Below are 57,671 nucleotides of genomic sequence, written 5' to 3' on the forward strand. Positions count from 1 at the left end.
CTAACATCTGCCATCTTACCGTACAACTTACCACTAACACTAACCTTAATGTCAGTACCGTCCCAGGTCTTCAGCTTAACGTCCCCGTTAGCAACCTTAACATCTAAGATTGAGGCGGTTGTGTCGGCGTAATTAAATTCATGTTCAAATTTTGTTGTCGCAATACCAGGCACCTTAATGTTAACGTCTTTCCAGTCAACGTTATCCATAATCGTTTGCGCCGTGCCCTTAATGAACTGACCAAACTGACTGCCGGCCTCACCAACTTTTTCGCCCACTTGGTTTAAAGTGTCCGTTGCGTTGTCCCGCCATTCGTCACCTAAATTAAGCTTATCGGCCAGGTGATTTTTAATTTTATCACGTTGTTCGTGACGTTTTGCAGCAAGTTCGTGTTGTAAGTGGCGCTTTTCATCGCTTAAATTAGCCTGCTTGCTTTCTAATTGGCCAATCTTTTCTTTTGTTTCATCCCGATCCTGAACTTTTTCGGTGGATAGTGTTTCTAAATCTTCCATTGTGTTCAGAACCTGCAAGTGTTCTTGCTGGGTCTTTAAATCACGAGCATTCTGGGTTAGTTGTTCATTAATTTGTTGTGTCTTAGTTTGAAGTTCTTCAACCTCATTGGCTAATTCATCTTGTTCCTGCTCATCTTTTTTATCTGTTGTTTGTTCCTCAGTTGATTTCTCTGGTGTTACCTTCGTTGTCGCCTGTTGCTCTGCGGTACTTTTATCTTTGGCGCTATTTTCTAATAAGCTCAAAGCTTCGTCAGTTGAGATGATTCCTTTTTTTACTAGGTCTAAAATTCGTTCACGTTCATTCATGGCTAATAGCCTCCTTAAGCATGACTTCTTTTTGCTATGAGTCTATTATCGCTTGAACCGTTCCAAAAAACATAGGGCCTAAGTTGGATTTTATGCTAAGCAGTTGGTCTAAAACACCGGCAAACACTTGTGCTAATAAAAACGGTGAAACAATTTGGTTGACACCAATTTGTTTCACCGTTTACACTACATTCTTTCATTATCGTTGTTATTTAATTCAACAATCTTATTGGTCTTTAAATAAATGATCCATTCACTCAAGTTAGTCACGTAATCACCAATTCGTTCTAAATAACTGGCCACCATCATGTAGTCAGAACTGCCAACAACAGTTTCTGGTGATTGCTGCATTTGTTTAATGCAATCCGTGTAGATATCCTGAAAGGCCTGGTTTACTTTCTTATCCTGACCGGCAATCTTTTTTGCCTTTTTAGCATCCGTTTTAACGTAGGCGTCCAAAATAGCGGCCACCATTTTCTCAACAAAACGCGCCATCTTTGCAATATCTGCTTCAATTTCTGGAACACGGGGATTACCTTTTACACGAATTGTCGACCGTGCAATACTAACGGCATGGTCACCCATTCGTTCCAAATCACTACTTGCCTTCATAATCGTCACAATCATTCGTAGATCAGAGGTTACCGGCTGCTGTAAAGCAATCATTTCAAAGCTTCGTTGTTCAAGATCAACTTCCCGTGCATTAATTTGATTATCATTGTTTATTACATTTTGTGCCAATTCACGATCATGGTCGACAAAGGCCTTAACAGCATTGTAGATTGCTTCATTAACCATCATTCCCATTTCGGAAAAACGCGTGTGTAGCTTTTGTAACTCGCTGCCAAAAATTTCGCGCATTATTGACTCCTCCTCAATTTTTAAGGTCCATTTTTATTTAAACGTGAAACTGTTCCTCTAGACGATATTAACGACCGACCATTTTGCTGCAATCCTATTTTTAACCAAAACGACCAGAAATATAATCTTCACTTTCTTGTTTACTTGGATTTGTGAAAAATTTTGTTGTGTTGGTATATTCAACTAAGCGGCCATCTAAAAAGAACGCCGTTCGGTCCGATATTCGGCCGGCCTGTTGCATATTATGCGTTACTAAAATAATTGAATAGTCCTTTTTCAAAGTCAGTAACATGGTTTCAATTTTTGAACTCGAAATTGGATCTAAGGCACTGGTCGGCTCATCAAGTAAAATAACGTCCGGCTTAACGGCCAAAACTCTGGCAATACAAACACGTTGCTGTTGGCCACCAGATAAAGCCAGAGCACTTTGATGTAAAACATCCTTTGTCTCTTCCCAGACCGAAGCCGCCTTTAAACTTGTTTCAACGGCCTCATCCAACTGTCTTTTATCACGAATACCGGCCAAACGTAACCCGTAAACAACATTATCGTAAACCGAGAAAGGAAATGGATTTGGCTGCTGAAAAACCATTCCAACTTCTTTTCTTAATTCTACTATATCCATTTCCGGCGCGTAAATATCCTGCCCGTTTAAGGTGATTTTTCCAGTTATCGTAACGTTAGGAATCAAATCATTCATTCGATTCAATGTTCTGAGCAGTGTTGATTTACCACAACCAGAGGGGCCAATTAATGCCGTAATCTCATTGGCAGTAAAAGCCATACTAATTCCCTTTAGTGCCTCTTTTTTTCCGTAGTATAAATGTGTGTCGTTGGTTTCAATAATAGTGGCCATTAACTACACCCCTCCATTTTAGACACCTTATGTGGTACTTAAATTAACCAAAATGTCCCGAAATATAATCATTAGTTGCCTTAAGCTTTGGCTGCGTAAAGATTTGATTTGTCGCACCATATTCCAAAGCGTAACCGTCATAAAAGAACGCGGTATAGTCGCTAATTCGGGCGGCCTGTTGCATATTATGGGTCACAACGATTAGCGTGTAATCCTTTTTTAATTGCGTTAGGGTATCTTCCACAACACTGGTGGAAATTGGATCAAGGGCACTAGCAGGCTCATCAAGTAATAAGATATCCGGTTTCAAAGCTAACGCTCGCGCAATACATAGGCGTTGCTGCTGCCCACCAGAAAGGGCCAAGGCACTTTTAGATAGACTATCCTTAACCTCTTTCCAAAGGCCTGCCTGCTGTAATGTTTTTTCTACTATTTCGTCTAATGCCGCTTTCTTCTTTGTTCCATGACGCCGCAAAGCAAAAGCAATGTTATCATAAATCGATTTTGCAAATGGATTCGGTCGTTGAAATACCATTCCAATGTGTTTGCGCATTTCATAAACGTCAACCTGCGGAGAATTCACATCCAAATCACGGTACATAATTGAACCAGTAACTTTCGCAGATTGAATCTCATCATTCATTCGGTTTAGCGCCCGTAAGTATGTTGATTTTCCTGAACCAGAAGGACCAATGATTGCCGAAATCTTATACCGTTCAAACTGTAAGGCAACACCCTTAATCTGCTCATGATCACCATAATAAACGTGTAAATCATTGGTCTGTAAGGCAATCTCGTGTTCTGGTTGCGAAAAAGTTTTAATCGCGGTTTTGGTTACATCGTATTTTTGCATGCTTAATCGCCTCCGGTCATTTTCTTAAATAACCATTTTCCAAACCAACGTGCACTGAGATTAAAAAGTAAGACTACAATCACCAATACCGCAGAGGCTCCAGCCGAAACCGCCGCAACATCAGGCATAATCCCTTCTGAATTAATTTTCCAAATGTGAACGGCCAGTGTTTCGGCAGGTCGCAATGGATTTAAGGGACTAGCAATGTAAAACGGATTCCAATTGCTAAAATCAAGTGCCGGTGCGCTTTGTCCTGCGGTGTAGATCAAGGCCGCCGCCTCACCAAAAACACGCCCAGCTCCAAGAATCATTCCCGTGGTAATACCTGGTAATGCTTCAGGGACGATAACCCGCGTCACCGTTTCAAAGCGGGATAGCCCTAGTGCTAAACCCGCTTCACGCTGACTACCCTGAACGCTAGCTAATGATTCTTCTACATTTCGCGTCAGTAGTGGTAAGTTAAAGAACGTCAGTGCCAGTGCCCCCGACAGGATTGAAAAACCAAACTTAAACTGAACAACAAAAATCAAGAAACCAAACAGACCAACAACGACTGATGGTAACGAACTAAGAATTTCAATTGCCGTTTGAACAAAAGTTGTGCGCCAATTTTTCTTAGCGTATTCTGACAAATAAATACCTGCACCCAAGGAAACCGGCATTGAAATTAACATTGCTAAAACAAGTAAGTATAACGAATTAAACAACTGAATACCAATACCACCGCCGGCCTCAAACGCGCGGGCTGGGGAAGTTAAAAAATGCCAAGAAACGTGGGGTAAGCCAGCGGCCAAAATATAAAGTAGTAGGGCGGCCAAAATTAAAATAATTGTTCCGGAAATTAGGTAAAGGACAACTGTTGCGATTTTATCTTGTCGTCTGACGTTCATTTCTTTAACGCCCCCTTCCGACCAATGAAGCGAATAAGCAGATTAAAGACCAGGGACATTAATAGTAATAATAAGGCCAGTGACCAGAGAACGTTATTTTGGAGTGAGCCCATAATTGTATTACCAATACCCATCGTTAGTACACTTGTCAAAGTTGAGGCCGGTGAAACCAAATTATGCGGCATCAAGGCCGCGTTACCAATAACCATTTGGACGGCCAAAGCCTCCCCAAATGCCCGGGCCATGCCGAAAACAATTGCCGTTAAGATACCCGGGGTTGCACTTCGTAAAACAACCTTATAAATGGTTTGCCAACGGGTTGCACCTAAGGCTAACGATGCTTCACGGTAATAACGTGGTACTGCTTGCAGTGCGTCAACGCTCATGGAAGTTACGGTAGGTAAGATCATGACAAACAAGACAAAGGTTCCCGCTAAAATACCAAAGCCAGTACCACCAAAGATTCCACGCACGAAAGGAACAACTACCGATAAACCAATAAAGCCGTAAACAACTGATGGAATCCCAACTAATAATTCAGTCACTGGTTTCAGAATTTGCATCCCACGCCGCGGTGAAATCTCGGTCATAAAGATGGCCCCACCAACTGCAAAGGGTGTTGCCACTAAGGCAGACAAAATCGTCACTAAAAAGGAACCCACAATCATTGGTAACGCACCAACCTCAGGTAATCCACGAGCATCTTTTACGCTTGGATTCCAGACATCCTTAGTTAAAAAATCAATTAGATTAACTTTATCGTGAAAAAAGGTTGCCAGTCCCCGGGAAGCCACAAAGTAAAAAATAGCTAAAACAATAAGCACAATTAAAGTAATACAGCAGAAGCTCACTAACTTGCCCAAACGTTCAACTTTACTTTGGCGCGATTTTTTTAATAAACTTTCGCGAATTGGATCCATCTTATGACCTCCTTGTAACGTGACCCGATACATCCCGTTCAACCTTCATTTGTGAAATTGAAATATAACCTAAACGTGGTAACACTTTTTCTTGAATTTTAGGACTCAAAACGTAAGCAATAAAATCTTTAGTTAGGCCCGTTGGTTTCCCTTTTGTATACATATGTTCGTAAGACCAAATTTTCCATTTATTCGTTAAAACATTTTCATCCGTTGGGGCAACGTGATTAATTTTAACCGCAGCAATTGACTTATCCACGTAAGAAAATGCAAGGTAACTGATTGCACCAGGGGTTGCGGCCACTATTTGCCGTACCATTCCCGTTGAATCTTGTTCTTGCGCCTGCTTGGCCTGACTTCCTTGCAAAACCCATTTTTCAAAGGTAACTCGTGTGCCACTACCAGCAGCACGATTAACTAAAACAATTGGTAGGTCAGCACCGCCAAGTTGCTGCCAATTAGTAACCTGCCCCGTAAAAATTGCTTTTAACTGGGCAAAGCTTAAATTGGTGACACCAACTTTTTTGTTAACAACAGGGGTGATTCCTACAACTGCAACACGATGATCAACTAATTTTTTTGCATCAACACCATTTTGTTCCTCAGCATGGACATCAGAATTACCAATATCAACTGCTCCAGCCTGAATTTGGCTGAGCCCAGTCCCAGAGCCACCACCTTGAACATTAATAAACTTACCTAAATGATCGTTACTGTACTGTTCACCAGCCGCCTCAACCAACGGCTGCAAGGCGGAAGAACCAACGGCAGTGATTGATTCACCACTTGATTGCTTCTGACAGGCCGTCAAACCAACGAGACTGATTAAAAGCGCCGCGGCAGTCAAGATCTTTTTCTTCACAATTACCCCCCCTATCCATTTTATAGTTTAGCCAATGGACGTAAAAATAAAACACTTCTAATGTAAAGGTTGTGTAAATTGGTATTTATCTTCCAGCTTAATTGGACCTTATCTGGACAGGTAAAAGCAAGAAAAATGCCTGTGACTAAATAAACTTTGGTTTCGATTTTATTCAAAAAAATAAACGCCTTCCAAAAAAACAAAACTGCGGGTTATCCGTAATGTTGAAGTTATAACATTACGGATAACCCGCAGTTTCCACTTTTAGAAGACGTTTACACTAAACTAATAAGCCTAAAATAAAATACCTTTGTGAAAAATCCAAAACTTAATCATTCTGAACCGGCTTCTTCATTTGGTAGTACAACTGTAAAGCAACTACCGACACCAAGCTGGCTTTGTAGCTTAATTGTGCCACTTAGGCCGGTGACCAACGCCGCAACAATTGCTAAGCCTAGGCCAGTGCCACCGGTATCCCGACTACGTGTTTTATCAACCCGGTAGAAACGTTCAAAAACACGTGCCTGATCAGCGCTAGCAATGCCGACCCCGGTATCGCAAACTTTAAGCTGCCAACCAGCAGAAATTAAACGACTTGTCAACGTAATTTGTCCTCCAATACGATTGTAATTAATCGCGTTAACCAGCAAATTTTTAACGATCTGTTCAAATTGATTGGCGTCCGTTTTTAAAGTCGGTGCGGCCATTAAATCTAATTTAAGTTGAATCTTTTTCGCAGCTATTTGTGGTTGTAGCGCCGGTAACAACTGCTCGATTAAATTTGGAACGTCAAATGTAGTCAACTTAGGTTGTCGTTGCTCACCACGTGCCAACGCAATAATATCTTGAATTAAACTAGTTAGACGTTGGCTTTCCGTCGCAATAATTTGTAGGAACGCCTGCCGATCTTTCGGGTCATTTTGTGCGCCCGCTAATAAAGTTTCAGTGAAGCCAGTAATCGCAGTTACTGGCGTTTTTAATTCATGGGACACATTACTAACAAAATCTAGTTGCATCTGCTGAATTTGTTTAATTTCTGTAACGTCATATAACAAAACTGCCAGTCGATCTGCGGTCAGCCAAACAACGTGAACGTCTACGATTTGTTCCTTAGTTAAGGTTAAAGTAACTTCCTGGTGCTGGGTTTCTCGGTCCCGCAAAGCACGCTTTATTAAACGACTCAAGTGGTAATCCTGAATGTCATTAACGTACGGGTGCGGCCGGGAAATGATCTTGGTCTCCAGCAATTGTGCACTGGCCGGATTACTGTTCACGACTAGCCCAGTACGGTCAAGAAGCAAAACACCAACTGCCAATTGAATTAATAATTGATTGAAATCGGTTTGCCTTTTCAATTCCTGTCGTTTTGCCTGGCCAACAACATCATTAACCTGAACAATTTGTTGTTCCAGGTCAAAATAACGATCCGTTGGCTTGAGCAATGCCGGTGCCATTTTTTCTGAATGTCTGATTTGTTGTAATTGTTGTTTTAAGCGTTTAAGTGACCGTTCTACGGCCAAATGATGACCCAATAACACTAAAATAATTAGGCCAATCATACCCAACGTGACCCCAATTATATAAGCAGCATGTGGCCAAAACGGTTCCCACAAATTCTGTTTTGGTTGTAATAATAAAATTGTTTGATCGCGCTTAGTCATCAAATAGGCCAGCCGATCTTGTTGACGTGTCTGAACAACGGCCTGCTTTTTACCAGTCGTTTGGTAACGTAAAACGGCCGGAAGTGCCTCTCTGGCAGTGACGCCGGCCGCAGAAGTTACCAACTGATTTTTTCGGTTGAAAACCAGCACCTGACAATTAGTTTGTTTAGCCTGAGCCATCATTTGGGTCAACGTTTGCCCCTGAAATAATTGGGCCTTATCACTAAGGTCCCTTTTTTGACTAGCTAAATAACTTTGGTTTAAAAAAAGAATGATCATTGTTACACCAACAATAATCACCCCTAATATCAATTCGCCTAAGTGCCTAATTTGTTTCATCCTGCGGCTCCTCCAATTTATAACCAAACCCACGAACCGTGACTAAATACTTAGGTGTTTTAGGATCAATTTCAATTTTATCTCGTAAATGGCTGATTTGAATATCAACCATTCGCGTTTGACCAGCATAGTCATACCCCCAAACACCATTAAGTAAGTGTTCGCGGCTAAGTACCCGGTGTTGCCGCTTCGCAAAATAGATGAGCAGTTGGTATTCACGCGGCGTCAAATTTAATGATACCCCGCCTCGACTAACTGTATAATTATCTGGGTCAATAACTAATTCACCAATTTTAATCACTTGTTGTGCTTCCGCCTGTTGATTTAAACGCCGATTGATTGCCTTCATACGTGCTAAAACTTCTCGGGGACTAAACGGTTTGGTTAAATAATCATCGGCCCCTAACTCCAAACCAATAATCTTATCTAATTCGTCATCTTTAGCCGTCAAAATAATAATTGGCGTTTGAATTTTTTCTTGGCGTAACCGCTTAGTAACTTCCATGCCGTCCAATTCTGGCAACATCAAATCTAACAAAATAAAGTCATATTGTTGTTCTGACGCTAACTTTAGAGCAGTAACACCATCTGTAGCGGTTGTAACCGCGTAATCAGCCTTTTTTAGATTATAGGCTAGTAACGTAACAATCGCAGGTTCATCATCAACAACTAATACTCGTTGCATCCTAAACACCTTTTTTCGGAAATGTAATGACCCCAACTTCATGTGGTGAATCAGCAAAGATTGCCGTTTCAGTAATTTTAATATCACCAGTAATCGTCTTAATCCGCAAGTGACAATACGTTGGATTAGTCATTAGAGCACGGTAGAAAGAATCCTCATCATTAATTGCAATATGGTTACAGTCCAAGATTGTATCGCCTTTAATCAAGTCCATTTTGGCCGCTGGTGTGCCTGGCTGGATACCTAAAACACTAATCCCCACAAATGGTTCGGTATAATGAATTGAACCAGAACGTGCCGAAAAGTATCGCCAAATATGACCGCCAATTTCTAGACAAATTGCCAAAATTAAAAATAAATTAGTCAAATTAGTCAAGAATTGGCCCAAAATTCCAAGAATCAATAGTAGGCCACCTTCGATTAAATACCACTGCGTCGTTTGTTTAACAGCCAGCATAATTTGCTGGTGCTTAACCGTTAGTAAAAAGCCCAAAAAGAGCGGTAAAATAAACAAACTGTAAGGCCCACCCCCAAATTGGAAGGTTGGCCAAGCACTAGTGGTTACCCCTTTTACTGGGACTAGCATAACTAGTGGTACAAACGCTAATTGCCGTAATCGGAAAAAGCCAGTCCGCCGTCCACGGGAACTTTTACGAATTCGTGGTGAAACTGTCTGCGCACCTAAACGGTGGATTAACAACGCGGTAAATAAAGCAGCTGCCCCCGAAAGTACGAGTACGTTGGGCACTAACTGAGAAGATACATCTGGGGCCACCAGCATAACGATTAAGCTGGTGACTAATAACCCTAGAAGTGGTACAAACCGCCAAATACTTAACAATAAAACCAGACCGGCAATTAATTCATAAAGCTGTACCCAAATTAATGGTAATCTAAACCCAATCAGTAAGCTAACTATTGATAAGCCAATTCCAAATGGAACACCCCAAGTGAAAAAATGACGGAACTCATGATAATGGTTATCGACCGCTATTCTAAATAAGCTTCGTTCCTTTGTTATCCGTAAGTAACTCACTAAAAAGCCACTGAGTAAACCAAGCCATAACAAAGGTTGCCAAAGTAAGCTCATAATAACCGAAACAATCTGCATATTTCACCGACACCCCACTTTTTAAGTTAATGTCAGTATAACATTGCCAGCGTTTGAAAAGAAAGCTGGCATTTTTAGACAATACCCATTCTTGTGCCAAAATTAGTTTCAGGCCACCTACTATCAGATTGGGTTTGGACTGAACGATTGACCATAAAAATAGAACTCAGCCCAACAACAAAAATTGCCGTTGTAACACTGAGTTCTATTTCTAAATACCAGGTGCTAATGGACAACATTCCATCAATGTTTGCCGAGCTACTAACTGGGATTTTCTCCCTGCAATTGTAACTGCAAATAAGCATTTATAAATGGATCCAAGTCGCCATCTAAAACTGCCTGACCGTTACCAGTTTCATAATTAGTGCGATGATCCTTAATCATTGTATAGGGTTGAAAAACGTAAGAACGGATTTGTGAGCCCCAACCAATATCAGCTTGTTCACCCTGAATTTCAGCCTTTTGTTTTTCCTTGGCTTCTAATTCACGCTGATACAGCTTAGCCCGTAGCATGTTCATAGCAGTCTGTCGATTTAATAACTGTGATCGTTCTGCTTGGCTTGCAACAACTATTCCGGTTGGCAAGTGGGTTAAACGAACCGCGGAGGACGTCTTATTAACGTGCTGGCCGCCAGCGCCACTGGCTCGATAAACATCAACGCGTAAATCATCACTGTTAATTTCAATATTAACTGTTTCATCTAATTCAGGCATTACATCAACGGATGCGAATGACGTATGCCGGCGGCCGGCCGAATCAAATGGTGAGATGCGAACCAATCGGTGTACACCACGCTCTGAACGCAAGTAACCATAGGCATTATGCCCCTTGATGAGTAACGTCACACTTTTAATTCCAGCGTCATCACCTGCTTGATAATCAACGGTCTCAACTGAAAACAAGTGTTTTTCGGCCCAGCGTGTATACATCCGCAGTAGCATCTCGCCCCAATCTTGTGATTCCGTTCCCCCGGCGCCTGGATGAATTTCTAAAATTGCATTATGACTATCGTAGGGACCATTCAAAAGTAGGCTTAATTCATACTGCTGCATTTTGGCCTGTAACTTACCTAAATTAGTTTCAAATTCCGCGGCTATTTGGGCGTCATCTTCTTCACTTAACAATTCAGCCAAAACACTTAAATCTTCGTAACCGGCCTCTAAATCGTGAAAAGAATCAAATTTAGATTTCAATTGGTTAGTTTCATCAATCACTTTTTGAGCGGCCTGTTGATTATCCCAGAAACCGGGCTCCGCCATCTGTGCCTCATTTTCGCCGATACTTTCGTTTAGCGCGTCGAGGTCAAAGCGACCCCCTAAAATTAGCCAATTTAGCTTTAATTCCCGCTAATATTTTCTTACCTTCACTTAATTCCATTTTGTGCCTCCAGCGAAAGAGGCTGGGACAAAAGTCCCTAGCCTCTTATTGTTTCCAAACGTTACTCTAGAGCGTGCGCCAAAAGTCTGGGTTCACGTGCCTAACTACAGCTAATCCAAAACCGACTTTTAACCCACTCCCCTTAAAGCTAACGTTTAATATTCTGGCGAATTTCTGCTTTCATAAATAAGCGCGTCACATCATAATCAATATCCGCAATCATCTCTTCAAACATTCGATAGCCCTCAGATTGATATTCTACTAATGGATTCATCTGCCCATAGCCTCGTAGCCCAATAGCTTGCCGCAATTGATCCATGGCGTCAATATGGTCCGTCCAATGCGAATCAACAACCCGCAAAATAACAACTTTTTGAAATTCTAACATTTGTGCAGGATCATATAATTGTTTTTCTTTTTCAGCATAACTTTTATTGGCACGATCCAACAAGTAATCACTAATTTCATCACTTGTTTTACCAGTTAAATCTTCCATACTAATCGTATCTTCAGCCACCATTGCGTTCACGGCAAAATCGTAAATTGCTTGTAAATCCCACTTGTCAGTTTCACCTTGGGTATGCGATTCAACAATCCGCTTGATGGTTCGTTCAAACATTGGCACCAAGACGTACTTTAATGAATCATCTTCATTAATAACTTGCATCCGCTGTCCATAGATTACTTCACGCTGTTCACGCATAACGTCATCATACTGTAACGTATTTTTACGGGTATCGTAGTTATTACCTTCGACCCGTTTTTGTGCGGATTCGACTTGTCGTGTAATCATCCGACTTTGAATAACCGCATCATCATCACTAACCTTCATCCGTTCTAATAACGTCTTAATTCGATCAGAACCAAAGCGGCGCATTAACGTATCTTCTAGTGATAAATAAAATTGCGTTTCACCAGGATCACCTTGCCGACCAGAACGACCACGCAACTGATTATCAATCCGTCGCGATTCATGCCGTTCTGTCCCAATAACACACAAACCACCTAATTCTTTAACACCAGGTCCCAACTTGATATCTGTTCCTCGACCAGCCATATTAGTGGCAATTGTAACCGAGCCACGTTGGCCGGCATTCATAATAATCTCGGCTTCTTTTAAATGATTCTTGGCATTTAAAACGGCGTGGGAGATGTGCTCTTGATCTAACATTCGTGATAAACGTTCTGACGTTTCAACGGCAACCGTCCCAATTAACATTGGCTGACCTTTTTCGTGCCGCTGCTTAATGTCCTCAACAACCGCATTAAACTTGCTTGACAGCGTCGGGTAAAGTAAATCAGGTTGATCAATCCGAGCAATTGGTCGGTTAGTTGGAATTGTGATAACTTCCATACTGTAAATTTCACGAAATTCTTCTTGTTCTGTTTTAGCCGTCCCGGTCATCCCAGATAGTTTGCTATACATCCGGAAAAAGTTTTGGTAGGTAATGTTGGCCATTGTCTTAGACTCATCTTGAATTTCAACGCCTTCTTTGGCCTCAATTGCTTGATGCAAGCCGTCAGAATAACGCCGACCTTCCATTACACGACCAGTAAACGAATCAACGATCATAACTTTACCATCTTGAACAACATAATCAATATCGTTCAACATAATATAATTTGCGCGTAAGGCAGAATCTAAATAATGATTAAGTGCCATATTATCTGCATCATACAAATTATCTAGGCCAAAATTTTTCTCAGCCTTTTGAATACCTTGTTCGGTTAAACTGACCGTTTTCGTCTGTAAATCAATCTTATAGTCATCGTCTTCTTTAAGCGTTTTAGCAAAACGATCAGAACGAATATACAAGCCAGCGGATTTTTCGGCCTGTCCAGAAATAATTAATGGTGTTCTGGATTCATCAATTAAAATTGAATCAACTTCATCGACAATCGCAAAGTTAAGCGGTCGTTGAACCATTTGCTCTTTATAAACCACCATGTTATCTCGTAAATAATCAAAACCAAGTTCACTATTAGTCGAATAAGTAATGTCGGCTCCATAAGCGGCCCGTTTTTCTTCTGAGCTTAATGAATTTAAATTTAAACCAACTGATAAACCGAGCCAATTATATAATTCGCCCATTTCCTTAGCGTCACGGCCAGATAAATACTCATTAACCGTTACAACGTGGACTCCCTTACCCGCTAATGCGTTTAAATAAACTGGCATCGTTGCCGTTAAAGTTTTACCTTCACCAGTTTTCATTTCAGCTATATTACCTTCGTGTAACGTAATCCCACCAATAATTTGAACCCGGAACGGGTACAAACCTAAGACACGCTTCGCGGCTTCGCGGGCCGTTGCAAATGCTTCGGGTAAAATATCATCTATGGTTTTACCATTTTTTAATTGTTCTTTTAATTTTGGAGTTTCGGCCTTTAAATCATCATCTGATAAGGCGGCCATTTGATCCGCTAAGGCCTCAACTTTATCGGCGATTTTGCCCATTCGTTTGACTTCACGCTTATCGCTTTCGACCCAGTTCTTTAAAATATTTGCCATTGTAAAGTCCCTTCTTGTCATGTATGACAAATGTTAACTTTATAAATCAAAAAAGATACTCTTACTAGTTTAGCATGAAAATTGATGCTTGAAAATAGCTTTACTTGCGAAAGATTAATAATCAACCAGCACAAAAACGGAGCAGGATTTCTCCTACTCCGTTTTTGAATGCCAACAACTTATTGTTCATCAGTTTCAATCAGACCATAACGGCCATCACGCCGCTTATAAACAATACTTGTACCATTTGTTTCAGCATCTTCAAAAATAAAGAAATTGTGTCCTAACATGTTCATCTGCAAAACTGCTTCTTCACTATCCATTGGTTTTAACGAAACACGCTTCGTTCTTACAATATCAAGTTTGTCATCCGCATTATCGGAGGAATCCTCAGCCGCTTCATCAGAATTTGCTAGGTTGAAATCCTTAAGCCCTTTTTCACGGGACTTACGATTAACCTTTGTCTTATATTTTCGGATTTGACGTTCAAGCTTATCTGTGACAAGATCAACGCTCGCATACAAATCTGGTGAAGTTTCTTCTGCACGCAAGGTCAGATAAGGTAACGGAATTGTGACCTCGACCTTAGCGGTTTTATCGGGATAGACTTTCAAGTTAACGTGGGCCTGCGAATCAGCTGAACTTGGAAAATACTTATTCAACTTGTCCAAACGTTTTTCAACGTAGTCTCGAATAGCACCAGTTACCTCGATATTTTCTCCACGAACATTATAGTTAAGCATAGAATTTCTCCCCTTTCACTTGCAAGTTTGCGCTGGGCAAACAGGATCAAAGCCGAAAAGCCTTGATGCCTTGCTTATATACTGATTATAATGGAAAGCGCTGCAATTAACAATGTTTAACCTAAACAAAACTACGGCATGTTTGGAAAAAGGAGTAGGACAAAAGTCGGTTTTAGGTTAACGGGCCAAGGTCACGGTTGTTATTTTTAGACTAGGAACTGCCCTTAAAAGACAATCTCGAGCGTGAAATAAGGTTCGCCCCGTTGTGTAAACATCATCCAACAAAATAATTTGTTTTCCCGCAAGTGGCCGACACTTATCCATATTAGCCTGGAAGGGTTGCGCCGTTGCCAGCCGTTCACTGCGATTTTTATGTGCCTGTTTAACCGGTAATTCACGTTTGTTCAGGCATTCATAAAGGGGAACAACCTTGCCGAAAATACCGCAAACAGGGTTAAAACCCCTTCTTTGATAGCTTTTAGTATCAGTCGGTATCGGCACGTAATCATCGGCTGGCATTTTTTTGAGAAATTGACCCAAAACACTGGTAAAACAATTACTCAATTGATAATCACCACTTGTTTTATACTGCTTAAAAAATTCCTGCATTGCGTCATTATAAGTAAATAGGGCTCGGTTATGAAGTAACTGTGGGTACTTTTTTTGCCAAGTCAAACAATCTTGACACAAACCTTGCCGCGTCTGCAACCGACCACAACCAGAACAGGCCAAATCAGGCTCAATTTGTAAAAATTTACGATGACAGTTTAAACAAATAGGTGAAGTTGTTAGAACCCTAAAATAGATTATATCGGCTAAGGTCAGTGATTGAATAAAAGATTGTTGGCACAATAGACAGCGCATCAAAAACCTGCTTTCTGATTGATCTGCTTGATTTGTTTAGTTGCTTGCTTCATCGCACAACTGTAACCAGCACAAATAAAATCAACGCGGCCAGTTGGATAATCACGGTGGCGGCCAACACGCCCTGCCATCTGAACTAACGCACTAGTCGTAAACACGCTATCGTCACTACCCAAAACGATCACCTCAATATTTTTAAAGGTGACGCCTCTTTCTAGAATAGTCGTTGTGAGTAACGCCGTTAGTTTTTCCTGCCGCATGGCCTGTACCTTCTCGGCCCGCTTTGGATCGGCCGCGTAAACAGTAGTGAATTTCAAGTTGGCAAAATTATTGCTCAGCAGCTGTGCCAACGGCTTTAAAAGTGCAATCTTTGGGACAAATAACAAAAAAGACTGCTGCCGTTGAACCTTGTCTTTTAATAGACGGTTTAATACTGAAGGCAATCGGCCCTTCCTTAACTGTTTATACCAATTGAGGGCTAAGTGACGGTGCGGCAACGCTAACGGATGACCGTGATAACGCCGTGGTAAATAGCTGAGGCCTAACACCCCTTTTCGTACTTGTTGCAATAATGCCGGTCCTGGTGTTGCCGTTAAATACAAACAGGCACTTATTGTTTTGCGCGCCTGCTGAACGGCGAAATGTAATTGTTGATCTTGCGCAAAAGGAAAGGCATCAACCTCATCAATAACCAAGACATCAAAGGCCTGGTAAAAGCGCAGTAATTGATGCGTAGTGCACAATACAAATTGGGTGTAATGATACGGTTCAGGTTGATCACCATACAGTAACATAATTTCTGTTTGTGCAAATGCCTGTTGTAAACGGGGTAACAACTCCAAACAAACATCAATTCGGGGCGAAGCAATTGCTACCCGTTTACCTTGACTAAGCGCGGCAAATAATCCTGGAAACAACATCTCCGTCTTGCCAGCGCCAGTGACAGCCCACAATAAATGCTGTCGGTGCTGCTTGAAAATTTGTTTGATCATTTCTGCCGCCTCGGTTTGGGCTGGCGTTAGCGTTCCTCGCCAAGTTAATTCCGTTGGCCCTGTAAAATGATTTTTTTCCGGAAGGCTAACTAGGTACTCATTAGAACAAACGCGGCCCAGTAATAAACAAGTTGGACAATAATAAGTGCCACTAGGTAACTGGACACTTTTTTTACTGTATCGTGCTTGACAGCGCCGGCAAGTGACGACAGTATTAGTAAGTGACATCGCCGGTTGAACGATTAATCCCGGAAAAAGATCCTGCCAGGTCTTGCTAGTTGTTTGGTCAACAATTTCTAAACGACCGAATAACGCTTCACAATTCATTAACAGTCCTCCCTCTAATATTAAATTACGTTTAAGGAGTCATAAAAATGTTAAAAAATTACGTTGCCATTGCTCATAATGGCACCCACGAAATTGAAATTAAGAAGTCGCGCTTTATTTGTTATTTAGCCAGAATAAAGGATTCTACTGAAGCAGACGCAATTCTCACACAAATAAAGAAAGAACATTACAAGGCCAATCATCACTGTAGTGCCTATGTATTAGGTGATCATGATGATATTCAACATAGCCGTGACGATGGGGAACCATCTGGAACTGCCGGTGCACCGATGCTCAATGTTTTACAACGCCAACATTTGACAAACACACTTGCCGTAACCACCCGTTATTTTGGAGGGATTAAACTAGGCGCTGGTGGTTTAATTCGCGCGTACAGTCATTCGGTGTCTGAAGCAACTGCAGCAATTGGGTTAGTCCAGGGAACCTTGCAGCAAGAACTACAGGTACAAATTGCTTACAAGCAACAAGGTGCCCTAGAACACTACCTTGAAGCTAATCACATAACCGTCGCTGATACCGCCTACACCGTTAACGTTAGCCTAATCATCCTAATTGCTAGTGAACAAGTGGAGACCACTAAAATGGCCATCACTAACCTACTCAGCGGTCAGGTTGCGTTTAAATTAGGCCACACACGTTACCATGAAGTCCCCTTCAAACAATAAAAAACGAACTCTCTTTCCAACAAAAATAAAGTGAACCCCCAAGATTGGTCTTTTGTCCAATCTTGGAGGCTCACTTTAAAACTCTGCGGAAATACAGTTCGTTTTTTATTTATTATGGATTATATAACGGATTAAATTTAGTAATGGTTGTCGCTTGGGACCAATCAACCCAATTTCTTCGACAAAAATCTCTAAACTGATCAGCACGGCTACAGTTAGCGCAATTGATCCCCAAAAACTAGATAATGGTAGCAATAATGCAATTAATGAAAAAATTAGTGCAATTCCATAAATCGCAATAACCGTTTGCCGGTGCGTTAGGCCCATCTGCATCAAGCGGTGGTGTAAATGATGTTTATCGGCCTCCATAATCGGTCGATGATTTAATAACCGCCGAACAATTGCGTAAAAAGTATCCGTGATGGGAACGCCTAAAACAAGCACTGGCATAACAACAGAAATTACGGTTGCGTTTTTTAAACCCTGCAATGATAGAACTGAAATCATAAAACCAATGAATAAGGACCCGGTATCACCCAAAAAAATGCTTGCCGGATGGAAATTATATGGTAAGAAACCGATCAAACTGGCCACTAAAGCAAAGATCATAATTGGAACATCAATATTATCAACGTTTAAAAAGAAATAGGCAATTAGGCCCATTGTCAGTAGCGCAATTAACGAAACTCCGGTTGCCAGGCCATCAAGCCCATCAATTAAATTAATTGCGTTAGTAATTGCTAAAATCCATAAAATGGTTAGCGGTAATCCCCAAATACCTAGATTTATTTTCCCAATCCACGGTAAACTAATTGTTAGAATCCGAATTTGGGCGACGTAATAAATAACCAAAGCAGCTAATAGCATTCCCGTCAGTTTTTGCCACGGCGAAAGCTCGATCATGTCATCTAACAAACCCGTGATAATAATAATTGCTTCACCTAAAAAGATACTGTAAAGGATAGGTGTTGGAAATTGCTCACGCAGCAAAACAAACGTTGAAAATGTAAAGGCTATAAAAATCGCTAATCCACCAATCGTTGGAATTGGAATTTTATTAACCCGGCGAGCATTAGGGTCATCTACGGCACCCACTTTTATCGCAATCCGCCGAACAATTGGCGTCAAGACTGCGGCGATAAATACAGTTAAAAATAGTTTGACGAAAATGTTGAACATAAAGTACGCTCGCTTTCTAATTACACTACCTACTGAGCTTCATTATACAAATTGCTATTTTTTTGCACAAGCTTAAACTAGTTAATATTCGTTTAAATAAAGTGAAGTTGGTAGTCCGACTGGATATGGCAAATTTCAAATTATTTTTCTAAATGCAAAAATCTTAACGCGAGTCACTAAATATGCCACCTCAGCATGCCAATTATTAATTAATTTTACCAATTTTTTAAAAAGCCAATCGCCGACTGGTAATAACTAATAATTTTAGAAAAATATTTATAGCTGCTATTCACTGAACTGGATCGGAACCTAAATAAAAATATCCTAGTTTAAATTTTAACCGCACTATTCAAAAAATAGGGGCCATGACAAAAATACTTTCGTCACTACCCCTACTAACCCTACTTAGCATATTCAATTGTTCTTGTTTCGCGAATTACAGTTACTTTAATATGCCCAGGATAATCCAATTCAGTTTCAATTTGTTTACGAATATCACGAGCTAATACAACAGCGTCTAAATCACTAATTTCGTCTGGCTTAACCATAACTCGAACTTCACGTCCAGCCTGAATCGCGTAACTATTCTTAACGCCATCAAAACTATTTGTAATTGCCTCTAATTTTTCAAGGCGATGGATGTAATTTTCTAACGATTCAGAACGAGCGCCTGGTCGGGCGGCCGAAATAGCATCACCTGCTGCAACTAAAACAGCAATAACAGATGTTGGTTCAACGTCCCCATGATGGGAAGCAATCGCATTAACGACGACCTCATTTTCATGGTATTTACGAGCAATCTCAACACCAATTTCAACGTGTGATCCTTCAACTTCATGGTCTAAAGCTTTACCAATATCGTGTAATAATCCTGCGCGTTTCGCTAATGTAACATCCTCGCCTAGTTCTGCAGCAAGTGCTCCAACTAACTTGGCAACTTCAATCGAATGATCCAATACATTCTGACCGTAACTAGTCCGGAAGTGGAGTCGACCCAAGATCTTAATTAAATCTGGGTGCATACTGTGAATTCCAATATCAAAAATGGCTTTTTCACCAATCTGACGAATTCGTTCATCCATTTCTTTACGTGACTTTTCAACCATCTCTTCAATTCGAGCTGGATGAATCCGACCATCCTGAATTAACTTTTCAAGTGCCATTCTAGCAATCTCGCGCCGAACAGGATCGAAGCCACTTAAAACAACGGCTTCTGGAGTGTCATCAATAATAAGGTCAATACCAGTCAGGGTTTCTAACGTTCGAATGTTGCGCCCTTCACGACCGATAATGCGCCCTTTCATATCATCATTAGGTAAATTAACAACTGAAACAGTTGTCTCCGAAACAGAATCTGCAACACTGCGCTGAATAGCATAAGCGATTAAACTCTTAGCCTTACGATCTGCTTCTTCCTTTGCCTTATCTTCACTTTCCTTAATCATAACTGCTCGTTCATCAGATAAATCTGACTTCATTTGATCCATTAATATCTTACGAGCATCATCCTTAGAAAGTGCAGCCACCCGTTCCAACTCTGTCTGTTGCTTCTCGATTAACGAGGATACTTCCTTTTGCTTTTCATCAATGAGTTGTTGTCGCGCACTGATTTTATTCTCCTTATCTTCAAGAGAACGTTCTTTCTTATCAAGCGTATCATCCTTGCGGTCAATAGTTTCTTCTCGTTGAATTAAACGATTTTCTTGCTTGGTGACGTCAGCACGTCGCTCCTTTAACTCATTTTCAACCTCGGCCCGATAGCGATGATTTTCATCTTTTGCTTCTAAAAGAGCTTCTTTTTTCTTTGTTTTAGCTTCTTTTTTGGCATCAGCGATGATGCTATCAGCAGTTGTACGTGCAGCATCTAATTGTTTTTCAAGAAACTGCTTACGTAGAACGTATCCTAAGATTAAACCGACAACTAACATGATGACTGCGAGAATTATCGCGATAGATAGACTCATATCTTCACCTCCGCATCATCAAAAACGATTATTGCTAACCGTATATAAATTTTAAGATGTTTATTATTTGATTATTTACACAACCTTTATTTTATAGTTGAATTACTGTCATGTCAACTTTATTAAAACTTAGTAACATTATTACAAAATAAAAAGGCTAGGATTTTTATCCCCGCCTCTTACTATTTCTGAGCGCTACTCTAGAACGTGCGCCAAAAGTCTGGATTCGCGTGTCTAACTAAGCTATGCAGTAAACCCCAAAACCGACTTTTGTCTCATTTTTCTTCCTGATCTTACCTTTAGATATCTAATTGACTAGGATCTTTTGTATCTGACGTTTTTGCATTTATTTTGGCCTTAACACTTGCATCTGTTTTGGCCTCCGACTTTGCATTAGCACTTGATTCTACCTTATTTTTTGCTTTTGTTGCTTTTGTTGCTTTAGCATCCGCCTTTGTTTCCGTAGGTGTCTCACTTGCTTCAGCAATTCCGTAAGCTTCACGAACTTTTTGCTTGATTTCGGCCATAACTTCGGGATGATCGCTTAAATAATGCTTAGCATTTTCACGTCCTTGACCAATTCGATCCTCACCATAAGAGTACCAAGATCCACTTTTATCGACAATATCTTTTTCAACCGCCATATCAACTAATTCACCGGTTTGGGAAATACCTTCACCATACATAATGTCGACTAGCGCAACCTTAAATGGTGGTGCAACCTTGTTTTTAACAACCTTAATCTTAACTCGATTACCGATTATGTCAGTACCATTCTTAATTTGCTCCGCCCGTCGAACTTCCAGCCGAATGGTCGAATAAAACTTCAAAGCACGGCCACCAGGAGTTGTTTCGGGATTACCAAACATAATACCAACTTTTTCCCGAATCTGATTAATAAAAATGGCAATCGTTTTTGTCTTATTAATTGTGCCCGAAAGCTTACGCAGTGCTTGCGACATTAGACGTGCTTGCAAGCCCACGTGCGCATCGCCCATCTCACCCTCAATTTCAGCTCGTGGTACTAAGGCGGCTACAGAATCCACTACAACAAGATCAATCGCACCACTGGAAACCAGTGCGTCCGCAATCTCTAAACCTTGTTCACCGGTATCCGGTTGGGAAAGTAATAGATCATCAATATTAACCCCTAAATTTGCAGCATACTTAGGATCCATTGCATTTTCAGCATCAATGTACGCCGCAGTTCCCCCACGTTTCTGAACTTCAGCAACTGCGTGTAACGCTACGGTTGTCTTACCTGAACTTTCAGGGCCGTAAACCTCAACAATTCTGCCCCGTGGATAACCACCAACACCTAAAGCTTCATCCAATGCCAGTGAACCAGACGGAATTGTCGAGATCTGCGTATCCGCCTTTTCCCCTAAACGCATAATTGAACCCTTACCAAAATTCTTTTCGATTTTTTTTAATGCAGCATCTAAAGCCGCCTTACGTTCATCAGCCAAGCGATATCCTCCTTGTTAAAAGTGAATTATTCACCAATTTCATTAACAATGATACAGAACTAAATTCAAAAAAGCAAGAATAAAGTGAACAAGTGTTCTCACTTTTATTTATCAGCTTGCAACTTATGCAGCAATAAATCAAAACCAGTTAAAACACTTTGTTGCCGAACCAAGTTACGTGTTCTCGAAAAATGAAATAAGTGTGCTTCCGGAGCCTGATCACGATACGCAATGCCAATATAAACGGTTCCGGCTGGTTGTCCTTCTAGCTCGTCAGGTCCAGCCACCCCAGTAAAAGAAATACCAATATCAGTTTGTAATGCGGCCTTAGCTTGCCGGGCCATTGCGATCGCCGTTTCTTCGCTCACAACGCCGAATTTCTTTAAATCAGCCGTAGGAATATTGAGTAAATGTGCTTTTTCGGCCAAAGAATAGGTTACAAAGCCACCATTAAAAATGGTCGATGCACCAGCAATACTGCCAATTTCACTTTGGAACATGCCGGCAGTTAAACTTTCGGCGGCAGTTATCGACAACTGGCGCTGCTTTAATAAGTTTACTACGACGGCCGGCAAAGAATTATGCTCGCCGTAACCATAGAAATAATTACCAACCTGAGCCTTAATTGAAATTTCAATTTGATCTAGCATTTGATTGGCAAGTTGTTCCTGCTTTGCTTCGGCGGTAATTCGCAAAGTTACTTCGTTGATTTTCGCGTAGGGGGCAATGGTTGGGTTGGTCTGGTGATCAATTAAATCGGCCAAACGTGTAACTAATTCCGACTCACCAATCCCGTGAAATCGTAAAACGCGCGAAACCAAAACATTATTCTGTGCGTAAAGTTTTACTAGTACAGGCCGGGCAGATTGTTCAAACATTGCAATTAGCTCACTTGGCGGTCCAGGCAACAACATATAAGTATGCTTAGTTGCTTGGTAAAGTGCACCAACGGCCATACCGACGGGATTATCCAATGGCTGACTATGTTCAGGTAGCATTGCCTGAATTCGATTATTTTCCGTCATCAGGCGCTGCGATCGTATAAAATACTGATTAATTACACCCATTGCCGCATCATTAATAACTAGTTTTTCGTTTACATGCTTCGCTAAAGTTTGTTTTGTTAAATCATCTTTAGTTGGTCCTAGTCCACCAGTTAAAATAATTAAATCACTTCGCGTATCCGCAAGTTGAATTGCCTGTTCCAAACGATCTGCATTATCACCAACAACGCTCTGATAGTAAACATCAATCCCTAAATCGGCCAATTGTCGAGCAATAAAGGGTGTCGTTGTGTTCGTAATCTCACCTAAAAGTATTTCCGTTCCAACTGCAATAATTTCTGCACGCATATTTTATCCTCCACACTTAATAACCTCTGCAAAAAATGACTGATTATTTTTGCCCCGAAAATGTTTAAAAACTTTATTAGTATTTTCCTGACTAATTTGGTGTAAACGTGGTTGAAAAAGCAGGTTCCTGCGCACTTTTTCAAACACTTCCCCAGGCCAATTATTCTAAAATTAATTATCGAAAAAGCTCAGAAGTCCGTTGCACAATTATAAGTAAAATAAAAGAACAAACGCCCAGTTCTAAAATTATTAGCCCTAACTGAAGCACGACACCTTAGTCTAAATTAATTTTAAAATCTAATTTCGTTTGTTCTATATTCAGTTCTTTCCTAATGAAATGAATCCGCAAAAATGTGACGACTTTCGTAAAAATACTGGATGCCTGAATAGATTGTAAAGAATAGGCAAATATAAAGTAAAGTCAACGCCATTGGAAAGTGAATATTATTAAAGAAAACATTATTTAGAAATAAAAAGATAATGGCCAGCATTTGGGTCGTTGTTTTTATTTTCCCGGGCATTTCTGCCGCAAGGACAACATGTTCATTGCTCTCGGCCAGAAGCAAGCGTAACCCAGTCACCGCTAACTCGCGACAAACAATAATTGAAACGACCCAGGAAGGTACCTTCCCCATGCCCACGAGAATAATAAAGGCCGTCATAACTAACATTTTATCGGCCAACGGATCAGCAAATTTACCAAAATTTGTGACTAAATGGCGACCCCGAGCAATACGACCATCGATTAAATCGGTCAAGGACGCAACTATAAAAATCAAGGTACCAATAACCTGGGTCCATGGAATTGAAGTACCAGCAATAGCCACGCTACCGATGCTCCAAGGAACAAGGACAACAAGTATAAAAATAGGAATTAAAAGAATTCGAATAACAGTTAAACGGTTTGGTAAATTCATGAGGATTCCTCCTTAATTTAAAATCGGTTCTACCCCGTAATAGACTTTCTTAATGCTCAAAACAATATTTTTATTTAGTGACCAAGAAAAAAGAGCGGCCAAAGGTTTCTTTTAAAATCAATTATAGGTATTTCACTTATAATTTGCCTTTGCCCACTCACTTAACAATTAACGTGTTGTCGCAGCGGGTGTACTAGTTGTATTTTGTTGTGCTACTGAGCTACTCTGTGTACTCGTGCTTTGGCTGGCAGTTGAACTACTTGTCGCCGCCGAACTAGCAGTAGAACTACTACTAGCATTTGCTGCATTTTGAATGTTAATCGTAATTTTCTTAACAATTCCGCCAACATTCTTTGGGTCAAGGTTAACGGCCTTATCATTTAACTTAGCCTTAGTATTTGTTGCATTCCCGGTTTGAATAACAAAGGAAGTCGTTCCTGCCGGTAAATCGATCGTCTGTTCAGCCGATTTCAACGTTCCTTGCCAAACCGTCTTACCACCAGCAGTGACTGAAGACCATGCCTGCTTAGAATCATCCGCATAGAGTGCCAGTTTGTTTGTTGTTGGTGCATTGGTATAGTTAAAGGTTGCCGTTGTTGTCGTATTCGTCAAATTTTCAAGCTTTGGTGTAGTCGCTTTAGTTTGCTTCTTAGTTGCCTTTTTAGCCTGACTTTGACTGGATCCATTTGAACTCGACTGCTTCTTCGAGCTAGATTGGACTGAAACTGAAACGGAAGAACTATCAATAACAGCCTTACTTTGCTGCCGGTTACCACGAGTAAAGGCAAAAACAACGCCTAAAATAATAATTACAACGACAACAACAATAATCGTTGGCAAATAACGTTGTAATTGGCCAAGCACCTGATTAGATGGGCGGCTAGCCGTTCGCGTATCCGGCTTACCTGCTGCCGGAGTTGTTTCTTCCTGCGGTCGCACCTGCGGAATAGTATCATTAAATTCAGTTAATAACTCTTCACTATCAAGCCCAACGGTATCTGCGTATTGCTTAACAAACGCCCGTACGTAAAAATCACCAGGCAACTGATCAAAGTGCCCTTCCTCAATTGCGATCAAATAACGCTTTTGGATTTTAGTGATCTGTTGTAAATCATCCAGGGTATAACCCTTTTCAACACGTGCATCACGTAATTTCTGTCCGATTTCACTCATTGCTTATTTTCACCTACAGCCCTTTTCACAAAAATTCAATTCTAGTATAGCATAACCTAAAAGCCCGTTTCATTAAGAATTTCTTTTATTTACGCCAACCACCACTCACGTAAATCGTTTGACCAGTTAAATAACCAGCAGCTGGATCTAATAATGCCGCGACCCAATAAGCAATTTCATCTGGCCGCGCTAAACGACTGGCCGGAATTTCCATTTTTAGATTTTCTTTTGCTGCCGTTGAAAACTGTTGATTCATTTGGGTATCGACAGCCCCAGGTGCAATGACATTAACCGTAATTCCTAAGGAAGCAACTTCTTTAGCGTACGCATTGGCAAAGGCCGATTGTGCCCCTTTAACTGTACTATAGCCAACTTCCATTGCACTGCCACTGCCCCCGTAGACCGAACCTACAAAAACAATTCGTCCGCACTGATTCTTAGCTAGTTTAGGTGCCAATCGTTGGCATAATAACATCGGTAACTTGATGTGCATTTCCCACAACTGTTCAATTTGTTGACTAGTCGTCTCGGAAAATAAACCATACGTTGTTATCCCTGCCGCAAAAATCACTGCATCAACCTGAAATAGTCGTTCAGTTAACTCGTCCAAATGCGCTTCCACGGTTAAATCGTACTGCAAGACGAAAAAGTCCTGTTTCGGATAGGTCTGCTGTAATTCCGCCTGTAACTGTGAAATTCGCTGCTCACTATGAAAATAGTGTAAATATAGTGACCAGCCAGCTTTAGCTAATCGCCTTGCCACTACCGTACCGATATCCCCTGAGGCGCCAATGATTAATGCTGATTGATGCATCTTTTAACCTTCTTTGGGTTCAATATGGAACACACTAATTGCCGCTTGACGAATAAAGCTCTCGGCAACCTGCTTAACGTCAGTTAAAGTAATCTGCTCAATAATTTGGACAAGATCAAATAATGTCGCATCCCCAAAATGATCACCTGAATATTCATTAGCAATAAATTCTAGGCTATTAAATGATTGCAGTAAGCGGCCTAACGCTTCTTTTTTAACCAGTTCTAACCGATCAGCAGTTAATTCCGGACTTGCTGCAGCGTGATCTAAAATAGCAATGATTGCATCTGACAATTCCTGTGGGTTATCCGTATCACCGCTCAAAGCCGCGAAATGAAAAGTACGCTCAACGTTAAGTTCATAACCAAACGTATCGTCAATAACGCCCTTATCATAAAGCCGCAGGTAATTAGCGGAAGAATCCCCGAATAACAAATCAAACAATAAATTTAAAGTTGTTCGGTAAACGAGGCCGCTACGATCTTGTTTAACTTGATCTAGGCCTTTGATTCCAACAACACTCTTGCCCCGGTTAACCGGCATTTCAATCACTCGGTAAGGAATAATATCACTACCATCAACTGCCTCAGTTGGAAATTGGCGTTGAATTGGTGCGGCCGGTGCAAAAGTTTTAGTCTCCTGGTTTGCAGTTATCCATTTTAAGGTTTCATTTGCATCAATGTTCCCCACAACGAACAGGTTCATGTTACTAGGATGGTAGAACGTTTGGTAAGCAAGGTATAAATCATCTGCGGTAATTTTAGCGATGGATTCCACTGTACCAGCAATATCAATTCTTACGGGATGTTTAGGGTAGAGATTTTGGACAATGCCAAAGAACAAACGCCAATTCGGATCATCATCGTACATTTCAATTTCTTGCCCAATAATGCCTTTTTCTTTAGCAACCGTTTTTGGAGTAAAGTAAGGGTCCTGCACAAAATCCAATAAGGTCGTTAAATTCTCCTGAACATGGTTTGTCGCCGAAAAAAGGTAGCTAGTTCGTGTAAAACTAGTAAATGCATTCGAACTAGCGCCATAACGACCAAATACTTCAAATACGTCGCCGTCTTTTTTATCAAACATTTTATGTTCTAGGAAATGCGCAATTCCATCTGGTACCGTCGTTAATTCTTGTTGCCCCAACGGCACAAATTTACTATCAATTGAACCGTAATTAGTGGTAAATACAGCGTAAGTTTTGTGGAAGCCAGCTTTAGGTAAAAGCGCCACCTTTAAGCCATTAGCCAAAGTATCCGTATAGAGTGTTTCATCAAGATTTTTATAGTGCTTAACCTGCATTAGGCCTGTCCTCCTTCACCATTTAGAAAATAAATGGCCTGTAACTTAATCTGCTTAGCCAACGCTTGAATCTGTTGTTTCGTAACTGCCATAATTTGCTGCTGGAAATCAGCAATAGCTATTTTGGATGTAGGTACCAGCGTTTGAATTAACTGTTGATTTGTTAAGTACCCTGTACTATCTAATCCAGAAATATACTGATTAATAATCATTGCCTTAGTTTTAGCGATTAGATCATCACTGAAATCCCCTGCCTGAACGGAAGCAAGCTGTTTGGCCACAATGTCTAGTACCTGAGTCTTATTTTTTGAATCAATTCCAGTTTGCACAGTAATTATCCCGCGGAAGGCATCGTAGGAGCTAGAAGCATAGTAGGCCAAACTAGCCTTTTCACGAACATTGGTAAATAGTAAGGCTAACGGTGAACCGCCAAAAATACCATTAGTAACCAACATTGGTAAATAATTCGGCTCATAATAATAGGTCGGAACTTGGTAGGCCAAATTTAGTTTTCCTTGTACTACTGCCTGTGTTTGGGTTTCTTCCTGAATTTGCTCAAAAGTCGGTTGGTGATAAAAAAGTGGTGTTGTTGGTACTTGACGCGCCGCAAAAGAAAAGTCAGCAAGCGCTTCCTGAACAGCGGACTCATCAACATCACCCAAAACATTAATTAAGATTTGATCCTCACGTAACATTTTTTGGTAATACTGGTAAAGTTCATCCGGTTGAATCTGATCTAAAACAGATTGACTACCAAAACTGGGAACGCGCTGGTTTTCATCATTTTTAAAATAGAGGGCTTGCAATTTTAAACTAGCATAAGCCTGCTTATTATCGTAAACTGACGCCAAATAGGCAGTCATATTTTCCTTTTCCCGCTGAAAAGTGGTCGCCTCAAAGGCGTTATCAACAATGTTAGGTCGATATAAAACTGACTTTAAGAACTCAAGTCCTTCGGCTAGCAAACCAGTTTGCACTGGTAAAAACTTATCATTAGTTAACGTTAAAGTAACGGTAAAGAAATGGGCGTTTCCGCGCTTGTTCACTGAAATGCCAAAATTTGCACCGTACATCGCCGATAACTTGGCTGCTAAATCAGTCTGGGTTGGGTAGTCGGCACTATTAGTTTCTAGTAAACTAGCCAATAATGAACGCTTTGTGATTGTCTTATTGTCTAAAGGTGCCAAAAAAGTCAGCACAATTCTAATTGTTTTGAACTGCTTTGATGGTATAACGTTTAAAGTAACACCATCTGTCAAGGTTTGTATCAAAGAAAATCCTCCTATTTTTAAACCGCCTAATTTTTAAGGATACTATAATCATACGAGATTACCAAAAATCATGCAATCCTCTTATTCTTTTGCCGCATCATCTTGATCGCGAATGTAAACCTTTCGCGGCTTACTGCCCTCTGAAGGACCGACGATTCCGCGCTGTTCCATTTCGTCAATCATTCGTGCGGCACGATTGTAGCCAATTCTAAACCGTCGTTGCAACATTGAAATGCTCGCAGTCTGCAACTTAGCAACTAATTGAACGGCATCGGGAAATAGCTCATCGTCGGGATTATCTAGTTCTTCTTTAGTTTCATCATCCGGCAACATATTATCATCATATTCGGCCGTTTGTTGTTCCTTAATAAAGTTAACAACTGCCTCAACGTCCTTAGCAGCAATAAACGCTCCTTGAACACGAATTGGCTTATTCTGGTCGATTGGTAAGTATAACATATCCCCCCGCCCTAATAATTTTTCAGCCCCGGTACTATCAATAATTGTTCGTGAATCAACGCCTGAAGAAACTGCAAAAGCCATCCGACTAGGCACATTGGCCTTAATTAACCCAGTAATAACATCGACTGAGGGCCGTTGCGTTGCTAAGATCATATGAATCCCAGCGGCACGCCCCATCTGCGCCAATCGTACAATGGCGTCTTCAACTTCATTTGACGCCACCATCATAAGGTCCGCTAATTCATCAACAATTGAAACGATATACGGCATTGTTGGTTGCTTTTCATCAGCCGTTTGATTTTGCTGTTGAACACCCTGATTGTATTCCGTAATATTACGTTTCCCGAACTGAGCAAATAATTCATAGCGTCGTTCCATCTCGGCGACAACTTTGTGTAGCGCTTGGGCCGCTTTTTTGGCATCAGTAACGACTGGTGTAATTAGGTGCGGTACCCCATTATAAATGGATAATTCAACCTTTTTAGGATCAATCATCATTAGCTTAACTTCATCCGGTTTGGCCGCCATCAAAATTGCCGTAATAATATCGTTAATCATCACTGACTTACCACTACCGGTGGCCCCGGCGATTAATAAATGCGGCATTTTAGTGATATCAATCATAATTACGTTACCAGAAATATCACGCCCAACTGGTACTATTAGTGGCTTTCCTGGATGTTTCGGTTGCGACTCAATCACATCCCGAAAAGAAACCGTTGAGATCTGGCGATTTGGAACCTCAATTCCAATTAAGGACTTACCAGGAATTGGCGCCTCAATTCGAACATCCTTTGCCGCAAGTGCTAGTGCCAAATCATCCGTTAAACTAACAATTTTGCTAACCTTAACGCCAATAGCTGGCTTTATTTCATACTTAGTAACTGCTGGTCCCAAATTAACATTTTTCACTTCAACATCGATCCCAAAACTATCAAAAGTTTGTTTCAGCTTAACACTATTTTTTTTAATTGCTTGGTACTCATCACTTTGATCAGTTGGTGGAATTGCCTGTAATAAATCAGGACTAGGAAGGACGTAATTGCTGGCCGTCATCGTTGGCTGAACCAATGTTTGTGCCGGTGTCTCTTCTTTTGTAGCCGTGGTTTTTGCTAACGAAATCGGATCAACCGTTGCCTGTTGTTGCTGGCTCTGCTGTGTGGCAACATTAATCGTTGGTGCGGCGTCTGCGGCCTTTTGTGCAACTGGCTTTGGTAAATCTTTGTCCGCTGTAATTGGCGCCTTTTTCATAACTGCTGGCTTTTCAGACTTTTTTTGTGGTGATCGCAGCGTTGTTGACCAACTAGGAATAATTTTTCCAATTGTCTGAATAAGTGTTTGCAGCCCACTAATTAACCACTGAACACAATGTTTAATACCACTCACCAAGCCGGTCAACAACTTGGTTATTGCCTGAAATGGAATATCCAGCATCAGCATCACCCCGGCTAGCAAACCTAGTCCGGCTATGATATAAGTACCAAATTGAGCAACTAAAAAGTAGCTCAGGCTATAAAGGGCGGCTCCGGTCATTCCACCGCCAAGCGTAACTGTTACACTGCCCTTTTGAAAATCAGCCATTAAAAATCGCCAAGCGACACTCCAAAAATGACTGTGGAGATTCAATTGAATAAACCATTGTGCCTCTAGTAACAGTAACAAACTAAGGTAGGCCAAACTAAGCCCTGCCAATCGTTTCTTGGGCAATACTGGTCCCCGCCCGCTTACTAATAGAAATAGGCCATAAATGGCCAGTAATGCGGCTAAAAACTGAAAAGTGTCGCCGCCTAAAAAACGAAAACAATTGGCAAATAAGTTCCCAATAAAACCCCATTTAAAAATTGCAAAAATACTAACTAGAATAAAGAAAACACCGATCCCATTTACGGAACGGGTTGTTTTTTTAGCTTTTCTTTTTCGTGTGGCTGTACTTTGGCGTTTACGTGTTGTTCGTTTACGTCGTGGTTTTTTAGTTGCCACAAAAACACCTACTTTCAAGACTTCTCCACTCATTATACACAAACTTTTGTTTGCACCGGAAGAAAACTTAACGTTATTTAATTAAAGAGCGTGGGCAAGACCGATTATATTGGTATTCAGTAAAAAAGCGCAAAACAAAGTTAATCCGGGACCTAAATCACGTGGCTAGTCGCCCTAATTTTAACAAACTAGGGGCGTGTTTGAAAAAGCTGGAACTACTCTTTCAAGTACGCCGCGGCAAAATTGGTCAGCAACGAACTAGCAAAAGTAATTTTCAAACACGGCCTAAGTAACGTGGTCAAGCCGATCTTTGTTTTGCGCTTTATTTGAATTAATCGTACTTCAAGTAATTACTGCTTATCAGAATCAGCATCGTTAGGTTGGAAATCCAGTTGAACACCATGATCAATGGCGACAATCGTTATCTGATAAGTTAGTGTTTCAATATATTCTACCAGTGGTCGGGATAATTTTTGCATTTCTTCGGCCGGAATATCACTGGGCTCACCATTAAAATCCAATAGCTGAACAATTCGCCGAATTAAACCACTAACTTGAAAGCCATCCAGAGTTACTGTAAATGGAACTGAAAACTGAAAAATCTTTCCTGCAGCCATCTTTCCCCCGGCACCATCCCCGGTTGCTTCAACTTCCGTTAATGAAACTTGAACATCAGTTGTGGGCTTAGCGTCAGAAGCAACACGGTCATAATGGAAATGTTCAACAATAATTGGTTCTGCCTTAGTTTTCATACTGGGCTTCCTCCCTGCTATTTTCGGGTCATTGCAGCTTTCAGCGCTTGCGCTAACGGACTTTCCTGTGGTTCATCATCAGCATTAACTTTTTTTAATAATTGTGTTTCTTCATGTTTGCTCATCTTTTTATGTTTTTTAATGTCGGTTACCTTTTGGGTCAAATTACAATTAGTACACTTAAAGTAATCCCCCTTCTCACCGGTCAGTAAAATCATCTTTTTATGACATTGTGGGCAACGATGATTAGTCACCTTAGGATCACGACGACGATAATAATCACAATTCTGATTACTACAAACCAATAATACACCATTACGGGTTTGCTTTTCACGTAAATGGGCTCCACATTTAGGACATACCTTGGCCGTTAAATTAAAGTCCTTATAGTCGGCAGAACTGTTTTTAACTTCTTTAACCAAATCCACCGTTGCGTCACGAATTTGCGTTACAAATTTCTGTTGTGATAACTGTCCTGCGGCAATTTGCTCTAATTCAGTTTCCCACTGTGCCGTTAATTTAGGCGACGTTAGGCTGGGATTAACTAATTTAAGCAACTGATTACCCTTTGGCGTCACCTTTACGTGCCGCCCAGTTCGTTCCATCAAGCCGGTGGAAATTATCTTTTCAATAATTTCGGCTCGTGTTGCCGGCGTTCCCAAACCATCTTTTTCCATTTGAACCAATAACGTTGCTTCACTGAGCGGTTTTGGTGCTTGTGTTAATTGCTTATTTAACGTCAGTTTACCGGCCATTACCGTCCCTTTGTTGAATTTCGTAATATTCTGTGAAGTTAACTCAACTTGCTTAAAACCAGCAACCGTCACTTGCGTCACTTTGAGGACAAAAGTTGTTGTTTTTAGTCGTAAAGAATATTGTTGTTGTGCTTCTTGATAGTCAGGCAAAAACAAGCCAATGAAACGCTCCACGATTAAATTATAAATTTTCTGTTCATCATTGGAAAAACGCTCGGCCTGAGGCATCTGTTCAGTGGGAATCAAGCCATAATGATCGCCGACCTTAGCATCATTAAAAACTTGTTGTTGCAATACTGGTGCCTTTTTGGCCGCCAATTTTTTGGCCTGTGGTTCATAACGACTAATTGCAATTAAACGTTCCTGCATCGTATTCTTTAAATCACTGGTTAAATATTTAGAATCGGTCCGCGGATACGTCACCACTTTATATTGCTCATAAAGCATCTGTAACAAATTAAGTGTCTTCTTTGCTGAAAATTGGTAACGCTGATTGGCGTCTTTTTGTAATTCAGTTAAATCATAAGGTAGTGGCGCCTTTTGCCGCTTGTTCTTCGCCTTAATCTCCGTCACTACCGCCGTTTCATCCTGTAATTCAAGCTGGAGGGCCTGAGCTTTTTCTAAAGTCAGGCGCGGATTGCCCTGCATTTGTGCATCACCATGTTTGGTCACAAAGCTTAAAGTGTAGTACGTTTGTGGCTTAAATTGATTGATTAGCGCCTCTTGCTTCGCTACTAGCCCTAAAGTGGGCGTTTGAACCCGGCCGGCTGATAGATTATCGTTGTATTTTACCGTTAACGCTCGGGTAACATTCAATCCAATTAACCAATCGGCCGTCGCGCGTGCCTTAGCCGCAGAATACAAGTTATCGTAATCCTTAGCCGGACGTAAATGTGCAAATCCATCCTTAATTGCCTTATCCGTTTGCGACGAAATCCACAAACGTTTAACTGGTTTATTAAAACGAATATACTCTAAAATCCAACGAGCAACTAACTCACCTTCACGACCAGCATCAGTTGCAATAACTGCTTCTTTAATATCTGACCGCTTGCCTAGCGTTTGAATGGCCTTTAATTGTGCGCGTGTTTTAGGTAACGGCTTAGTTTCCATTTGTTTTGGTAACAGCGGTAAGGTATCAAAGGTCCAAGTTTGCCATTCCTTTTTGTAGTCTTCCGGCATTTTTAGCGTCATCAAATGACCTAACGCCCAAGTCACAATGTAATCCTTACCTTCATAGTAATGACGGTTCTTTTGATCTGCTTTTAAAACTTTTGCCAGTGATTCGGCAACACTCGGTTTTTCCGCAACAACTAAAGTTTTCAAAAAAGGTCTCCTTTATCGTTGGTTATTTTAATTTGTCGTGTTCATAAGTATGGCTCCGCTCTAAACCGGCAAAATTTTGTTGGCGTAAAGCTTCATAAATAATGATGGCAGCCGTATTTGATAAATTTAGCGCCCGTACTTTGTTAGTCATCGGAATCCGTAATGCTTTTTCCGGATTTTCCCGCATAAAGGGTTCTGGCAAACCAGTTGTTTCCTTTCCAAACAGAAAATAATGATCTAATTGCGTATCTGTATAGTCAACGTCAGAATAAACTTTATCTGAAAATTTACTAATTAAATATAGCTTAGCGTTTGCGGGTAAAGATGCCATAAAAGCATCCAGACTTTCATGATAAGTAATATCAACCTTGTTCCAATAATCTAGACCAGCACGCTTCATATGCTTATCATCCGTTGAAAAGCCCAGCGGCTCAATTAAATGAAGGTGGGTATCCGTTGCCGCACAGGTTCGGGCAATATTCCCTGTATTAGCTGGCATCAGTGGTTCATAAAGTGCAATATGATTCGTCATAACGTGAACTTCCTTTTTTAAATTTACTTTTAAGTATAAACTAAATGGCGCATTACGTAAAAAGACAACAAAAAAACGTATCGCTTTTTTGTAGCTTGCTTAGATTGCTATTATATCAGTATTTACAGGCTATGCAATTAAAAAGTTACCCAAAGTTACCCATTTTAAAATCCTGGGCGGATTAAATACATAATATAAAATTTATCGCAAAAAGCATCGACAATTAATTTTGCCGGTGCTTTATTAATCTTCATCAATATAGTTTTTATATAATTCGATTGATTGGATTATATCGCTGGTTGTCATGTCATTTAACAGATCAATTGTATCACCCATCGCGATGTCTTCTTTTTCAACCTGATTCGCATACTTAGTTATTTTACCAGTAAAATTCTTAATAAATTGAGCGAATTCCGTCTGCCGATTACCAATTTGTTTCTGAATCCAATCAGCCTCGTACGCTCGAGATAATTTTGCTATTATCTCCCATTTAGCTTTTTTTACATCGGTTTTGCCAGTTCGATAGTTCGAGATGTTCATCTGGTTAATACCAGTTGTGTTAGCGATAAAAGTCCCAGAAATTTCAGTGTCTGCCAGAAGTGCTTTAGCTTTATCCATGTCGCTGCCTAAATCATCACGCCAACTGTTCTGACTATTTATTAAGATGCTCATTAAAACTGCCCTCCTTATTTTGATAGCTAGCAATAGCTGCTTTATGCTGTTCCGGCGTGGAATCACCCACATTTAACAATTCCGTCCAGTACCAAAACAGGTCTTTTTTGGTGCGCTTATTTAGCTCTTTTTCGCTAACCGTATTTTCTTCATAGCCTAAAATATTCTCGATTAATTCTGCTTTTGTTTGGATCATGATGGTTTCCTCCTTATTTCAATAGGCGTCTTGCGCTGTTAACTTGTTCATTTGAAACGTTAGCTCGATTTTTTGCGGATTGGTAAGACTTTGAATGCTTATCAGCAAACAATAGGCTCATGGCATCTACTACATCGCCGCTAGTTGCATCGGTCTTATAATCAACGCTATAATTTGCTACAGAACCATCTTTACGCAACTGGAAGTTAACTGCGACTACGTCGTCCCAAGTTTTCCCACTTGTTAAGATTACTTGTTGTTTCTGTTCTCTGGTTAGATTTTCAGCTAAGATTAGTTTATTCATTTTTAAAGCTTCCTTTCTTTTTGCTTCCTCATCTCTATGTATTAAATATAACACTATTATATTTAGAATGCAATAGTATTATATAAATAAATTAAAATGTTTTGTTTTTTTAGGCACAAAAATAACGCCACCTCCAATTAAGGAAGTGGCGTTTTTAATTTATCCTACTATATTAATAGACTAAGCTTTGTCCAGTCCAAATTAAATTAGTATTGCTAATATTGTTGTGACTAGCTAAAGCAGAGACGCTTGTGCCAAGTCGATTAGCGATGCTTGATAAACTGTCACCGTATTTAACGATATAACTGCGGTTAGTAGTTGTTGCACCACCGGTAAACTTAATCTGTTGACCAACACTGATATAGTTGTAGTTAGTAATCCCATTGTAAGCAGCTAATACGGCCGTATTTAGGCCGTGTGCCGTCGCGATGGCTGATAAGGTGTCGCCTGAACGCACAGTGTAATAGTTGCTGTTACTTGCCGTTGACGCGCTACCTTTGACGGTTAATCGTTGACCAACGCTAATCAGATTAGTATTGCTAATATTATTAAGGCTGGCTAACGCTGATACGGTTGTTCCGTAAGTCGACGCGATACCACTGAGCGTGTCACCTGATTGCACGATATAACTAGATCCAGTACTAGTTGATGCGCCAGTTACCGATAAAATCTCGGCGTTACCGCGATTAATCCAGCTATTGATGCCGGATAACAATAATTTAGTGCCGCTAATCTCTGACACTTTGTAGTTTTGCCCTTTGACCCAAGATGGAATAGATTCGCCGGTCGCCCAGCGGTTAGCGCTAAAGTTAACCTTAACCGTGTCGCCAATCTTGATATCCGACTTTGCCGTGTTGTTAGCAGCTTGCCCAGCGGCGATTGCTGGTGTTGTCGTAGTTGGCTTAACCGCAGTGCCACCAGTTGAGCTAGTCGTAGTGCCTTTATAGCCGTTATCTGTAATCCCAGTTAAATCGACATCACCATCTAGGCCACCAGCGTTATAAGTACTAGTAAATTGGAAAATACCAATATTATCAGCGCTTGGGAAGTAATTGTAATTAGGCGATTTAGTCACGTTATAATCAGGATATTCTGCCAACCATAATGAGTACTTGCTTGCTAAATAAGTCAGATTAATATTGTTTTGCAGGAAGTTTTTATAGCCATATAATACCGGTGTAAAGCCAGCTTGCTTAATCCGATTAAGTGCGTTATCAAGCACAGCCGTGTTCTGGTAGCCAGATTCAACGTCTAAAGCGACAATTGACCCTTTAGGTGTTTGTACCTTTGGCAAGAAATAATTCAGCACTGTATTAGCTGTGCCGTTATCTGTGATTCCTTGCCACCAGATATAAGTGTGCGCCCGTTTTCCTTGAGCAATCGAATACTGGACTTGTGTATTATAAGTCGATTGATCATATACCCCGCCGGCGTAACCGCCAATTTGGCTAATACTAAACTTGTCCTGTGGCGATCCAAAGACACCGTTATTGCCCTGATATTTAGACCAGTCTACCCCTTGTTGTCCCTTAGCAGCTTGTGCTGGAGCATTGGATAAAACTATCGGAGCAATTAAAAAAGCAGCCGCTAATGCGACTGCCCCTGTTTTAATTTTGTGTTGCATTACTGGTCTCCTCCTTGACGGGCGGGATGTCTACTGTTGCTTCCGGAGCTGGAGCCGTAGAAGCTGCTGAACTAGCCGCACTTGAAGCGGTATCCTTGCCAGATTGTAAGATATTGATCAAGTTTTTAAGTTGCTCAACCTCTTTTTGCAAATTATCATTTTTATCAGCCACTGCTTGCTTAGCGTCACTATTGGTTTTTACGGTTGTAGCAATCCCACTAACCCCGTCAAATAGGCCACTGGTTGCACCACCGGTTAATGCGCCGGCCAAAGCAGCACTAGCGTAATTAGTGTCGTGAGTGATAACTACCGCAACTAGGCCGCCTAAGGCACCAATAATAATACTGGCCCAAGGCAACACCCAGCTAGGCAAATTGGTGATTTTCTTGAGTGCTTGTGTGGCAAGACCTGATACAGCGGCAATCACTGCCAACTCAGCGGCGGTTGCTAAATTTAAATTAGTAATAATATTCATAATTTTTATCCTCCAATTAATCCATTTGCTTTCAGCTTTTTGTTTTCGGCGCCCAAACGAGCATTTTCGGCCTTGTAGTATTCGTTACTCTTTTTGAGATGATTATTTTCTTTTGTCAATAAGGCTAGTTTTTGATCAAGCTCGCGCTCCATTTGGTCCTTTTGTTTTTGCAGTTCATTAAATGAGCCTTGTAAATCCCTGTACTGATCGCGTACCGTCCTAATCACAAATTGCTGCATCTCATCTTGCTCACGTTTGGCGTCAGAACGATCTTTCCGGTGGGCGTGACTAATTGCCCCAACAGCACTTAGCAACCCGGCCATGGCACCTAGTAAAGCGATAAAGTTTTTTGTTACCAAATCAGTCATGCCGTCGATCACCTCGCATTGCCGTACCGATAAGCAAGACAAACGCCAGGCTCATTGACACCCAAGTTAAATTAAAACGTTGATCTAGCAACCCCCGCCAAGCAAAAGCAAACGCCATCGCGCCGTAAAGTGGTGCTGCGATCACAACCCCAATATCACGCCATTTACGTTGGCCCAGGAAAACTCCCAGCAATAGAAAAAAGCCTGCCAAAACTAGCAAGCTTGCGAACCACCAGTCGTCGACAAAATCGGCGCCGAGACGTTCAAAATGTGGTAGTGGCGGCGGTGGCGTAATCTGCGGATTGTCTAAATAATTCAAATGGAAAAATACATAAATGCCACCAATTAGCGTAAATACGCCGTAGGCTAGATGAAAATACTCCTTACTGAGTCGCTTTTTTAATAGTTGCATTCACCCGCCTTCTTCCTTTTTGCGTAAAATAAAAAACGCCTATGAAGGCGTCACTGCTGAGTAATCATTACCCGTTAACGATTTAAAATCAGCCGCGGTAATGTAAGCCGCTTGGACAAATACTTTGAGATTGTCGACTGTATAAAGGCCGAGTTGATAATACTGCTTGACTAAATCACCCATTACTAAGCACCTCCTAGTCGACTAGTTGCCGTCGCTAATAATAGCTGCGCGTTAATTTTATCTTGCGCCGTTTTATTATTGACCATGGTCAATAAGACTTGCGCCATTTGCTGTTGATCCGTCGTTGGATTAGCCGGTTCTTGCTGCTCGGACCACGCCTGCTTGGCCTGATCGAAATACATCCAGCCGTCGTTAACCGGGTTGACCCAAGCAACGTCTGTCCAGTTAGCCTTTTCGTCGTCACTTAATTGGTAATCGTCCGCGACTTCTTGCGTAAATAGTGTCGCCCGGCCGTTGTCATCAAAATTATTTAATAGTTTAATTGTCATCGACCCCCTTAAAAGCCGTACATCACGTTAATATCAATGGTCGCGCCCGGTGAAATCCTAGTCCAAGCAGAGCTTAGAATTAGTTGCCGGTTGCTGTGGATATCGATGCGGCCCATTTGGCCAGTTGCTAGTAGCACCGTATGTGGTGCCGTCTGCGTCACAGAACCAGAAATTGGCAGGGATGAATCAAATGTCCCCATATTAAAGGCGGTCCCCTTTGGTTGGCCAACTTTATTGGTGTATACTAAGCCCATGGTGAGTAAGGCTAGGCCATGCCCGTCATCCATTAAATCATTAAGCACCGCCATGTGTGGCCTATAGACAATCTTTGTCGGATCGTTTGGCGTAAACTTAGGCGTTAAGAACTGCACGTTTCCGCGGCCGACGGCGTCGAATAGCGCCGACACTTCGCCTTTATCCGTTGTGACGTCCGGTGCTGTGATTAACTTTGAAAATGCATTACTACCCGTAAAGATATTATTACCGGGCAACAAGGCAACTTTGCTGGCTGCGATCTCGCTTAATAATGTTGCTAAGTCTGAGGACGCTTTGCTGTAAGTACTGGCCAGTTCTGCCTCCCATTTTGATAATTGGCTGCTATATGGCGTCATGTTAATATAAGCGTCAACGTAATCTGGTGTCACTCTAAAGGTGCAATCATTAGTTGTTAGCCGTGTTCCTGCGCCATCTGTGATACAGAAAAAGCATTTAAAATCACCGACGGTATTAAAAGCGCCGTTAGGAAAGCTGAAATCAACAATACCTAAACTGGCATTAACAATATTAATTGTCCCAAAGGCCACGATCGGGTTTTCACCATCGGCCGTATTAGCGCCAAAATACATACTTTGTCCATCTTTAAAAACGTGCGGAATGGCCGGTGAAAAACTGTCATATAACTGCATGCGCAAATAGCTGTTGTCATCGCCTTGGCGGCCGGTGAAATAGTCCTCTAAGCGAATCATGTTCCCGACTGATGATTTATCCAGATCGAATTTTACAATAGCTCCCATTTATTTATCACCCCTTATTTATTGTTGCAAGCGTATTTAGCGCCTGATTAATTGCTGTGCTGTTTTGGTTAAAGTGTGCTAAATAACTATGATTAAGCAGCAGTGTTTCTGGTTGCCAGAGTGTGACACTGATATCTAATCCTATTTGTCGTGCAGGGCTTAGTAGCTCATTTAGTCGTTGCTGGATATAAGCAGTCTGCTGATAAGCCGCGCGATAGCCTTGCACATTTAGATCCTCCATTAGCCAATCGAAAAAGTGACTGTCAGGCACATACTGGCTAATATCCGTATCAACTAAGCCGACAAAGCTATTACTAAATTGATCCAGCGCTAATAATGCTAACAAATAATTAGCATTAAAAAAGGCCGGCAAACTGGTTGCTGACCATGCGGACGGAATCGTTAATTGCGGTGCCACTTGCGTAAATTTAGTCACGCTTTGATTAGCCTGATAAATTGCGTTAGTCACATTATTAACGGCTAGAAAGTTTCCGGTACTGCCATTTAGGACTTGATTATTGCTGACTAAAATATTGTTAAATCCATTTTGACCAGTTATCGAGATATAACTACCAGTCGGATTATAACCATTAAATTGATTGCCACAAATCGCGACACTTTGTCCTGTTGCTACCGCCTGATTGGTGGTTACGGACGTTCCCCAGGCGCCAAGCCAGACAAAGTTAACACTAGCTGGAGCCTTAACACGGTTAATCACATTATTAGCAATGACAATATTGGCTGTCTCACTTGGCAAATGGATTGGTGCTACGTGGCCGTTACCCGATTGCGGATAGTTATCTGTTAACGTGTTTCCGATAAAATAGATGTCGTGGATTATATCACTTTGATTGATCTGATCATGCTGACCAATTGGATTGGCCGCGTAAGCTTGTAAGCTGCCATCGGCGTTGGTAATCGGATTAAAGGCGCAACCTAGCACAGCGACGTGACACGTTGGTAAATTATCATAGCTGTTGGCGTCAGCCGGATAGGCGTAACTCATACCACCTTTATAAGCATAATCGGGTTGGATTGCCTCAGAAGTCGTATTGCCATTGCCACCTGTGTCAGAGGTACTGGCGCCATAGCCGTTAAAGTCACAATGCCAATACAAAATATGACTGCTACCGTCTAGGTCGGTGCAATGGCCACCAATTTGCTGGGATTTAATCCAGTGGCAATGGTCAAAAATAACGTACTTGGCGTGTAACATTGAGTTACATAACGCTGATCGCCAATCCAAATTACTGTTATCGCCACTGCCAGCAAAGGTAGCGTTGCGCCACGTGATGTTCTGCGTGCCGCCATCATAGCCTTTGTTTGGGCTTGGGTAGTGGAGAATGCCAACGTTACCGGCGGATTTAAAAATGGCATTATTGTCAAAGATAAACTCCAAATTGGAGTGCAAAATCACGGTGTTGAAACAGTACGTTCCGGCGGTTACGTGGATCACCGTCTTATCATCTGAGTCAGTGTTAGTCAGTAGTTGATTAAAGGCCGCCGTATTATCCGTCTTACCGTCACCTTTGAGATAATCAGCCAGCTCTATTATTTGACTCAACTAGCTCACCTCTTTTTGTTTTATTAATAATTTATTCGGCCGCAGAACTAGTGGCAGCAGTAGAATCAGATGCTACGGTCGAAGTGCCAACTGGTGTCGTGGAAGCAGCTGGCACCTGATATTCCTCACCAACGATTGTCTTATACTGGTCAGCCGTAATCGCTGATTTAGCGACTTGTGCCGCGACGTCTTCCTTTGTCATGGTGTTCCAAAGTTGATACGCGAATTTAAATGTAATAAAAATTATGCATTACCTCCCATTTTTTGTTGTTCCTGTTGCCAACGCCGTTACTGACTGTGCTAGCGACTGTAAATAAGTTTGAGTATTATTATCATTGTCTGCAATCTGTTGAGCTAGTGCAGTCAACGCTTGTTGTTCAGCGGTCGTTTGCGGCGCCTCTTCTGGATGTTCCTTTAAATATGCCTGATTAGCTGCATCTTGTGCCGCTTGCCAAACTGCTTTATCAGTGCCAATCCATGTGGTGCCATTCCAAGTAACCGGTTCATACAAGCCATTATCTGGGTTAATTTCTGTTTCGCCGGCTTGCACTACATAATTATCATCAACCAGCTTTGAGCTTTGAAACTCGCGACTAGTTGTGTCGTATAAATAAATTGCTTTCAAAGTTGTCACTCCTTAATGAATCATAATAAAATTAATTACCATAGTATTAGCAGTAAGTGCTGTATTTGTAGTTCTGCGTAGATTAATATCCCCAGTGCTAGTGTCTGGAAATGGTCTATATAGATTTCCATCAAAATTAGCAATAACGGGACTAACAGCCCAATTTTTTTGTCCATTAAACACCGAAATTGGAAGAGCAAACGGAGTCACCGAAAATTGGCTAGCTGGTATATTTGGATAACTAATTTGGCCACCAACGGCTATAAAATTATTAGCACCAAATGACCCATAGGTATATACCAGTTCATTATCAGTAAATTGGGTCCAGCCATTCTTATAAACAATGCCATCCGATGTCCAAGGAACTTTTGTAATGATTTGCTGAAAATTATCGTTAATTGCTTCTGACCATTTTTCCATGCCAGAAAAAATCTTAGTTAATGTCATAATATCTACCTTCATATTTTTTTACCATGTCGTAATTAATTCCCAATCTGACCATGTAGTGTCAGAAGTTCCAATGCGGATATACGTCCACGGCCGTGTTGAGCCGGTAGTCTCGAATTCCTGCCGTGGACGACCAAAATCAGTATTATTGCCGGCGACTTTTGTGGTCAAGATGCCATAAGTTGAAGCTTGGCCGCTTGGCAACGTCACACCAAAAATCGACGTTTGCTTTAACTCCCGAACTTCTTTTGCTGGGTAGTTGGTTTGGTAGTAGGACGGTGGACAATTAACCGCACGACCATTCGTCGTGCTATCACCGCCATTATCAATAATCATACTAGCTGATTCGTTCCAAGCAGGCCCTTTAAGACTGGCAAGCCACTCAGCTTCCGTGCCGCTAAATCCATTAGCAACGGCCAGTTCATAAGCAGACTTACCGTCCGTACCCGGCTGGCCAGATACTGTGCCAATTAAATCTTTGACCGTGTTATAGATTAGTGTGCCGTTAGCAGTCGCCCAAACCGATAGATGGCTGTCTAGCCCCGTAACCGCTTCCGGTGCTACTTCTGGATAAAATTGTTGCAGATTTGGGTAAAGCAGCGGAATAATATCAATTGCCACCGACCTCACCCACTTTCTCGCCAAGCAAAATATTCGGCGCAAATACGCTTGTCTTATTTTTAACGTTACTAACTGCCTGATTAATTTTCGTTGTCATACTACGCTGATAGTCCAAAATTGTTTGCTCTGTATTATTCAAAATAATGTCAGTCCCTTGACTTGGATCAAATGGGTACCATGTATAGCTCATGACCTGAACATTCGTGACAAATGACTTAGGCCGTATTTCAAGCCGTCTCACTTCACCAGCAATTGGTTTAACATTCGTGCTAGCAATTACTTCAATTGTTAGCGCAGGGTTGGGATGCAATTGTGATTTAGCATATGTTTCCATTGATGTTGCACTCGTAAAACGATCGTCTGAAATATTGTCACCAATGTGCAGCCCCCATTTTTTAATTGAATCGTTATCAGACACCGTGATTGGATTAAAATAATAGCCAGCCGCACCATTATCAGTTCCGGTGTCCTTTTCTTTGCCATACGCCTTAACTTGATTAACCAAGGCCTGACTATCATTCGTAATCTTCACTTCGTTAGAATTATTTGGATAATCTAGTCGATTGCCTAAATCCTGCTTAAAAGCATCATCCGAATAAACCCGGATATTTTTATTATCCGGAAAAACAATTGCTGTCGGCCACGTATCTAAAATCTTGCTTAAACAATCCTTGCCATCGCTATTACCTAAATCCGTAATGACTTGATTATCAAAAGTCCCAATCACTTGATAAGTAAATCCATAAGTGTTGCCTTTAAAATAAAAATCAAGCACATCCATCACGCTATAAGTCTTGTCACCAGTATTAGTGTTCCGCTGTCTGACACGGCTAACTTCGTTATAAATCTGCATACAAGTCATTTGTTTTGTTTCAATTCCACCAATAATATTGGGCTCATTCGTTTTAACAATATATTCTTGACCATCAAAAAAGACGCTGGATTCAACATCCAACATCTCATAGGCCTCACTTTTGTCATCCCAAACGGTAAATTGTAATTGGTAAGTGCTGTTCTTTTCCCATTGCACTTGAAAACTATTAAATAATACACAATTCAAAGGCTCTTTGTCGGCGCTGTTCAAGCCTTTAACTAGTATTTTAAGCAATATAAACAAACGGGAAACTAAAAGTAATATCAATATCAGTTGCGCCGGTAACCGATATTGAGTTCCACCCTGTATTAAGGGTGATGTTGCCATAATCAGTATTCACACTAGCCGCATTGCCATTAAGCGTGGTGTTAACTCCATTTAAAATAATGGTGTCCGATTTACTGGCCGCCCTATTATAAGACCACTCTGTTTCATTAGTGTTATTGGTTAATTTAATAGAGTCGCCTGAAAACTTAACTATTATTTTTAAGTCGTGCTTTTGCTCGTACGGTTCAATTGCAATGTCGCTGGGATTGTAAATTTGAAAACTAGTTGTCGTAAAATGATAAGCGCATTCCTGATCCGTTGGTAAGTACATCCCCATCTGGATATCCGCATCATTCGTGTTAATTTCATCGCTTCGTGCTAACGAATATTTATATCCGCTGGGATTATCAAATGGGATCGTAAATTGACTGTCATTGGCAAAATTTTCTGTTGGTGCAATATCAAAAGGCGTTGCCACAACATATTTAACAATTGCAGGTTCAGCATCTGTTCTGATTCTTAATGATTTCCTACTGCTAAATAAGCGATATATTTCGTGCTTTGCTAGTTTTAAATTGTAATAATCACTAAAGCGTAAATAAAAGTTCGCGTTAACCGTGCTTTTATCAAAATTAGAGGCAATTAACGTTTTGCCGTCAACGCCAGTGTTTTGCCGATAAGTATTAAGCACATTAGGAGACGTTGAATCCCCTAAAAACTGTAAACCGTTAATCACATTAGAAACTTCAACTTCCGGATCATTACCTAACTTTACATATAATTTTGGTTTACCTAGCAAATTTCAACACCTCCTAAAGCGATTGTAAATTCCTAGCAGCTTGATCACGCGCTTGTTGCTTATAAAGCTGTGTTTTATCAAATGATGATTGTTGAATTGCTTTGACTTGAGCAACATTAATTCCCAATAATTGTGAGAGCGAATTATTAAGTGTTGTTAATCCATTAAGGACGGCTTCTAACTGTTTATTACTATTACTAGTCGTCGAATTAGTGGTACTGGTTCCATCTTGCGTTTTGAAGTAATCAAGCGATTGCTGCATAACTTGATAGGCTCTGGAACGTTTTGACATATCAAATGGTATAACAGCTTCTGGTATGTTGCCCTCGGCCATTTCAACCATTTGATGTTGTCCAACAATTCCGCCATTTGCCATCCGCTTATGACCAGTCGGACCCCAGCCACCGGACACACTGATATCTGCCAGCCAGTTTGAATCATTAAGCAAGGCCAATAATTGGACGTATCCACTACCTAAGTCTGCTTTTACCCCTCGTGGAACCCAGCTACTTAAAGTTGGCTGAATATACTGTAATAATCCTTTAGATGGTGTGCCGGCCTTTGCATTTGAGTCCCAATTATTAGACACGGCTGCGTTACCATTAGACTCTTGCGTAATTCTTCGTAAAATTGCATTCAATCCCGCCGCTGTTAGCTTAACGTTCATTTTTGCAGCAGCCTTTTTAATTGTCGCAGTCCAACGTTTTGCACCTGATCCGCTCGGATTGTTAGCCGATCCAAAATCTCCAGCAGATTTTACTAGCTTGGAAATAGCGTCCGCAATTCCGGTTAATGATTTATCAACCATTCCTTTGGACGCACCTTGCTGCATACTGCCAACGCCAGAAACACTGTTAATATTAAACGTTTTCGCTGCTAAATCTTTCAATGTTTTTAGCGGATTAGTTATTTTACTTAAAGCGTCACTAGCAGCATCCGATACGTCATCAAAAACATCAGAAGCACCGCTTTTAACTTTTTTAAGAAATGAAGCAATATCGGTTGATCCTTTAGCGTATCCTGGCAAAGCCTTACCGTAATTCCCAGCCATTACTTTTCGTGTGTCTTGGGCATTAAGAATCTGATCACCCGGTTGCACATTTATAAACTCTGGGCCTTGTGCACCGATTAAATCAACTTTTCCTGAATACGGCCGGTATTTAAGTTCTGCACCGGCTTCACCAACTAGAGCCTTAGAGGCTTTTGTGATTCCACCACCTGTGGCATGAGCACCACTGGTTACTCGCGTATAGGCAAAACTAGAAGCACCAGCATCAACTGGATTAACGCCAAACGACTTAGTCAATTTATTAAAGAAACTTGCAACGGCTTTCCAAATTGAATGAGTACCTTCGCCCTGCTTCTTATTTGCTTCCATTGAGCTGTTGGCCTGATTTGTGGCGTGATCAATAACGCCCTTAGACTGGCTAGATGCTGCACTTTTTACTTGATCGCGCTGATCTTTAGCATCATTTATTACTTTGTCATGCTGAGCTTTGGCCTTATCTGTTGTACTGCTAGCCTGCTTATCCGCATGATTAATTACTTTATTCTTTTGATCTAAAGCAGCAGAAACGGTGGCATCACGCTGTTGTTCGGCCTTCTTTTTAACATTAGCACGCTGAGTTTCGGCCCATTTACTATTGCCCTTATATTGGCTATTTGCAGCTGAAACTGTATCTCTATACTGTTTCTTTGCTGCACTAATTGATTCATTAGCTTGGTTATCCGCGGCCTTGCGCACAGAATTTGCAGTTTTAATTGCAACGGCTGTTTTTTGCTTATATTCTTGGTTAGCGTATTTAACAGTGTTTGTGTACTGCTTCTGGGCCGAATTAAGAGCATTTTGTAATTGTTTATTACTTAATTTTCCTTTGTCAGCAGTCAGCTTTTTCATGATACTTGTTTCTTTATTCGAAGCCAATTGAATCTTGCCATTTAAGGTGGTATGCAATTTGGCTTCTTTAACCATTTCTTGCGAAGAAAATTTAAGTTTCTGATTATCTAATGCCTTAGCCTTTTTGTTCTCATCTTGTTTAATAACAGCAGTCTGCTTAGACTGATCTTTTTGAAACTGTTCAGAATTTTGACCGTACTTTTTAGAATCTCTAAGCGCTTTAGCATTAGTCTTGGATTTATCAGAGGCTATTTTTTTATTCCATTTGGTTTCTAGCTGAGACCGAGCTTGAGAATAATATTTAGTAACAGCATTTCGATCCGACTGTGACATCTTTTCGAATTTAGAAGACTGACTGCCTTCCTGCTTTGCTGCCGCTAATCGCTTCTTATATTCCGCCTTTGTTAAATCACCATTTTTATAAAGTAATTTAAGATCGGCTTCATCCTGCTTTTGCTTATCAGAATAGTACTTCTTGGCTTCTGAATTAAGCTTGCCATAGGCCGACTTCATACTGATTTTTGGTGCTTTAATTTTAGTCTTGCCCATGGCATCAGATAATGATTTAGAAAACTTTTTGGCAATTGACTGGGCGGTTTTAGTTCCGCCTAATTGCTCACCAATTCCTGCACCGATCATGACACCAGTCGGGCCACCGACAGCACCAATAGCACCACCAATGACAGTACCTGCTGTTTTACCGGTTGCCTTATATTTATCTTGGGCCTTACCTGATCCAACAGCCTTAGCAATTGATGATCCTGCGTCCCAAGCAGTAATCGCTAAACCAGCACCATTTATTAGTCTTGAACCTAATCCTGTACCTAATAAATTCCATTTACTGCCACTTTTAGCGACTGCTTTTTCAGCATCACCAGTTAATGCAGATGCCTCACCGGTTGAATTTTCTACCTTTGAGGCCGTTGTGGTAATACTAGGTGTGGCGCTAGTAGTAGTTTTACTAACTTCGCCACTGCCAGTCGTGCCAATAGAATCGGCTCCCTCTTTGGCCTTAGCGTTGGCTTCATAGGCGGCCGTCTGAGTTTCAACTAGCTTAGTTTCTGCCGCAATTTTTTTACTTTCAGCAGACTGAATTACGCCTAATGATTCTAGGCTTCTTACAAATTTTGCAACTTTGTTAACGGCCCAAATTGCAGCCATTGCTTTACCGATATTTTCTACGGCCTTATAATGCTCAACCGCAAATACACCGACTTTTTCAATTCCGCCGGCAACTTTGCCAGTTTCGGTGGCAGCTTTTTCCACATCATTTCTAAAGTTCTTTTCGGAAAATAGTTTTGATAATCTGTTTGCCGCGTCTGTCATATAAGGCAGCAACTTACTGCCAAACATAATAGTTAAATCCGACCACGCTTGTTTGAATCGTTTTTCAGACATTTGCGCAGTATCGCTGTTTTTATCAGCTAGTTTTTGCACATAAGTGCCTTTGTCGCCAGCCTTTTGCACCTTATTTGCCAGTGTATCTAGCTCACCGTTATTTTGAGCTAAAATAATAGCGGCCTGTTGCCCGGTAGTCCCGAACAAACTGTTGAACACGGCGTTCTTGCTGCCAGTTCCCATGTTCTTGGTCTTGTCATTGACTACTTCCATAATACTAGATAAGCTTTTAAGGTTACCGTTGGCGTCTTCAATATCATTCTTTTTAATACCTAATTTGCCAAGGACACTATCTTTGCTATTAATATTTTTAACATCAATAGTTAAACTGTTTATAACTTTACGTAATCCAGTCCCAGCCTTATCGGCTTCTAGACCATGGTTAGACAAAATACCCATGGCAGCGGAAGTTTCCGATAGTTTAAAACCAGCCGAATGCGCCGAATCACCAACGTATTCCATACCTTTGCCTAATGACGAAAAATTGGTTGCCGTCATATCGGCCGAATAGGCTAACTCATTAACGGCTTTACTAGTGTTCTTTGTCATTTTAGCGGTGTTATTAGTCCTCATGCCAAATGCATCGATAACTTGGCCAGACACGGAAACAACATCGCTAAATTTATCACCACTAGCTACAGACGCTTGAAGCTCTGAACGCATAGCGCCCAGAGCCTCTTTTGATGAATAGCCACGTTTTACTAGTTCCTGGTATTGATCCGCAATGTCTTTTTGCGACTTGCCATATTTAATCGAATATTGTTCACCGTCAGCCTGCATAGCAGAAACATTTTTAATTGCCTCTGCTGATTTTTCGCCGCCGGTAGTTAATAAATTGGTGGTTTGCTTATAACTATTTTGTAAAGTAGATGCTTTTTTTGCACCAGAGATAGCGGCGGCACCAATTAGGGCAATACCACCAGATGCAACCACTGCCGCGCCTTTAATACTGCTAAGACCAGATTTAATCTTAGTACTGGCCAGCGAAACGTTATCGCGGGCCCGAGCTCCAGCGGTAGACATGCTGCCAACTGAACTGTTAACCTTTTTAATTTCGGCTTCATTAACTTTATATTTCGAAGTTAATTCGGAAATTCGAACGCCTTGTTTTTGCGCATCACTTGAGGCAGAACCGTATTTACTAGATAGTTCTGTCATTTGCCGCTTTTCGGCTTCAAGCTGTGTCTTCATACGCTCATGAACATTAACTAGGCCGGATAATTTAGTCTTTTGGGCTTCAAAAGTTCGTCCTTGAGCTTCTAAAGCAGTAACGTCACTTTTGGTTATTCGCGTCTGTTGCTCAATGGCATCTTTAAGCCTAAGCACGCCAGAACGCTGTAAATCTTCTGACCTAGTTGCTCGTTCTTGTTGGCCTTGTAAGTTAGAGATAGACCGTTTGGCTGATTCGATCTGGTTCTCATATTTAATATATGATTGCCGACCCTTTTCAGTTGATTGATCAAGCCCTTCTTGCTTTTCTTTCAACTTTTGAATAACTAATTGCTGAGCATCAATTGCTCTACTAGCATCCGTAACCTTTTGACCGTAAGCCGCCATGACACCTTCACCGGATTTAATTTCAGTGAAGTTGGACTGCATCGCAGACTTTAAAAGCTTGGCTTCGTCACGAAGTGTTCTTAACGATCGAGTCATGCCACCGTCGTCCATATTAACGGCAAATTGGTAACCCTGTATTTTTTCCACTGTGATTTACCTCCCTTAAATAGCCCCGATTCGTCTAGCAAGCTCAAATGGGTCCTGAATGCGATCTTTACGTGACTTTGCGCTTAAGGCGTCCTGCATGTCGCTATAGCTGCTGTCATAAAATTGTTGTGGTAGAATTCCTTGTTCCAAAAATTGCTGCGCCATATAGTCAATATCCTGAATAAAATTTCCCAATTGCCAAGCTAATTTTCGTCTGGCGATTTTGGGTCTGTTTCTACCTCAGAATCGTCTTCATCTTCGTCACTGTCGTCATCTAAAGATGGCATTTGAATTCCCAAAAACTTGATCAAAAAATCATTAAAAATGTTGTATTGATCGCTAAAAGATTGGTCCTGTAAGCCGGCCTTTTCTTTTGCAGACAAATCAGCGATATCAGCAATTGTGTTAGCAATTTCCTCGGTTAACATTGGCGAGTTGCCAACCAATTGCTTAATACTGTCTTCATCCTCGGTGTCAAAACGCTTAATTAAACTCTGATAATGCTGAGCCGCCTTTTTTACATTTTTTGATGAATCAATAATTTTAAAATTCTTATTTTCAATGCCAATAACACTACCATCAAATTCAACGTACTTTGCCATTTAAAAATCATCCTTTCGTTTAGCCGCCCCGTTAAGTATTGTGAATTTATTTGGCGACCAAAATACCTAATTAAGCTTGACCACTTGCGGCCGAGCTAGCAGAACTTGCTGTTACTGGAGCGGTAGATGATGCCACAGCAGAACTTGCGCCACCTTGACTAGATGGCGCTACGCTTTTGGGTCAGTTGTGCCTGCATTTTCAGTAATATAAGTCTGCCCAGGGAAGACTTCTTCGAACATTGCTTGTTTGTCAAACAAAGGATCGTCTCCATAGAAAACTTTGTAAGGCTTGCCATTAAATGGCGCGTAATTAATAGACGTGAACGTTAAATTATCATCATCACGAGTTTCTGCAGTATCAGTATTGGTTCCGATATTTTGGCCGGACTCGTTGTAAATGCCACGACCAAAGGCATAGTAAATTGACCCATACGTAATTGGTGATTGTGATTCAATAATCAGGCCACATTCAACCGTCTGATCACTATCTGAATAACCGCCTTTGCCATCAGAAATTCGGCCTAAGATCTTTTGCTTAACCGCGTAATTAATCAGATTTGAATCAATCGCAACAGAGGGCGCAGAAGGCGGATTGGAAACATCAACGACTTCATTATTACCGGAAATCTTTGTTGGCGTACCAGCCAAACCAGTGATATTAGCGGTTTTAGTACCCAAGTTTCCGTTTTTTTTATTTGTATCAATTAAATAGACGCCAGTAGCATTTAAGCCTTTTTCAGCGTCAATAATAGTTGATCCGTCGGCGTCTTTAACACCGGTGTATAGCATTTTTAAACCAATATTTGCCATTTAAATTTCCTCCTTGGAATAAATAAACTTCAGTGTATTTTCAATATTTTGTGTATCAGGTGTAAGGACGTGACCGGCATCGCTGTTGCAATACAGACCATTTGTTAGCAGCAGGTCTTTCACCGCTTGCTCGATCGCACTCATATCTTCCTGATAGTCTTTTGGATAATAAAATTCGATTTGAACTTGTTTTTTAACGCTGACTGGTCTGCTATTGCCGTAATCTTGGCTATAATTAGGCAACTCCGTAATTACTAAAATCGGGTCAGTATTCGTTAAATCATTTCCAATAAAAAAAGCGTGGATATGCTCCGCGCTTAAATTCGGTAACTGTTCGATTTCGTCAGCCAAAATATTTCTAACATAAGATGCCGGTGTCATTATCCGCCACGCACCTTTCTGTCCATTTCTCGCTTAACAACCTCAGCAACAGCCACTTGGACTTTACCTTTGGCTTCACGCTGAGTTGCTTCCCAAAAATGTGATCCGGCTACTGGAGCGTATGTCTTGCCAGTTTTATCCTTAGGCGTCCAGCCGTCATTTTGAAAACGGCCAATATAGCCTTTGTTTTCGTCAGCAGTAAAGCCAACAACGACTGCACCATTAGGCTTTTCATCTTTAACTAACGAATCACGCAAATGCCTTTTTTCGCCTTTTCTTAAATGGCTACTTTCCGGTATTTTAGGCTTCATAGTTTGGATAAATACTTCTGCGCCTGCGTTATTGGCCGCTAATTTTTCAGCAACACCAATACCCCTGGCCAGATTATCCAAAACCATATCAAATGATTCTTCGTTGCCAACACCATTAGCCATGATTAACACCCCATTTATGACACGTGATTAAATCGAAACCGTCTGGCGGTAGGCCATCATCAAAATTGATATTGTCAACTTGATAAATCTGCTTACCGTCTTTTCGTAAAAGCATTCCATCTTCAACCAGTTCATTGTGACGGATAAAAAATACAGCCACGTCTTTAGCTTCCAACCCAGCTAAACTAAGCGACTGCTCTAATGACAATGACCATTGTCCGGCCCATCTTGTAAACTGAGGGACAAAACCCTTAATTGATTCACCAGTATTAGGATTAGTTTTTTCAGTATCTGTTTCACTGCCAAATTCTAATCGCAAATACATTCGCGATGGATTAATTGCTTTCGCCATCGTCCGTCACCTCACTTTGTTCCGCGTACAATCCTCTCAGCTGACCAATGATAGAGTTAACCGTTAAATCAACGGGAATGGCAGCAATTGCTGATAATGACGTTCGATAAGTGTAGTAAGTTGATGCCAACGCCAAGACTGCCGTATTAAATAAATCGGCAACATTAGTCTGACTGTAAAAATCGCTTACGTCTGCTCCACTGCCAATCCCAGATTCAACAAAGCTCTTTGCAGCAGCCAAGTAGCCCTTTAATAGACCATCGTCGGTTTCTCCATCAATTCGTAATGATAATTTCAACGTTTCTAAATTAGCAGCCGAAGCTGTTTCGTCTGTTGCCATTTAATCACCACCCTATTTAGCAGAAGAACTGGCAGCACTTGAATCAGCCGCTGAACTAGTTGCAGCACTTGCGGCGGAACTAGTAGCATTATTTGCTGTAGCCAATGCCAATAAATCTGCTTTAGCAGTCTTACCAGTGTGATCAATACTATGAGCATCTAGCCAAGCAGTGATTTCAGCTACTGTATTTGTATCAGTCGGCTTCACGTCACCAGTTGGATCAAAACCATCGTCTGTCTCAGATGGTGCTGTTATTTTGACGCTGCTTGTAAATTCCCCGGTTGGTCTGCAATTGTTGTAAATGTGCCCATGACCATTGCTTCACTATCAGTCACTTCAACGTCAAAACGATCAATGACACGGATCTTAGTGCTGTCATTTTCAAATGCGCCACCACCAATATTGGTTGTTAGTAATGACATTTGTTCGCGATCGAATAACGTCGCAAATTGTTTGCCATCTCCAAAATAAAGTGGGTGTACGTTAGCGGGCGCATCAGCAGTACCAGTATTAACATCTGGTAACCAGCGATCCGAAACTACATGAATAACCTTTCCGCCAATAGTCCACTGATCTGGCAAAGTTACATCCCGTTGGAGCATATAACCGCCCATAGCGTTCTTAACTTTCGCTAAAGAGCCTAAACCACTTTGGTTAGTGATAAATTCGGAAGTTGTCAGTAAGGCTGGATCAAGCGTTGTCAATTCCAAATCTTTAATATCGTCAAACTTAGCTAATGGAACTTTTTTAGCCGTATTAAAGACTTTTAAGATTGCCAAATTACGGGTAACAACAACTTTTTTAGCGATCCATTGGGATAACCAAGTTAAAATATTATCAGCCGTATCTTTAAGCAATGTGTTAGTAATTGTCGTAATGCCAGCGTAACGGTGAATTAAGTACTTAATCGTAGTTAATTTAGGATCATCATTATCACCAATGGTGGCAGTTTCGTCATCTAAATCGGCAAGTGGCGTAACATTAGTCCATTTTTCCCAAACACGTGAACCAGTTGGCATTGTCGTTGCTTCACGATTAACGTATTGTTCCAAAGCGTCATATTGACGCACTAAAGTATTAATAGCGGTTTGAATATCCTGTGGAATTGTAAGACCAATTTGGTTGCCATCAGCATCAGTCGATGATGTGACTAAATTCATAATTTTAGGATCACCATTAACCATGGCTTTAAAATCACTAACAAATCTATCCTTGGTGCTTAATTCATCTTTTGATAATTTTTCTTTATCGTTGTCAACCATGGAAGCCACTTGTGCTGCCCGAGCATTTTCTAATTGATCCTTTAAGGCATCACGCTGAGCAGCCGCATTATCACGCTTTGTTTTTAAATCCTTATAGTCGTCCTCTTTGAAATTATCGTCTAAAACGGCAGCATTTAATTTAGCATTTAAATCAGATACTGACTGCCCTTTGGCGATCCAAGCATCATTAATTGTATTTACATCATTTGTTTGTTTTAACATTAATCTTTCTCCTCTTTTCCAAATAAAATAGCCAGCTTACGATTTTTTAAATCATCGTTTTGCTGACTAATATCATTTACAATTTCATTTTTATTAACTGGAGTAGCTGCATCATTTACTTTGGCTTTGGCCATTAATCCTTGCCATTTGGCTACAGCTGTTTTTGGGACTACAGATCCCACACTGGCAAATGCTTGCAATGGCTGTTTATCCTCAGCTGGTTCATTATCATCATTTTTAAAAGTCATGATTGAATCGGCAAAACCTAATTTAACGGCATCTTTAGCACCTAACCAAGTTTCGTTAGACATTAAATTAAGTAACTCGCCATTATCCAAACCAGTTTTAGCCTCATAAGCATTGGCAATTGATTGATCAATGCCATCAAGCACCTGCGATTCGTGAGCTAAAGCATCGCTATTTCCGCCATCCATCCCTGACCAGGCTTTGTGAATCATAATTTGCGCAGTGGGTGAGATTTGAACGGTATCAGCAGCAACCGCAATTACAGAAGCAGCACTAGCGGCCAGGCCCTGAATTGTGGCCGTGACTTTAGCCTGACAAGATTTTAATAACGTGTAAATTTCCGATGCGGCAAAAACGTCACCGCCGTTGGAAGCAATCTGTAATTCTACAGTGTCACTTGCTTCAGCGGTCGCTAATTGGTTAGCAACTTTCTCCGGGCTTACGTAATTATCCATACCGAAAAAATCATAGAATGATGCCGTGTCATTATCAATGATGTTACTTTTGATCGGGATCACTATCTTCTGATTCATCTTTCTCACCTCCCTTCGCTATTTGAATAACAGTCGGAACCGGAACCGGCTTAGGGTCGGGTATTTCTTCACTAAAGTAACCAGTGTCTTTAAGCAACCAAAGCGCCTGATTAGCGTCGATAACATTAGCCTTTTTAAGATCGCTAACTTTATCCGCGTAAGTATCACCGTTAGCGTCAATGGCAGGTCGTAAATTAATACTGATATGAGTCATGAATTTATCATTTAATTCCGCTAAGATGGCCTGCGCATAGCGATTCAAAGCATTCGAATACATTCCTTGAATCATCGGTAAAGATGACTGCTGGTCACCTTGACCGTTTAAATAAGAATCAGGAATACCATAAACTTTGGCAATCTGCTTAGATGTCCAATCAGTCTGTGATAATAAACCAGCAATGTCATTCTTAATTTCTAGTGGTGTCCATTCTTCCAAATCGTCAATGACTATTGGACCACCTTTTGAGTGATTAACCTGTTGCATAAATTGCCGTGATCTAGCGGCCTTCTTTTTGGCATCAAGTAATCCGCCTTTTGTTTCTTTCAAAACACCGGGCGCCAAAATTGACTTTGCTAAAGCAGATAAAGTTAAATGGTTAGACTGTTTCTTGATTTCCAATTCACTGTGTAAAGCATTTAATGGACTAATGCCAACCATGCCTCCGGAATTGCTCATCAATCTAAAATGTAAGACATTCGACTGCGGCTCATATTCCAACACGCCTTCATCTAGCTCATCAAAGGTAATCGTATAAACAAGGCCGTTGCCGTCTTCTTGTAAAAAAGTACTAACTTGCGATGGACGCAAATACTCTAAGCGAGCAATCATCCCATTGCTGTTACGCCAAATATAAGCAAATGATTCGCCGGCTATTAATAACTGGCTAAACATTGCCTGCCAAAAAGCGTGACCATTGGTTGTTGCACTTGGATTATCAAGAAATGACTGAATCTGCGGCTTATCGGCCACTAATTTCGAGCTCGCTAAGTCACCACTAATTGTTGAAATCACACTATATAAATCAGAATTATGCAGTGCCTTAGTTGCCGAAACGTAATAATTTTCACCACTTGGATTTAAATAGTTGGCAATTTCAGGATCGCTAAAAGCAATATCCTGACCACCAACCGATAAAGAGTTCTTAAAATTATGTGGATTAAATAGCGGCATTAACTACCACCTCCCTTGTTGAAATAAATAATTTCAGTTAATACACCTAGAACAACCAGCGAAATAGCAGTAACAATTCCGCCCCAGAACCAGCTTGCAAAGTATACAGTGACATCTAGTAAAACAATTGCGGCAAAATAAAAAAGACCATCAATATACTTGATAATCCCTTGCCCCAAACGATTTAATTTTTTCTTACCAATCAGAGTCATCACCGCTTTCATTAAGCAAACCTGAATCAGGATTGTTGAACCAATCCAGTACTTCCTTATCGCTCATTCGTTCAACTTGCTTGGCCGGATTATTGACATCGGAAAAATCTTCAAAATGGTACATCCCTTGGTAAAGCGCATCAATCAAGGCGTCCACCACATCAATTTTTAAAGTAGCCGCTGCTTTATCAACTTGAATTCCGATCTTGTCTTCATAAATTTGTGCATTGATTAAGGCCTTTTCCATAATTCGATCGTCTAGCCGGCTGATTGAGCTTTCGACAAAAGCCGATTGTAAGAATTTTGTCGGGTCTTTCAGCTCACTGGTGCGCTGCCGAATATCTTCAATTGGCCACTGGACATTTAATTCAAGCTGTTTGGTCACATTAGTCGCGCCCCACGAATCATAGCCAAAAAATAAAACGTCCAAGTTGTGATCCTCAACAAAATTTAACAGCCACTGATAAACTTGATCATCATTGATTAAGCCTTGCGGATGACTAGTAATCGTGCAAAATCCTTTAGCCGCTAGCTCCCGATAATTAATGCCATCTTGTTTTTCCTTAGCGTCAATTGAACCTGCCTTTTGCCACGGAATAAATGAGTGCTGCCGTAAATGCCACATTCGCTTACCTGTGATCGGATCGCTATACGGAAAAGCAAAGCCGATCGCAGTATTGTCGGAAAACATGGAATAATCATAACCGATATAGACTTGTCTGTTTTCA

60 protein-coding genes (2 of these 60 cut by a window edge) are annotated in these 57,671 nt (G+C 41.0%); 1 reads left to right on the forward strand and 59 read right to left on the reverse strand.

Translation table 11 applies throughout. From position 1 onward, the window contains the following. The 15 genes from liaX to EKM61_RS00330 all read right to left on the reverse strand — a co-directional run. On the reverse strand, positions 1-818 hold the 5' portion of the coding sequence (gene liaX / locus EKM61_RS00260) for a daptomycin-sensing surface protein LiaX (protein WP_068225312.1). Its footprint begins 661 nt before the window's first position; the window shows 818 of its 1,479 coding nt (coding positions 1-818); it begins with the start codon at positions 816-818; the stop codon falls past the left edge of the window. 186 nt (positions 819-1,004) lie between these two features. After that, the gene (gene phoU, locus EKM61_RS00265; RefSeq protein WP_068225313.1) at positions 1,005-1,679 is read right to left on the reverse strand and encodes a phosphate signaling complex protein PhoU; all 675 of its coding nucleotides are present in this window, start codon (positions 1,677-1,679) and stop codon (positions 1,005-1,007) included. A 100-nt stretch (positions 1,680-1,779) separates the two neighbouring features. After that, positions 1,780-2,535, reverse strand: a complete 756-nt coding sequence (gene pstB / locus EKM61_RS00270; RefSeq protein WP_068225314.1) for a phosphate ABC transporter ATP-binding protein PstB — start codon at positions 2,533-2,535, stop codon at positions 1,780-1,782. A gap of 43 nt (positions 2,536-2,578) precedes the next feature. Next, the gene (pstB, locus tag EKM61_RS00275) at positions 2,579-3,388 is read right to left on the reverse strand and encodes a phosphate ABC transporter ATP-binding protein PstB (protein WP_068225315.1); all 810 of its coding nucleotides are present in this window, start codon (positions 3,386-3,388) and stop codon (positions 2,579-2,581) included. Between the two features lie 2 nt (positions 3,389-3,390). Then, positions 3,391-4,278 carry a phosphate ABC transporter permease PstA gene (gene pstA, locus EKM61_RS00280; RefSeq protein ID WP_068225316.1) on the reverse strand — a complete coding sequence of 296 codons (888 nt, stop codon included), beginning with the start codon at positions 4,276-4,278 and terminating at the stop codon, positions 3,391-3,393. Next, positions 4,275-5,198, reverse strand: a complete 924-nt coding sequence (gene pstC / locus EKM61_RS00285) for a phosphate ABC transporter permease subunit PstC (protein ID WP_068225317.1) — start codon at positions 5,196-5,198, stop codon at positions 4,275-4,277. The genes pstA and pstC overlap by 4 nt, the downstream gene beginning before the upstream one ends. Before the next feature lies 1 nt (position 5,199). Continuing rightward, positions 5,200-6,060, reverse strand: a complete 861-nt coding sequence (locus tag EKM61_RS00290) for a phosphate ABC transporter substrate-binding protein PstS family protein (RefSeq protein WP_068225318.1) — start codon at positions 6,058-6,060, stop codon at positions 5,200-5,202. A 332-nt stretch (positions 6,061-6,392) separates the two neighbouring features. After that, positions 6,393-8,060, reverse strand: coding sequence for a two-component system histidine kinase PnpS (pnpS, locus tag EKM61_RS00295; protein WP_068225319.1), 1,668 nt, complete (start codon positions 8,058-8,060; stop codon positions 6,393-6,395). Beyond that, positions 8,047-8,745 (reverse strand): response regulator transcription factor, encoded by a 699-nt coding sequence (locus EKM61_RS00300; protein ID WP_068225320.1) that lies wholly within the window; start codon positions 8,743-8,745, stop codon positions 8,047-8,049. The genes pnpS and EKM61_RS00300 overlap by 14 nt, the downstream gene beginning before the upstream one ends. 1 nt (position 8,746) lies before the next feature. After that, positions 8,747-9,856 (reverse strand): PDZ domain-containing protein, encoded by a 1,110-nt coding sequence (locus tag EKM61_RS00305; protein ID WP_068225321.1) that lies wholly within the window; start codon positions 9,854-9,856, stop codon positions 8,747-8,749. A gap of 261 nt (positions 9,857-10,117) precedes the next feature. Continuing rightward, positions 10,118-11,234, reverse strand: a protein-coding gene (gene prfB, locus EKM61_RS00310) for a peptide chain release factor 2 (protein WP_178378318.1) whose coding sequence is annotated in 2 segments (ribosomal slippage) — positions 10,118-11,161 and positions 11,163-11,234 — 1,116 coding nt in all. Because the reading frame shifts where the segments join, the coding sequence is not laid out codon by codon here. Positions 11,235-11,382: 148 nt separating this feature from the next. Continuing rightward, the gene (secA, locus tag EKM61_RS00315; protein WP_068225323.1) at positions 11,383-13,746 is read right to left on the reverse strand and encodes a preprotein translocase subunit SecA; all 2,364 of its coding nucleotides are present in this window, start codon (positions 13,744-13,746) and stop codon (positions 11,383-11,385) included. A 179-nt stretch (positions 13,747-13,925) separates the two neighbouring features. Next, positions 13,926-14,489: a ribosome hibernation-promoting factor, HPF/YfiA family gene (hpf, locus tag EKM61_RS00320; RefSeq protein ID WP_068225324.1), complete on the reverse strand. Its 564-nt coding sequence runs from the start codon at positions 14,487-14,489 to the stop codon at positions 13,926-13,928. Between the two features lie 177 nt (positions 14,490-14,666). Continuing rightward, positions 14,667-15,353 (reverse strand): ComF family protein, encoded by a 687-nt coding sequence (locus tag EKM61_RS00325; protein ID WP_068225325.1) that lies wholly within the window; start codon positions 15,351-15,353, stop codon positions 14,667-14,669. Continuing rightward, a complete protein-coding gene (locus EKM61_RS00330; RefSeq protein WP_068225326.1) occupies positions 15,353-16,672 on the reverse strand; it encodes a DEAD/DEAH box helicase in 1,320 nt (439 codons plus the stop codon). The genes EKM61_RS00325 and EKM61_RS00330 overlap by 1 nt, the downstream gene beginning before the upstream one ends. Before the next feature lie 47 nt (positions 16,673-16,719). Here EKM61_RS00330 and EKM61_RS00335 point away from each other — a divergent pair, with 47 nt between their 5' ends. Continuing rightward, complete coding sequence (locus EKM61_RS00335; RefSeq protein ID WP_068225327.1) at positions 16,720-17,358, forward strand: YigZ family protein; 639 nt, start codon at positions 16,720-16,722, stop codon at positions 17,356-17,358. Positions 17,359-17,463: 105 nt separating this feature from the next. Here the strand turns inward: EKM61_RS00335 and EKM61_RS00340 are convergent, their stop codons facing one another. The 44 genes from EKM61_RS00340 to EKM61_RS00550 all read right to left on the reverse strand — a co-directional run. Beyond that, positions 17,464-18,537 carry a glycosyltransferase family 4 protein gene (locus EKM61_RS00340; protein WP_068225328.1) on the reverse strand — a complete coding sequence of 358 codons (1,074 nt, stop codon included), beginning with the start codon at positions 18,535-18,537 and terminating at the stop codon, positions 17,464-17,466. A 401-nt stretch (positions 18,538-18,938) separates the two neighbouring features. Next, the gene (gene rny, locus EKM61_RS00345) at positions 18,939-20,501 is read right to left on the reverse strand and encodes a ribonuclease Y (RefSeq protein ID WP_068376740.1); all 1,563 of its coding nucleotides are present in this window, start codon (positions 20,499-20,501) and stop codon (positions 18,939-18,941) included. A 299-nt stretch (positions 20,502-20,800) separates the two neighbouring features. Next, positions 20,801-21,970, reverse strand: coding sequence for a recombinase RecA (gene recA / locus EKM61_RS00350; protein WP_068225330.1), 1,170 nt, complete (start codon positions 21,968-21,970; stop codon positions 20,801-20,803). Between the two features lie 104 nt (positions 21,971-22,074). Next, on the reverse strand, positions 22,075-23,322 hold the full coding sequence (locus EKM61_RS00355) for a competence/damage-inducible protein A (protein ID WP_068225331.1): 1,248 nt from the start codon (positions 23,320-23,322) through the stop codon (positions 22,075-22,077). Between the two features lie 329 nt (positions 23,323-23,651). Beyond that, on the reverse strand, positions 23,652-24,239 hold the full coding sequence (gene pgsA, locus EKM61_RS00360; RefSeq protein WP_068225332.1) for a CDP-diacylglycerol--glycerol-3-phosphate 3-phosphatidyltransferase: 588 nt from the start codon (positions 24,237-24,239) through the stop codon (positions 23,652-23,654). Positions 24,240-24,407: 168 nt separating this feature from the next. After that, on the reverse strand, positions 24,408-25,412 hold the full coding sequence (locus EKM61_RS00365) for a helix-turn-helix domain-containing protein (protein WP_068225333.1): 1,005 nt from the start codon (positions 25,410-25,412) through the stop codon (positions 24,408-24,410). Between the two features lie 85 nt (positions 25,413-25,497). Then, a complete protein-coding gene (gene ymfI, locus EKM61_RS00370; protein ID WP_068225334.1) occupies positions 25,498-26,226 on the reverse strand; it encodes an elongation factor P 5-aminopentanone reductase in 729 nt (242 codons plus the stop codon). Between the two features lie 3 nt (positions 26,227-26,229). Beyond that, positions 26,230-27,528, reverse strand: coding sequence for an EF-P 5-aminopentanol modification-associated protein YfmH (gene yfmH, locus EKM61_RS00375; protein ID WP_068225335.1), 1,299 nt, complete (start codon positions 27,526-27,528; stop codon positions 26,230-26,232). Further along, entirely contained in the window at positions 27,528-28,799 is a 1,272-nt protein-coding gene (yfmF, locus tag EKM61_RS00380) for an EF-P 5-aminopentanol modification-associated protein YfmF (RefSeq protein WP_068225336.1), read from the reverse strand. The genes yfmH and yfmF overlap by 1 nt, the downstream gene beginning before the upstream one ends. Positions 28,800-28,880: 81 nt before the next feature. Then, positions 28,881-31,241, reverse strand: coding sequence for a DNA translocase FtsK (locus EKM61_RS00385; RefSeq protein WP_404802787.1), 2,361 nt, complete (start codon positions 31,239-31,241; stop codon positions 28,881-28,883). Positions 31,242-31,591: 350 nt separating this feature from the next. Continuing rightward, positions 31,592-31,993 (reverse strand): DUF1149 family protein, encoded by a 402-nt coding sequence (locus EKM61_RS00390; protein ID WP_068225338.1) that lies wholly within the window; start codon positions 31,991-31,993, stop codon positions 31,592-31,594. A gap of 17 nt (positions 31,994-32,010) precedes the next feature. Further along, positions 32,011-34,074 carry a DNA topoisomerase 3 gene (locus tag EKM61_RS00395; RefSeq protein ID WP_068225339.1) on the reverse strand — a complete coding sequence of 688 codons (2,064 nt, stop codon included), beginning with the start codon at positions 34,072-34,074 and terminating at the stop codon, positions 32,011-32,013. Between the two features lie 22 nt (positions 34,075-34,096). Further along, positions 34,097-34,606, reverse strand: a complete 510-nt coding sequence (gene trmL / locus EKM61_RS00400; RefSeq protein WP_068225340.1) for a tRNA (uridine(34)/cytosine(34)/5-carboxymethylaminomethyluridine(34)-2'-O)-methyltransferase TrmL — start codon at positions 34,604-34,606, stop codon at positions 34,097-34,099. A 243-nt stretch (positions 34,607-34,849) separates the two neighbouring features. Next, positions 34,850-35,278, reverse strand: coding sequence for a hypothetical protein (locus EKM61_RS00405; protein WP_068376736.1), 429 nt, complete (start codon positions 35,276-35,278; stop codon positions 34,850-34,852). Then, on the reverse strand, positions 35,259-35,474 hold the full coding sequence (locus tag EKM61_RS00410; RefSeq protein WP_068376733.1) for a hypothetical protein: 216 nt from the start codon (positions 35,472-35,474) through the stop codon (positions 35,259-35,261). The genes EKM61_RS00405 and EKM61_RS00410 overlap by 20 nt, the downstream gene beginning before the upstream one ends. A gap of 13 nt (positions 35,475-35,487) precedes the next feature. After that, on the reverse strand, positions 35,488-35,778 hold the full coding sequence (locus EKM61_RS00415) for a hypothetical protein (RefSeq protein WP_068376728.1): 291 nt from the start codon (positions 35,776-35,778) through the stop codon (positions 35,488-35,490). A gap of 172 nt (positions 35,779-35,950) precedes the next feature. Beyond that, on the reverse strand, positions 35,951-37,402 hold the full coding sequence (locus EKM61_RS00420) for a LysM peptidoglycan-binding domain-containing protein (protein ID WP_075168876.1): 1,452 nt from the start codon (positions 37,400-37,402) through the stop codon (positions 35,951-35,953). After that, complete coding sequence (locus EKM61_RS00425; RefSeq protein WP_082924836.1) at positions 37,386-37,877, reverse strand: holin; 492 nt, start codon at positions 37,875-37,877, stop codon at positions 37,386-37,388. The genes EKM61_RS00420 and EKM61_RS00425 overlap by 17 nt, the downstream gene beginning before the upstream one ends. 5 nt (positions 37,878-37,882) lie before the next feature. Continuing rightward, positions 37,883-38,245 carry a hypothetical protein gene (locus tag EKM61_RS00430; RefSeq protein WP_068224956.1) on the reverse strand — a complete coding sequence of 121 codons (363 nt, stop codon included), beginning with the start codon at positions 38,243-38,245 and terminating at the stop codon, positions 37,883-37,885. After that, entirely contained in the window at positions 38,238-38,657 is a 420-nt protein-coding gene (locus tag EKM61_RS00435; protein WP_068376723.1) for a hypothetical protein, read from the reverse strand. Before EKM61_RS00435 ends, EKM61_RS00430 begins: the two co-directional genes overlap by 8 nt. 39 nt (positions 38,658-38,696) lie before the next feature. After that, the gene (locus EKM61_RS00440) at positions 38,697-38,840 is read right to left on the reverse strand and encodes an XkdX family protein (RefSeq protein ID WP_082924835.1); all 144 of its coding nucleotides are present in this window, start codon (positions 38,838-38,840) and stop codon (positions 38,697-38,699) included. A gap of 2 nt (positions 38,841-38,842) precedes the next feature. After that, on the reverse strand, positions 38,843-39,169 hold the full coding sequence (locus tag EKM61_RS00445; protein ID WP_068376720.1) for a hypothetical protein: 327 nt from the start codon (positions 39,167-39,169) through the stop codon (positions 38,843-38,845). Between the two features lie 8 nt (positions 39,170-39,177). Beyond that, positions 39,178-40,182, reverse strand: coding sequence for a BppU family phage baseplate upper protein (locus EKM61_RS00450; RefSeq protein WP_068376717.1), 1,005 nt, complete (start codon positions 40,180-40,182; stop codon positions 39,178-39,180). A 7-nt stretch (positions 40,183-40,189) separates the two neighbouring features. After that, on the reverse strand, positions 40,190-41,746 hold the full coding sequence (locus EKM61_RS00455) for a glycoside hydrolase family protein (protein ID WP_068376714.1): 1,557 nt from the start codon (positions 41,744-41,746) through the stop codon (positions 40,190-40,192). A 31-nt stretch (positions 41,747-41,777) separates the two neighbouring features. Next, positions 41,778-41,948: an XkdX family protein gene (locus EKM61_RS00460; protein ID WP_225359708.1), complete on the reverse strand. Its 171-nt coding sequence runs from the start codon at positions 41,946-41,948 to the stop codon at positions 41,778-41,780. Positions 41,949-41,996: 48 nt separating this feature from the next. Continuing rightward, entirely contained in the window at positions 41,997-42,371 is a 375-nt protein-coding gene (locus EKM61_RS00465) for a hypothetical protein (protein WP_068376711.1), read from the reverse strand. A 12-nt stretch (positions 42,372-42,383) separates the two neighbouring features. Next, on the reverse strand, positions 42,384-42,818 hold the full coding sequence (locus tag EKM61_RS00470; protein WP_068376708.1) for a hypothetical protein: 435 nt from the start codon (positions 42,816-42,818) through the stop codon (positions 42,384-42,386). A 21-nt stretch (positions 42,819-42,839) separates the two neighbouring features. Further along, positions 42,840-43,439, reverse strand: a complete 600-nt coding sequence (locus tag EKM61_RS00475) for a hypothetical protein (protein ID WP_068376705.1) — start codon at positions 43,437-43,439, stop codon at positions 42,840-42,842. Continuing rightward, the gene (locus tag EKM61_RS00480) at positions 43,429-44,640 is read right to left on the reverse strand and encodes a phage tail protein (protein WP_082924833.1); all 1,212 of its coding nucleotides are present in this window, start codon (positions 44,638-44,640) and stop codon (positions 43,429-43,431) included. Before EKM61_RS00480 ends, EKM61_RS00475 begins: the two co-directional genes overlap by 11 nt. Continuing rightward, complete coding sequence (locus EKM61_RS00485; RefSeq protein WP_068376700.1) at positions 44,540-45,379, reverse strand: phage tail domain-containing protein; 840 nt, start codon at positions 45,377-45,379, stop codon at positions 44,540-44,542. The genes EKM61_RS00480 and EKM61_RS00485 overlap by 101 nt, the downstream gene beginning before the upstream one ends. A 13-nt stretch (positions 45,380-45,392) precedes the next feature. Further along, positions 45,393-50,378, reverse strand: coding sequence for a phage tail tape measure protein (locus EKM61_RS00490; RefSeq protein ID WP_068376697.1), 4,986 nt, complete (start codon positions 50,376-50,378; stop codon positions 45,393-45,395). A 15-nt stretch (positions 50,379-50,393) separates the two neighbouring features. Beyond that, the gene (locus EKM61_RS11945; protein ID WP_164505756.1) at positions 50,394-50,543 is read right to left on the reverse strand and encodes a hypothetical protein; all 150 of its coding nucleotides are present in this window, start codon (positions 50,541-50,543) and stop codon (positions 50,394-50,396) included. Positions 50,544-50,581: 38 nt separating this feature from the next. Beyond that, a complete protein-coding gene (locus tag EKM61_RS00495) occupies positions 50,582-50,980 on the reverse strand; it encodes a hypothetical protein (protein WP_068280213.1) in 399 nt (132 codons plus the stop codon). A gap of 168 nt (positions 50,981-51,148) precedes the next feature. After that, the gene (locus tag EKM61_RS00500; protein ID WP_068376694.1) at positions 51,149-51,790 is read right to left on the reverse strand and encodes a phage tail protein; all 642 of its coding nucleotides are present in this window, start codon (positions 51,788-51,790) and stop codon (positions 51,149-51,151) included. Next, the gene (locus EKM61_RS00505; RefSeq protein ID WP_068376691.1) at positions 51,791-52,171 is read right to left on the reverse strand and encodes a DUF806 family protein; all 381 of its coding nucleotides are present in this window, start codon (positions 52,169-52,171) and stop codon (positions 51,791-51,793) included. It lies immediately after the preceding gene. Beyond that, positions 52,171-52,605, reverse strand: coding sequence for a phage tail protein (locus EKM61_RS00510; protein WP_068376688.1), 435 nt, complete (start codon positions 52,603-52,605; stop codon positions 52,171-52,173). Before EKM61_RS00510 ends, EKM61_RS00505 begins: the two co-directional genes overlap by 1 nt. Then, the gene (locus EKM61_RS00515) at positions 52,598-52,957 is read right to left on the reverse strand and encodes a phage head closure protein (RefSeq protein WP_068225356.1); all 360 of its coding nucleotides are present in this window, start codon (positions 52,955-52,957) and stop codon (positions 52,598-52,600) included. The genes EKM61_RS00510 and EKM61_RS00515 overlap by 8 nt, the downstream gene beginning before the upstream one ends. Further along, positions 52,941-53,297, reverse strand: a complete 357-nt coding sequence (locus EKM61_RS00520) for a head-tail connector protein (protein ID WP_068225357.1) — start codon at positions 53,295-53,297, stop codon at positions 52,941-52,943. Before EKM61_RS00520 ends, EKM61_RS00515 begins: the two co-directional genes overlap by 17 nt. A gap of 12 nt (positions 53,298-53,309) precedes the next feature. Then, a complete protein-coding gene (locus EKM61_RS00525) occupies positions 53,310-53,504 on the reverse strand; it encodes a hypothetical protein (protein WP_068225358.1) in 195 nt (64 codons plus the stop codon). A gap of 44 nt (positions 53,505-53,548) precedes the next feature. Continuing rightward, positions 53,549-54,781, reverse strand: coding sequence for a phage major capsid protein (locus EKM61_RS00530; RefSeq protein ID WP_068376685.1), 1,233 nt, complete (start codon positions 54,779-54,781; stop codon positions 53,549-53,551). After that, the gene (locus EKM61_RS00535; protein WP_068376683.1) at positions 54,781-55,560 is read right to left on the reverse strand and encodes a head maturation protease, ClpP-related; all 780 of its coding nucleotides are present in this window, start codon (positions 55,558-55,560) and stop codon (positions 54,781-54,783) included. The genes EKM61_RS00530 and EKM61_RS00535 overlap by 1 nt, the downstream gene beginning before the upstream one ends. Beyond that, positions 55,526-56,731: a phage portal protein gene (locus tag EKM61_RS00540; protein WP_068376680.1), complete on the reverse strand. Its 1,206-nt coding sequence runs from the start codon at positions 56,729-56,731 to the stop codon at positions 55,526-55,528. The genes EKM61_RS00535 and EKM61_RS00540 overlap by 35 nt, the downstream gene beginning before the upstream one ends. Next, complete coding sequence (locus EKM61_RS00545; RefSeq protein ID WP_082920239.1) at positions 56,731-56,955, reverse strand: DUF1056 family protein; 225 nt, start codon at positions 56,953-56,955, stop codon at positions 56,731-56,733. Before EKM61_RS00545 ends, EKM61_RS00540 begins: the two co-directional genes overlap by 1 nt. Further along, positions 56,927-57,671 carry the 3' portion of a terminase large subunit gene (locus EKM61_RS00550; RefSeq protein WP_068376677.1) on the reverse strand. The gene runs 1,163 nt beyond the window's last position, so the window shows 745 of its 1,908 coding nt (coding positions 1,164-1,908); its start codon lies beyond the right edge, outside the window; the stop codon is at positions 56,927-56,929. The genes EKM61_RS00545 and EKM61_RS00550 overlap by 29 nt, the downstream gene beginning before the upstream one ends.

Origin of the sequence: Loigolactobacillus backii (assembly GCF_003946275.1) — a bacterium.
In the GTDB taxonomy this organism is placed as follows: domain Bacteria; phylum Bacillota; class Bacilli; order Lactobacillales; family Lactobacillaceae; genus Loigolactobacillus; species Loigolactobacillus backii.

Excerpts from the sequence above, each read along its gene's own strand:
- phoU (WP_068225313.1), bottom strand. The coding sequence starts at position 1,679 with ATGCGCGAAATTTTTGGCAGCGAGTTACAAAAGCTACACACGCGTTTT.
- EKM61_RS00305 (WP_068225321.1), bottom strand. The coding sequence starts at position 9,856 with ATGCAGATTGTTTCGGTTATTATGAGCTTACTTTGGCAACCTTTGTTA.
- EKM61_RS00365 (WP_068225333.1), bottom strand. The coding sequence starts at position 25,412 with ATGAGTGAAATCGGACAGAAATTACGTGATGCACGTGTTGAAAAGGGT.
- EKM61_RS00480 (WP_082924833.1), bottom strand. The coding sequence starts at position 44,640 with ATGGCAACATCACCCTTAATACAGGGTGGAACTCAATATCGGTTACCG.
- EKM61_RS00470 (WP_068376708.1), bottom strand. The coding sequence starts at position 42,818 with ATGACATTAACTAAGATTTTTTCTGGCATGGAAAAATGGTCAGAAGCA.
- EKM61_RS00425 (WP_082924836.1), bottom strand. The coding sequence starts at position 37,877 with ATGAATATTATTACTAATTTAAATTTAGCAACCGCCGCTGAGTTGGCA.
- EKM61_RS00445 (WP_068376720.1), bottom strand. The coding sequence starts at position 39,169 with ATGACAATTAAACTATTAAATAATTTTGATGACAACGGCCGGGCGACA.
- EKM61_RS00300 (WP_068225320.1), bottom strand. The coding sequence starts at position 8,745 with ATGCAACGAGTATTAGTTGTTGATGATGAACCTGCGATTGTTACGTTA.
- pstB (WP_068225314.1), bottom strand. The coding sequence starts at position 2,535 with ATGGCCACTATTATTGAAACCAACGACACACATTTATACTACGGAAAA.
- EKM61_RS00340 (WP_068225328.1), bottom strand. The coding sequence starts at position 18,537 with ATGTTCAACATTTTCGTCAAACTATTTTTAACTGTATTTATCGCCGCA.
- ymfI (WP_068225334.1), bottom strand. The coding sequence starts at position 26,226 with ATGCATCAATCAGCATTAATCATTGGCGCCTCAGGGGATATCGGTACG.
- EKM61_RS11945 (WP_164505756.1), bottom strand. The coding sequence starts at position 50,543 with ATGGCGCAGCAATTTTTGGAACAAGGAATTCTACCACAACAATTTTAT.
- pstA (WP_068225316.1), bottom strand. The coding sequence starts at position 4,278 with ATGAACGTCAGACGACAAGATAAAATCGCAACAGTTGTCCTTTACCTA.
- pgsA (WP_068225332.1), bottom strand. The coding sequence starts at position 24,239 with ATGAATTTACCAAACCGTTTAACTGTTATTCGAATTCTTTTAATTCCT.
- EKM61_RS00510 (WP_068376688.1), bottom strand. The coding sequence starts at position 52,605 with ATGGCTAATGGTGTTGGCAACGAAGAATCATTTGATATGGTTTTGGAT.
- EKM61_RS00390 (WP_068225338.1), bottom strand. The coding sequence starts at position 31,993 with ATGAAAACTAAGGCAGAACCAATTATTGTTGAACATTTCCATTATGAC.
- EKM61_RS00440 (WP_082924835.1), bottom strand. The coding sequence starts at position 38,840 with ATGGGTGATTTAGTCAAGCAGTATTATCAACTCGGCCTTTATACAGTC.
- rny (WP_068376740.1), bottom strand. The coding sequence starts at position 20,501 with ATGAGTCTATCTATCGCGATAATTCTCGCAGTCATCATGTTAGTTGTC.
- EKM61_RS00515 (WP_068225356.1), bottom strand. The coding sequence starts at position 52,957 with ATGGCGAAAGCAATTAATCCATCGCGAATGTATTTGCGATTAGAATTT.
- hpf (WP_068225324.1), bottom strand. The coding sequence starts at position 14,489 with ATGCTTAACTATAATGTTCGTGGAGAAAATATCGAGGTAACTGGTGCT.
- EKM61_RS00415 (WP_068376728.1), bottom strand. The coding sequence starts at position 35,778 with ATGAATAAACTAATCTTAGCTGAAAATCTAACCAGAGAACAGAAACAA.
- EKM61_RS00330 (WP_068225326.1), bottom strand. The coding sequence starts at position 16,672 with ATGAATTGTGAAGCGTTATTCGGTCGTTTAGAAATTGTTGACCAAACA.
- EKM61_RS00535 (WP_068376683.1), bottom strand. The coding sequence starts at position 55,560 with ATGAATCAGAAGATAGTGATCCCGATCAAAAGTAACATCATTGATAAT.
- EKM61_RS00405 (WP_068376736.1), bottom strand. The coding sequence starts at position 35,278 with ATGAGCATCTTAATAAATAGTCAGAACAGTTGGCGTGATGATTTAGGC.
- EKM61_RS00460 (WP_225359708.1), bottom strand. The coding sequence starts at position 41,948 with ATGACAAAGGAAGACGTCGCGGCACAAGTCGCTAAATCAGCGATTACG.
- EKM61_RS00505 (WP_068376691.1), bottom strand. The coding sequence starts at position 52,171 with ATGACACCGGCATCTTATGTTAGAAATATTTTGGCTGACGAAATCGAA.
- EKM61_RS00520 (WP_068225357.1), bottom strand. The coding sequence starts at position 53,297 with ATGGCAACAGACGAAACAGCTTCGGCTGCTAATTTAGAAACGTTGAAA.
- EKM61_RS00450 (WP_068376717.1), bottom strand. The coding sequence starts at position 40,182 with ATGGGAGCTATTGTAAAATTCGATCTGGATAAATCATCAGTCGGGAAC.
- EKM61_RS00530 (WP_068376685.1), bottom strand. The coding sequence starts at position 54,781 with ATGTTAAAACAAACAAATGATGTAAATACAATTAATGATGCTTGGATC.
- EKM61_RS00325 (WP_068225325.1), bottom strand. The coding sequence starts at position 15,353 with ATGCGCTGTCTATTGTGCCAACAATCTTTTATTCAATCACTGACCTTA.
- EKM61_RS00355 (WP_068225331.1), bottom strand. The coding sequence starts at position 23,322 with ATGCGTGCAGAAATTATTGCAGTTGGAACGGAAATACTTTTAGGTGAG.
- EKM61_RS00430 (WP_068224956.1), bottom strand. The coding sequence starts at position 38,245 with ATGACTGATTTGGTAACAAAAAACTTTATCGCTTTACTAGGTGCCATG.
- EKM61_RS00435 (WP_068376723.1), bottom strand. The coding sequence starts at position 38,657 with ATGCAACTATTAAAAAAGCGACTCAGTAAGGAGTATTTTCATCTAGCC.
- EKM61_RS00420 (WP_075168876.1), bottom strand. The coding sequence starts at position 37,402 with ATGCAACACAAAATTAAAACAGGGGCAGTCGCATTAGCGGCTGCTTTT.
- pstB (WP_068225315.1), bottom strand. The coding sequence starts at position 3,388 with ATGCAAAAATACGATGTAACCAAAACCGCGATTAAAACTTTTTCGCAA.
- pstC (WP_068225317.1), bottom strand. The coding sequence starts at position 5,198 with ATGGATCCAATTCGCGAAAGTTTATTAAAAAAATCGCGCCAAAGTAAA.
- EKM61_RS00545 (WP_082920239.1), bottom strand. The coding sequence starts at position 56,955 with ATGAAAGCGGTGATGACTCTGATTGGTAAGAAAAAATTAAATCGTTTG.
- pnpS (WP_068225319.1), bottom strand. The coding sequence starts at position 8,060 with ATGAAACAAATTAGGCACTTAGGCGAATTGATATTAGGGGTGATTATT.
- trmL (WP_068225340.1), bottom strand. The coding sequence starts at position 34,606 with ATGACGAATCATATTGCACTTTATGAACCACTGATGCCAGCTAATACA.
- EKM61_RS00495 (WP_068280213.1), bottom strand. The coding sequence starts at position 50,980 with ATGGCAAAGTACGTTGAATTTGATGGTAGTGTTATTGGCATTGAAAAT.
- EKM61_RS00335 (WP_068225327.1), top strand. The coding sequence starts at position 16,720 with ATGTTAAAAAATTACGTTGCCATTGCTCATAATGGCACCCACGAAATT.
- yfmH (WP_068225335.1), bottom strand. The coding sequence starts at position 27,528 with ATGCAGGTTAAGCACTATAAAAATCTTGATGAAACACTCTATACGGAT.
- EKM61_RS00410 (WP_068376733.1), bottom strand. The coding sequence starts at position 35,474 with ATGATCCAAACAAAAGCAGAATTAATCGAGAATATTTTAGGCTATGAA.
- EKM61_RS00540 (WP_068376680.1), bottom strand. The coding sequence starts at position 56,731 with ATGCCGCTATTTAATCCACATAATTTTAAGAACTCTTTATCGGTTGGT.
- EKM61_RS00500 (WP_068376694.1), bottom strand. The coding sequence starts at position 51,790 with ATGGCAAATATTGGTTTAAAAATGCTATACACCGGTGTTAAAGACGCC.
- secA (WP_068225323.1), bottom strand. The coding sequence starts at position 13,746 with ATGGCAAATATTTTAAAGAACTGGGTCGAAAGCGATAAGCGTGAAGTC.